The sequence below is a fragment of the Ruegeria sp. HKCCD6426 genome (assembly GCF_057221115.1).
Genome location: NZ_JBWVBF010000008.1, coordinates 1 through 56,508 on the forward strand (window position 1 = coordinate 1; position 56,508 = coordinate 56,508).

General features: G+C 57.5%; 53 protein-coding genes, 1 other RNA gene, 1 pseudogene and 1 riboswitch (1 of these 56 only partly in view). Of the genes and pseudogenes, 17 read left to right on the forward strand and 38 right to left on the reverse strand.

Annotation, left to right across the window (positions count from 1 at the left end; translation table 11 throughout):
- Positions 1 to 115: 115 nt before the first annotated feature.
- Genes fusA through rpsL form a run of 3 tightly spaced genes read right to left on the reverse strand, consistent with a single transcriptional unit; the run spans position 116 to position 3,109 of the window.
- Positions 116 to 2,233, reverse strand: coding sequence for an elongation factor G (fusA, locus tag AC2TDA_RS19240; protein ID WP_480880362.1), 2,118 nt, complete (start codon positions 2,231 to 2,233; stop codon positions 116 to 118).
- Between the two features lie 18 nt (positions 2,234 to 2,251).
- A complete protein-coding gene (gene rpsG / locus AC2TDA_RS19245; RefSeq protein ID WP_008756926.1) occupies positions 2,252 to 2,722 on the reverse strand; it encodes a 30S ribosomal protein S7 in 471 nt (156 codons plus the stop codon).
- Between the two features lie 15 nt (positions 2,723 to 2,737).
- A complete protein-coding gene (rpsL, locus tag AC2TDA_RS19250) occupies positions 2,738 to 3,109 on the reverse strand; it encodes a 30S ribosomal protein S12 (RefSeq protein ID WP_005621086.1) in 372 nt (123 codons plus the stop codon).
- 396 nt (positions 3,110 to 3,505) lie between these two features.
- Between rpsL and AC2TDA_RS19255 the strand changes: the two genes are divergently transcribed.
- On the forward strand, positions 3,506 to 4,312 hold the full coding sequence (locus AC2TDA_RS19255; RefSeq protein WP_480880363.1) for a putative rhamnosyl transferase: 807 nt from the start codon (positions 3,506 to 3,508) through the stop codon (positions 4,310 to 4,312).
- Here the strand turns inward: AC2TDA_RS19255 and AC2TDA_RS19260 are convergent.
- From AC2TDA_RS19260 to rplJ, 7 genes and pseudogenes are all read right to left on the reverse strand, one after another.
- Positions 4,297 to 5,166 (reverse strand): DMT family transporter, encoded by an 870-nt coding sequence (locus AC2TDA_RS19260; protein ID WP_480880546.1) that lies wholly within the window; start codon positions 5,164 to 5,166, stop codon positions 4,297 to 4,299. The genes AC2TDA_RS19255 and AC2TDA_RS19260 overlap by 16 nt on opposite strands.
- A gap of 114 nt (positions 5,167 to 5,280) precedes the next feature.
- Positions 5,281 to 5,736, reverse strand: coding sequence for a macro domain-containing protein (locus tag AC2TDA_RS19265; RefSeq protein WP_480880364.1), 456 nt, complete (start codon positions 5,734 to 5,736; stop codon positions 5,281 to 5,283).
- Positions 5,717 to 6,204: pseudogene (ybiA, locus tag AC2TDA_RS19270) on the reverse strand (riboflavin biosynthesis intermediates N-glycosidase). The gene AC2TDA_RS19265 and the pseudogene ybiA overlap by 20 nt, the downstream one beginning before the upstream one ends.
- A 121-nt stretch (positions 6,205 to 6,325) precedes the next feature.
- Positions 6,326 to 10,567: a DNA-directed RNA polymerase subunit beta' gene (gene rpoC / locus AC2TDA_RS19275; RefSeq protein ID WP_480849336.1), complete on the reverse strand. Its 4,242-nt coding sequence runs from the start codon at positions 10,565 to 10,567 to the stop codon at positions 6,326 to 6,328.
- A gap of 50 nt (positions 10,568 to 10,617) precedes the next feature.
- A complete protein-coding gene (gene rpoB / locus AC2TDA_RS19280; RefSeq protein WP_480880366.1) occupies positions 10,618 to 14,754 on the reverse strand; it encodes a DNA-directed RNA polymerase subunit beta in 4,137 nt (1,378 codons plus the stop codon).
- Positions 14,755 to 15,005: 251 nt separating this feature from the next.
- Entirely contained in the window at positions 15,006 to 15,380 is a 375-nt protein-coding gene (gene rplL, locus AC2TDA_RS19285; RefSeq protein ID WP_170350962.1) for a 50S ribosomal protein L7/L12, read from the reverse strand.
- A gap of 79 nt (positions 15,381 to 15,459) precedes the next feature.
- Entirely contained in the window at positions 15,460 to 15,978 is a 519-nt protein-coding gene (gene rplJ / locus AC2TDA_RS19290; protein WP_074737768.1) for a 50S ribosomal protein L10, read from the reverse strand.
- Positions 15,979 to 16,479: 501 nt separating this feature from the next.
- Between rplJ and AC2TDA_RS19295 the strand changes: the two genes are divergently transcribed.
- Positions 16,480 to 17,250 carry a class II glutamine amidotransferase gene (locus AC2TDA_RS19295; protein ID WP_480880368.1) on the forward strand — a complete coding sequence of 257 codons (771 nt, stop codon included), beginning with the start codon at positions 16,480 to 16,482 and terminating at the stop codon, positions 17,248 to 17,250.
- Positions 17,251 to 17,307: 57 nt separating this feature from the next.
- Here the strand turns inward: AC2TDA_RS19295 and rplA are convergent, their stop codons facing one another.
- The 10 genes from rplA to AC2TDA_RS19345 all read right to left on the reverse strand — a co-directional run bounded on the left by rplA (position 17,308) and on the right by AC2TDA_RS19345 (position 25,627).
- Positions 17,308 to 18,006, reverse strand: a complete 699-nt coding sequence (gene rplA / locus AC2TDA_RS19300) for a 50S ribosomal protein L1 (RefSeq protein WP_480880369.1) — start codon at positions 18,004 to 18,006, stop codon at positions 17,308 to 17,310.
- Position 18,007: 1 nt separating this feature from the next.
- Entirely contained in the window at positions 18,008 to 18,457 is a 450-nt protein-coding gene (gene rplK / locus AC2TDA_RS19305) for a 50S ribosomal protein L11 (RefSeq protein WP_480849343.1), read from the reverse strand.
- 211 nt (positions 18,458 to 18,668) lie between these two features.
- Entirely contained in the window at positions 18,669 to 19,241 is a 573-nt protein-coding gene (locus AC2TDA_RS19310; protein WP_480880371.1) for a hypothetical protein, read from the reverse strand.
- A gap of 147 nt (positions 19,242 to 19,388) precedes the next feature.
- Positions 19,389 to 19,922, reverse strand: a complete 534-nt coding sequence (gene nusG, locus AC2TDA_RS19315; protein ID WP_170385962.1) for a transcription termination/antitermination protein NusG — start codon at positions 19,920 to 19,922, stop codon at positions 19,389 to 19,391.
- 213 nt (positions 19,923 to 20,135) lie between these two features.
- Positions 20,136 to 20,333 carry a preprotein translocase subunit SecE gene (secE, locus tag AC2TDA_RS19320; RefSeq protein WP_170350969.1) on the reverse strand — a complete coding sequence of 66 codons (198 nt, stop codon included), beginning with the start codon at positions 20,331 to 20,333 and terminating at the stop codon, positions 20,136 to 20,138.
- Between the two features lie 80 nt (positions 20,334 to 20,413).
- Positions 20,414 to 20,572, reverse strand: coding sequence for a cbb3-type cytochrome oxidase assembly protein CcoS (ccoS, locus tag AC2TDA_RS19325; RefSeq protein ID WP_480849346.1), 159 nt, complete (start codon positions 20,570 to 20,572; stop codon positions 20,414 to 20,416).
- 5 nt (positions 20,573 to 20,577) lie between these two features.
- Positions 20,578 to 22,755, reverse strand: coding sequence for a heavy metal translocating P-type ATPase (locus AC2TDA_RS19330; RefSeq protein WP_480880373.1), 2,178 nt, complete (start codon positions 22,753 to 22,755; stop codon positions 20,578 to 20,580).
- 4 nt (positions 22,756 to 22,759) lie between these two features.
- On the reverse strand, positions 22,760 to 23,218 hold the full coding sequence (locus AC2TDA_RS19335; RefSeq protein WP_480849349.1) for a FixH family protein: 459 nt from the start codon (positions 23,216 to 23,218) through the stop codon (positions 22,760 to 22,762).
- A 2-nt stretch (positions 23,219 to 23,220) separates the two neighbouring features.
- Positions 23,221 to 24,648, reverse strand: a complete 1,428-nt coding sequence (gene ccoG, locus AC2TDA_RS19340) for a cytochrome c oxidase accessory protein CcoG (protein WP_480880374.1) — start codon at positions 24,646 to 24,648, stop codon at positions 23,221 to 23,223.
- Between the two features lie 103 nt (positions 24,649 to 24,751).
- Entirely contained in the window at positions 24,752 to 25,627 is an 876-nt protein-coding gene (locus tag AC2TDA_RS19345; RefSeq protein WP_480880376.1) for a LysR family transcriptional regulator, read from the reverse strand.
- Positions 25,628 to 25,727: 100 nt separating this feature from the next.
- Between AC2TDA_RS19345 and AC2TDA_RS19350 the strand changes: the two genes are divergently transcribed.
- Positions 25,728 to 25,886 (forward strand): hypothetical protein, encoded by a 159-nt coding sequence (locus AC2TDA_RS19350; RefSeq protein WP_480880378.1) that lies wholly within the window; start codon positions 25,728 to 25,730, stop codon positions 25,884 to 25,886.
- A 151-nt stretch (positions 25,887 to 26,037) separates the two neighbouring features.
- On the opposite strand, the gene ccoP is transcribed toward AC2TDA_RS19350, so the two are convergent.
- Genes ccoP through ccoN form a run of 4 tightly spaced genes read right to left on the reverse strand, consistent with a single transcriptional unit; the run spans position 26,038 to position 29,444 of the window.
- Positions 26,038 to 26,901, reverse strand: coding sequence for a cytochrome-c oxidase, cbb3-type subunit III (gene ccoP, locus AC2TDA_RS19355; protein WP_480849354.1), 864 nt, complete (start codon positions 26,899 to 26,901; stop codon positions 26,038 to 26,040).
- The gene (locus AC2TDA_RS19360) at positions 26,898 to 27,083 is read right to left on the reverse strand and encodes a cbb3-type cytochrome c oxidase subunit 3 (RefSeq protein ID WP_480849355.1); all 186 of its coding nucleotides are present in this window, start codon (positions 27,081 to 27,083) and stop codon (positions 26,898 to 26,900) included. The genes ccoP and AC2TDA_RS19360 overlap by 4 nt, the downstream gene beginning before the upstream one ends.
- Positions 27,084 to 27,093: 10 nt before the next feature.
- On the reverse strand, positions 27,094 to 27,822 hold the full coding sequence (ccoO, locus tag AC2TDA_RS19365) for a cytochrome-c oxidase, cbb3-type subunit II (RefSeq protein ID WP_480849357.1): 729 nt from the start codon (positions 27,820 to 27,822) through the stop codon (positions 27,094 to 27,096).
- Between the two features lie 14 nt (positions 27,823 to 27,836).
- Entirely contained in the window at positions 27,837 to 29,444 is a 1,608-nt protein-coding gene (gene ccoN / locus AC2TDA_RS19370) for a cytochrome-c oxidase, cbb3-type subunit I (protein ID WP_480880380.1), read from the reverse strand.
- 192 nt (positions 29,445 to 29,636) lie between these two features.
- Here ccoN and AC2TDA_RS19375 point away from each other — a divergent pair, with 192 nt between their 5' ends.
- The gene (locus AC2TDA_RS19375) at positions 29,637 to 30,476 is read left to right on the forward strand and encodes a universal stress protein (RefSeq protein WP_480880548.1); all 840 of its coding nucleotides are present in this window, start codon (positions 29,637 to 29,639) and stop codon (positions 30,474 to 30,476) included.
- A gap of 44 nt (positions 30,477 to 30,520) precedes the next feature.
- Here the strand turns inward: AC2TDA_RS19375 and AC2TDA_RS19380 are convergent, their stop codons facing one another.
- On the reverse strand, positions 30,521 to 30,775 hold the full coding sequence (locus AC2TDA_RS19380; protein ID WP_480880381.1) for a GlsB/YeaQ/YmgE family stress response membrane protein: 255 nt from the start codon (positions 30,773 to 30,775) through the stop codon (positions 30,521 to 30,523).
- A 45-nt stretch (positions 30,776 to 30,820) separates the two neighbouring features.
- Complete coding sequence (fnrL, locus tag AC2TDA_RS19385) at positions 30,821 to 31,564, reverse strand: transcriptional regulator FnrL (RefSeq protein WP_480849361.1); 744 nt, start codon at positions 31,562 to 31,564, stop codon at positions 30,821 to 30,823.
- Positions 31,565 to 31,625: 61 nt separating this feature from the next.
- On the opposite strand from fnrL, the gene hemN reads away from it, so the two are divergent.
- A complete protein-coding gene (gene hemN, locus AC2TDA_RS19390; RefSeq protein ID WP_480880382.1) occupies positions 31,626 to 32,981 on the forward strand; it encodes an oxygen-independent coproporphyrinogen III oxidase in 1,356 nt (451 codons plus the stop codon).
- 213 nt (positions 32,982 to 33,194) lie between these two features.
- Positions 33,195 to 35,120 carry an elongation factor G gene (locus AC2TDA_RS19395; protein WP_480880384.1) on the forward strand — a complete coding sequence of 642 codons (1,926 nt, stop codon included), beginning with the start codon at positions 33,195 to 33,197 and terminating at the stop codon, positions 35,118 to 35,120.
- Between the two features lie 24 nt (positions 35,121 to 35,144).
- Here the strand turns inward: AC2TDA_RS19395 and AC2TDA_RS19400 are convergent, their stop codons facing one another.
- The 5 genes from AC2TDA_RS19400 to AC2TDA_RS19420 form a co-directional block, all read right to left on the reverse strand.
- A complete protein-coding gene (locus AC2TDA_RS19400) occupies positions 35,145 to 36,722 on the reverse strand; it encodes an ABC transporter ATP-binding protein (protein WP_480880386.1) in 1,578 nt (525 codons plus the stop codon).
- Entirely contained in the window at positions 36,719 to 37,825 is a 1,107-nt protein-coding gene (locus AC2TDA_RS19405; protein ID WP_480880388.1) for an ABC transporter permease, read from the reverse strand. The genes AC2TDA_RS19400 and AC2TDA_RS19405 overlap by 4 nt, the downstream gene beginning before the upstream one ends.
- Positions 37,826 to 38,911, reverse strand: coding sequence for a microcin C ABC transporter permease YejB (locus AC2TDA_RS19410; protein ID WP_480880390.1), 1,086 nt, complete (start codon positions 38,909 to 38,911; stop codon positions 37,826 to 37,828).
- Between the two features lie 9 nt (positions 38,912 to 38,920).
- A complete protein-coding gene (locus tag AC2TDA_RS19415) occupies positions 38,921 to 40,834 on the reverse strand; it encodes an extracellular solute-binding protein (protein WP_480880392.1) in 1,914 nt (637 codons plus the stop codon).
- 164 nt (positions 40,835 to 40,998) lie between these two features.
- Positions 40,999 to 41,508, reverse strand: a complete 510-nt coding sequence (locus AC2TDA_RS19420) for a c-type cytochrome (RefSeq protein ID WP_480849640.1) — start codon at positions 41,506 to 41,508, stop codon at positions 40,999 to 41,001.
- Positions 41,509 to 41,627: 119 nt separating this feature from the next.
- On the opposite strand from AC2TDA_RS19420, the gene AC2TDA_RS19425 reads away from it, so the two are divergent.
- Positions 41,628 to 42,461, forward strand: a complete 834-nt coding sequence (locus AC2TDA_RS19425) for a prephenate dehydratase (protein ID WP_480849372.1) — start codon at positions 41,628 to 41,630, stop codon at positions 42,459 to 42,461.
- 9 nt (positions 42,462 to 42,470) lie between these two features.
- Here the strand turns inward: AC2TDA_RS19425 and AC2TDA_RS19430 are convergent, their stop codons facing one another.
- Genes AC2TDA_RS19430 through nudC form a run of 3 tightly spaced genes read right to left on the reverse strand, consistent with a single transcriptional unit; the run spans position 42,471 to position 44,463 of the window.
- On the reverse strand, positions 42,471 to 42,938 hold the full coding sequence (locus tag AC2TDA_RS19430) for an N-acetyltransferase family protein (RefSeq protein WP_480880393.1): 468 nt from the start codon (positions 42,936 to 42,938) through the stop codon (positions 42,471 to 42,473).
- Positions 42,939 to 42,970: 32 nt separating this feature from the next.
- Entirely contained in the window at positions 42,971 to 43,438 is a 468-nt protein-coding gene (locus AC2TDA_RS19435) for an SRPBCC family protein (RefSeq protein WP_480849375.1), read from the reverse strand.
- A gap of 41 nt (positions 43,439 to 43,479) precedes the next feature.
- Positions 43,480 to 44,463 (reverse strand): NAD(+) diphosphatase, encoded by a 984-nt coding sequence (gene nudC / locus AC2TDA_RS19440; RefSeq protein WP_480880395.1) that lies wholly within the window; start codon positions 44,461 to 44,463, stop codon positions 43,480 to 43,482.
- 138 nt (positions 44,464 to 44,601) lie between these two features.
- On the opposite strand from nudC, the gene AC2TDA_RS19445 reads away from it, so the two are divergent.
- From AC2TDA_RS19445 to rsgA, 3 genes are all read left to right on the forward strand, one after another.
- A complete protein-coding gene (locus AC2TDA_RS19445; protein WP_480880396.1) occupies positions 44,602 to 46,521 on the forward strand; it encodes a bifunctional 2',3'-cyclic-nucleotide 2'-phosphodiesterase/3'-nucleotidase in 1,920 nt (639 codons plus the stop codon).
- 39 nt (positions 46,522 to 46,560) lie between these two features.
- Positions 46,561 to 46,659: signal recognition particle sRNA small type (ffs, locus tag AC2TDA_RS19450), an RNA gene on the forward strand.
- Between the two features lie 181 nt (positions 46,660 to 46,840).
- Positions 46,841 to 47,869, forward strand: coding sequence for a ribosome small subunit-dependent GTPase A (gene rsgA / locus AC2TDA_RS19455; protein WP_480880397.1), 1,029 nt, complete (start codon positions 46,841 to 46,843; stop codon positions 47,867 to 47,869).
- A gap of 29 nt (positions 47,870 to 47,898) precedes the next feature.
- On the opposite strand, the gene AC2TDA_RS19460 is transcribed toward rsgA, so the two are convergent.
- Positions 47,899 to 48,759 carry an alpha/beta hydrolase family protein gene (locus AC2TDA_RS19460; protein ID WP_480880399.1) on the reverse strand — a complete coding sequence of 287 codons (861 nt, stop codon included), beginning with the start codon at positions 48,757 to 48,759 and terminating at the stop codon, positions 47,899 to 47,901.
- A 165-nt stretch (positions 48,760 to 48,924) separates the two neighbouring features.
- Positions 48,925 to 49,147: riboswitch (cobalamin riboswitch) on the forward strand.
- Between the two features lie 92 nt (positions 49,148 to 49,239).
- Here AC2TDA_RS19460 and AC2TDA_RS19465 point away from each other — a divergent pair.
- Positions 49,240 to 49,647 carry a hypothetical protein gene (locus AC2TDA_RS19465; RefSeq protein ID WP_480880400.1) on the forward strand — a complete coding sequence of 136 codons (408 nt, stop codon included), beginning with the start codon at positions 49,240 to 49,242 and terminating at the stop codon, positions 49,645 to 49,647.
- Between the two features lies 1 nt (position 49,648).
- On the opposite strand, the gene AC2TDA_RS19470 is transcribed toward AC2TDA_RS19465, so the two are convergent.
- Positions 49,649 to 50,152: a protein-tyrosine phosphatase family protein gene (locus tag AC2TDA_RS19470; RefSeq protein ID WP_480880401.1), complete on the reverse strand. Its 504-nt coding sequence runs from the start codon at positions 50,150 to 50,152 to the stop codon at positions 49,649 to 49,651.
- A 138-nt stretch (positions 50,153 to 50,290) separates the two neighbouring features.
- On the opposite strand from AC2TDA_RS19470, the gene AC2TDA_RS19475 reads away from it, so the two are divergent.
- The 3 genes from AC2TDA_RS19475 to recR all read left to right on the forward strand — a co-directional run bounded on the left by AC2TDA_RS19475 (position 50,291) and on the right by recR (position 53,204).
- The gene (locus AC2TDA_RS19475) at positions 50,291 to 52,048 is read left to right on the forward strand and encodes a DNA polymerase III subunit gamma/tau (RefSeq protein WP_480880403.1); all 1,758 of its coding nucleotides are present in this window, start codon (positions 50,291 to 50,293) and stop codon (positions 52,046 to 52,048) included.
- Between the two features lie 153 nt (positions 52,049 to 52,201).
- Entirely contained in the window at positions 52,202 to 52,546 is a 345-nt protein-coding gene (locus AC2TDA_RS19480) for a YbaB/EbfC family nucleoid-associated protein (RefSeq protein ID WP_480849388.1), read from the forward strand.
- A gap of 64 nt (positions 52,547 to 52,610) precedes the next feature.
- Complete coding sequence (gene recR, locus AC2TDA_RS19485) at positions 52,611 to 53,204, forward strand: recombination mediator RecR (RefSeq protein ID WP_480880405.1); 594 nt, start codon at positions 52,611 to 52,613, stop codon at positions 53,202 to 53,204.
- A gap of 85 nt (positions 53,205 to 53,289) precedes the next feature.
- On the opposite strand, the gene AC2TDA_RS19490 is transcribed toward recR, so the two are convergent.
- Positions 53,290 to 53,622: a hypothetical protein gene (locus AC2TDA_RS19490; RefSeq protein ID WP_480849390.1), complete on the reverse strand. Its 333-nt coding sequence runs from the start codon at positions 53,620 to 53,622 to the stop codon at positions 53,290 to 53,292.
- Positions 53,623 to 54,082: 460 nt separating this feature from the next.
- On the opposite strand from AC2TDA_RS19490, the gene AC2TDA_RS19495 reads away from it, so the two are divergent.
- Positions 54,083 to 54,571 carry a hypothetical protein gene (locus AC2TDA_RS19495; protein WP_480880408.1) on the forward strand — a complete coding sequence of 163 codons (489 nt, stop codon included), beginning with the start codon at positions 54,083 to 54,085 and terminating at the stop codon, positions 54,569 to 54,571.
- Here AC2TDA_RS19495 and AC2TDA_RS19500 read toward each other — a convergent pair.
- Complete coding sequence (locus AC2TDA_RS19500) at positions 54,568 to 55,209, reverse strand: ribonuclease T2 family protein (protein ID WP_480880410.1); 642 nt, start codon at positions 55,207 to 55,209, stop codon at positions 54,568 to 54,570. The two genes, AC2TDA_RS19495 and AC2TDA_RS19500, sit on opposite strands and share 4 nt — an antisense overlap.
- Before the next feature lie 130 nt (positions 55,210 to 55,339).
- Between AC2TDA_RS19500 and AC2TDA_RS19505 the strand changes: the two genes are divergently transcribed.
- The gene (locus AC2TDA_RS19505; RefSeq protein ID WP_480849394.1) at positions 55,340 to 56,101 is read left to right on the forward strand and encodes a DUF1013 domain-containing protein; all 762 of its coding nucleotides are present in this window, start codon (positions 55,340 to 55,342) and stop codon (positions 56,099 to 56,101) included.
- A 52-nt stretch (positions 56,102 to 56,153) separates the two neighbouring features.
- On the forward strand, positions 56,154 to 56,508 hold the 5' portion of the coding sequence (locus AC2TDA_RS19510) for a hypothetical protein (protein ID WP_480880412.1). It continues 35 nt past the right edge of the window; 355 of the gene's 390 nt are visible here — the first part of the coding sequence; the start codon lies at positions 56,154 to 56,156; the stop codon falls past the right edge of the window.

Sequence of the window (56,508 nt, forward strand, 5' to 3'; positions counted from 1 at the left end):
CAATCGTGCCGATGTTGACGTGCGGTTTTGTACGCTCAAACTTTTCCTTTGCCATGATGGCCTCCTTTTTCGGTAATGAAGGGAGCCCGTTAACCGAGCTCCCTCAAATCTTCGCTTATGCGTATTTCGCCTGGATCTCGTCCGAGATGTTCTGCGGAACCGGATCGTAGTGGTCGAACTGCATGGTGAACTGGGCACGGCCCGACGACATCGAACGCAGAGTGTTGATGTAGCCGAACATGTTCGCCAGCGGAACGAACGCGTCGATCGCGATCGCGTTGCCGCGCGGCTCTTGTCCAGACACCTGGCCACGACGCGAGGTCAGGTCGCCGATGATACCGCCGGTGTATTCTTCCGGGGTGATCACTTCGACCTTCATGATCGGTTCCAGCAGCTTCGCGCCAGCTTTGCGCATGCCTTCACGCATACACATCCGCGATGCGATTTCGAACGCCAGAACGCTCGAGTCAACGTCGTGGAACTTACCGTCCAGCAGGGCAACCTTGAAGTCGATCACAGGGAAGCCAGCCAGCGGGCCGCTATCCATGACCGAGTTGATGCCTTTTTCAACACCGGGGATGTATTCCTTCGGAACAGCACCACCTACGATGCGGCTTTCGAACGAGTAACCCTCGCCTGCCTCGGTCGGCTGGATCTCCAGCTTGACTTCGGCGAACTGACCCGACCCACCCGACTGTTTCTTGTGGGTGTAGGTGTGCTCGACAGGCATCGAGATGGTTTCACGATAGGCCACCTGCGGTGCACCGATGTTCGCTTCAACCTTGAACTCGCGCTTCAGACGGTCAACCAGGATGTCCAGGTGAAGTTCGCCCATGCCCTTCATGATAGTCTGACCCGATTCCAGGTCGGTTTCCACACGGAAGGACGGGTCTTCGGCGGCCAAACGGGCCAGACCCTGAGACATCTTCTCTTGGTCGCCCTTGGTCTTGGGCTCAACCGCGATCTCGATCACCGGATCGGGGAAGGTCATGGTTTCCAGAACCACCGGGTCCTTCGCATCACACAAGGTGTCACCGGTCGTCGTGTCTTTCAGACCCGCCAGCGCGATGATGTCGCCTGCAAACGCTTCTTCGATCTCTTCCCGGTTGTTCGAGTGCATCATCATCATACGACCGATGCGCTCTTTTTTACCTTTGGTCGAGTTCAGGATCGAGTCACCCTTGTTCATGGTGCCCGAGTAGATCCGAGTGAAGGTCAGCGAGCCAACAAAGGGGTCGTTCATGATTTTGAACGCCAGACCCGAGAAGGCCATATCGTCATCAGCACGACGTGCGATGTCACGAACTTCTTCTTCGTCGCCGGGTTTGAAGCCCATGTAATCGACAACGTCCAGCGGGCTGGGCAGATAGTCGATCACAGCGTTGAGCAGCGGTTGAACGCCTTTGTTCTTGAACGCCGAACCACCCAGAACCGGAACGAACGCGATTTCCAGAGTACCTTTGCGCAGCAGGGCGCGCAGGGTCGGGACGTCGGGCTCATTGCCTTCCAGGTATTCCATCATCGCGTCGTCGTCCATTTCGACGGCCGCTTCGATCATTTTACCGCGCCATTCGTCAGCCATGTCTTTCAGGCTGTCACGGATCGGAGCTTTGACCCAGCTTGCGCCCAAATCTTCGCCCTGCCACAGCCATTCTTCCATGGTGACCAGGTCAACCAGACCTTCCAGCTCGGTCTCTGCGCCGATCGGTATACCAACCGGGACAGCACGTGCACCGGTACGGTCTTCGATCATGCGAACGCAGTTGAAGAAGTCGGCGCCGATCTTGTCCATCTTGTTGACGAACACCATACGCGGAACCTTGTAGCGGTCAGCCTGACGCCACACGGTTTCGGTCTGGGGCTCAACACCGGCGTTTGCGTCCAGAACGCAGACGGCACCGTCGAGAACCGCCAGCGAACGTTCGACTTCGATGGTGAAGTCAACGTGGCCGGGGGTGTCGATGATGTTCAGGCGGTGCTTGGGCGAGTCAGCAGTTACACCGTCTTCGGTGCGTTCCCAGAACGTGGTGGTCGCAGCCGAAGTAATGGTGATGCCGCGTTCCTGCTCCTGCTCCATCCAGTCCATGGTGGCTGCACCATCGTGCACCTCACCGATGTTGTGGGATTTGCCGGTGTAAAACAGGATGCGTTCCGAGCAGGTGGTTTTACCTGCATCGATGTGCGCCATGATACCGAAGTTACGGTAATGTTCGAGTGTATATTCGCGTGCCATTTTGATAAGCCTCTGGAATTACCAACGGTAATGGCTGAAGGCTTTGTTTGCCTCGGCCATCTTGTGGGTGTCTTCGCGCTTTTTCACGGCAGTACCGCGGGACTGTACGGCGTCCAGCAGCTCGCCTGCAAGGCGCTCTTCCATGGTGTTTTCGTTACGGCCACGCGCAGCAGTAATCAGCCAACGGATGGCCAGTGCTTCGCGGCGCTCGGGGCGCACTTCGACCGGAACCTGATAGGTTGCACCACCAACCCGGCGCGAGCGAACCTCGACCGACGGTTTGATGTTGTCGAGCGCTTCGTGGAACACTTCGACAGGAGCGCGCTTAATCTTGCCTTCAACGCGGTCAAACGCGTTGTAGACGATGCGCTCTGCGACCGACTTCTTGCCGTCGATCATCAGGTTGTTCATGAATTTGGTCAGTACCTTGTCGCCAAATTTGGCGTCAGGCAGGACTTCGCGTTTTTCGGCGGCGTGACGACGTGACATATCAGCCTCTCCTTCTTACTTGGGACGCTTCGCGCCGTATTTCGAACGACGCTGCTTACGGTCTTTGACGCCCTGAGTATCCAGAACACCGCGCAGGATGTGGTAACGCACACCGGGAAGGTCTTTCACACGGCCGCCACGGATCAGAACAACCGAGTGCTCCTGCAGGTTGTGGCTTTCACCGGGGATGTACGAGATGACCTCGAACCCGTTGGTCAGGCGCACCTTGGCAACCTTACGCATAGCCGAGTTCGGCTTTTTCGGTGTGGTGGTGTACACGCGGGTGCAGACGCCGCGCTTCTGCGGGCACTGCTCCAGGTGCATGGACTTCGAGCGTTTTACTTTCGGCTGCCGCGGCTTGCGGATCAGCTGTTGGATCGTTGGCATTCCGGTTATATCCCCGTTTTGCAACACACATGACATGCACGCGCGATGCGTGCGGTTAAATTCGCTGCACTCATGCGTCCACAAGCGCAAAACCCGCGAGCGTTCCCATTCCGAGGTGAACGTCGCGGTTTGTTATCAGAGGGCGCGAACGGCAAAATTGTCCGGGCCTTGACCAGTTCATTACTGGAATCGGTTGCGGGGCGGCCCCCGGCACCGAGATGACGCGCGTATAGGGGGAGTCGGCCTGACTGTCAACAGCACGCCAGGCTTGGGTATCGTCAGGCTGGATCGTGTTGGGTTATAAAAGCCTGTTACGCACATTCAAGACCCTTGGCCGGTTGCGGGGCGGGTAGCACGCGGGCATAGTCTGATAGTGCCAAAATCCAGGGATGAACTATGCAAGTCATCGGCCTGTGCCGCTTTTCCTATCCAGCCATTGGCGGTTTTCAAATCGAACACGACACGATCGATGATCGTCGGGAATACCTTTATGCCCCCAAGCGCCTGGACGAACGGTTCCGCTTGTTCGAAACCATCACATTGCCGGGGCTGCGGGTACAATCGGATGAAGATTTCGATTTTGTCATCGTGATTGGGGATTGCCTGCCCAAAGATGCGTCTGACAGGCTGCGTGATCTGACCGCAGAAATAAAGCAAGTCCGCATCATCGCTCAGCCTCCCGATGAGCATCGCAAGGTCATGAAGCGTATCCTGAACCGCGCACGCTCCAATCCAGAGAAACCGTGCATTCAATTCCGGTTGGATGACGACGACGCAGTCGCCGTGGATTTCGTCGAAAGGCTACGGCGCGCGGCACGCGATTGCACGGGGCTTATTCAGGCCAATCACACCGTCGCCATCGATTTCAATTGTGGATATCTGGCGGAGTTAAGAGCGGACGGCATTCATGCTATGCACCTCTATCGTGGCCTGATTTCGGCTGGTTTGGGGATGTATGTCGGCGCAGGATGCGATTTGACGATCATGAACTTTGCGCATCAGCGCATGGGCCGCTTCATGCCCGTTGTCAGCTATCCGGATGCACCGATGTGGATCCGATCTCTGAACGGGTTCAACGATTCCCCAAACGCGCGCAAAGGCAAACTTAAATTGGAGCCTTTGGACGAAGATCATAAGGGCACGTTTGCAAATCGCTTTGGCGTGCAAGCAGATGCCGTGCCACAGGTTTACTCCGACGCCTGAACGGCGCGTTCCCGGAACAGGGTGAATAAGCCCGCCCCGACGACCAAGGTCGCGCCAATCATCGTCACCTTGTCTGGCCAATCACCAAAAACCAGCCAACCCAAACCCAGCGCCCAAAGCAAGCTGGAGTAACGAAACGGCGCAACGAACCCAACCTCTCCTACCCTCATAACCAAGACGCTGAAGACGTATCCCATCAGAACGAAAATCGCCGCCGAAGCCACGAGGCTTCCAGTTACAAGAGGAACTGGCGCCCAACCCTCGAACGCCGAAACTACGGCCGCTGTTACGGTTATCGACAGCGATGTCGCCAGAGTGACCACCATCGAGGGAACGTCCGCAGACATGCGACGGGTGATCAGATCTCGGGCGGTGACGGACATCATGGCGATCAACGCATAGATCGCATAGAGGCTGAACCCGTCCGGGCCGGGTCTGACGATTAGCAACATACCCGCAAAACCCATTCCGATCGCCACCATTCGCCGCCAGCCTATGCTCTCCTGGAAAAAAAGCGCCGCGCCTAGAGTTACCGTCAGGGGCAAGGCCTGCAGTACCGCCGTCACATTCGCCAACGGCATGTTCTTCAGAGCGGTCAGGAAAAAGAATGTGGCCGACAGCTCGGTCAGGCAACGAAGTAAAACCAGCCATTTATCATGTCTCGAAAAGTTCAGATGCAGGGTGCCCAGGTGTCGCGCCAGCAAATACACGAGGATCGTTGCCAGAACTCCACGCATGGCGATCAGTTGAAATAGCGGCAAGTCCTGCAACGCCGATTTCACCAGTGTATCATTGACGGTAAAAGCCGCCATGCTGCCCATCATCAGCAGCGCGCCTTTGACATTTGGAGTCATACTGGTGGAATCCGCCATTCAAATTTCCGGCTCATTGGCCGAAAACCGAACCGGGTTGTCAACTGGCATCGTCCAGCGGTCTGCAATTTCGGAAACTTGCCAATCGCAAGCGTGTCAAAGTGAAAACTCGACCAGCGTGTGTGGCAGACCAGACAGAGCCTTTTCTATTCGCGGCGCAATCTCGGACCAATCGCCGCCTGCGAGGCCGGCGCCAATCAGTGGATACCCGATACGCGCGGCTGGGAAGCTGCGTGCAATTTCGTCGAAACATCCTGAGATGGCTTCGTAATCGGCCTTTCTACCCCGCCCTCTCCAATCAAATTGAGTGTAGGCGTTCACGATCACAAAACTGACCGCCTCTCGGTTAATAGAGGCCGTTGAAATGGTGCCAAGTTTTGATCTGACCCCATATTCGGTCAGTTTATCAGCCTCGTAGGCTTCCGGGAAATCTGCAGCAATGGTTTTTGCTATTCCCGCACCCATCTTATGAAAGCAATTGCAGCCGTGGACGATGACGTCGAACTCACCATCCAAGGCCAGCTGAATAAGATCACCTCTTATTTTTTGCATCGTTTTCTTCTCCGTCCAATCGCAGTTCATCCCGAACTTGCATCGATATCTTACCAAGCTCGTTCAACCCTTGCCCATCCGGCCCGAAACCCAAATAGGAATCCATCAGTGCGTTTTCGACGATCCGCGCCTCACCGGTGGATAGCAAAAACTGCCGGGGTGTTCGTGCGTTTTGTATTTCACCCGCACCGCATCCAGCATGATCTGGTCTTTCACCTCTTCCCAATATTCCCTGAGCGGTACTTTCCGCGTCATGCCAAGCGCTTTGGCATCTTTTGGCCTGCTACACTCTCTGATGCGTTTACGGTAAACTACGTCCCGAAAATTTTGGGCCTGAAAGAAGTGTTCTACCGTGCGCCACCACTGGTCGTCGATAGCCACGCCATAAGCCGCAAAGTTTGAATACTCGGCATATGGATCGGTTTGAGCATCAAAGTAGATGACGGGATCAATATCGTTTTCAGCCATGGTGGTACTAGCACCGGAAAACCCCGGAAACGCAATATCCGGTTCGCAGGCTGAACGTTATGCGGCAAAAGAAATGGCCCCGCGAAATCGCAGGGCCTGATCTTTGCAAATTTACAGTTGCTTACTCGCGGCTTTCCGGTGTTTCCACCAGAACGTCCAGCTCGTCTCCGACCATATCGTCGTCGATCATCGGAGCAGCCAGAGCAGCGGCCGCTTCGGCCTCTTCCCGACGGGCTTCGATAACCACATTGTCGCGCGATTGGGCGATGTGGCGGACGCTTTGAGTGGCTCCACCGGTCCCGGCCGGGATCAAGCGACCAACGATGACGTTTTCTTTCAGGCCAACCAGCTTGTCCTTTTTGCCCTGAACCGAAGCTTCGGTCAGAACGCGCGTAGTTTCCTGGAACGACGCCGCCGAGATGAACGAACGTGTCTGCAGCGAGGCCTTGGTGATACCCAGCAGGATCGGTTCGCCCTGAGCCGGACGGCCACCACGCGAGATCGTCTTCTCGTTGGCTGCGTCAAACTCCTGCTTGTCGACATGCTCGCCTTTCAGCAGGGTGGTGTCACCTGAATCCAGGATCTCCCACTTCTGCAGCATCTGGCGCACGATAACCTCGATGTGCTTGTCGTTGATCTTCACGCCCTGCAGACGGTAGACGTCCTGCACTTCGTCGATCATGTAGTTCGCCAATGCCTCAACACCCATGATGGACAGGATGTCATGCGGTGCAGGATTGCCGTCCATGATGTAATCACCCTTCTGAACGAAGTCACCTTCCACGACGGGAATGTGCTTGCCCTTGGGCACCATGTACTCGATCGTTTCCATCGACTCGTCAGCTGGTTCGATGCTGATGCGGCGCTTGTTCTTGTAGTCGCGGCCAAAGCGCACGTAACCATCGGCTTCTGCGATGATCGCGTGATCTTTCGGACGGCGGGCTTCGAACAGTTCGGCCACACGCGGCAGACCACCGGTGATGTCCTTGGTTTTGGCGCCTTCACGCGGGATACGCGCGACAACGTCACCGGCTTCGATGGTCTGGCCATCTTCGACCGACAGGATCGCATCCACCGACATCGGATAGTGAACCGGGTTGCCCGCATCGTTGCGGACCGGCTCGCCATCTTCGCCAACCAGAATGATCTCGGGCTTCAGGTCGCTGCCTTTGGGGGCGGCGCGCCAGTCAACCACGATCTTCTGGGTCATGCCGGTTGCTTCGTCGGTCTCATCACGAACCGCGAGGCCCGAAACAAGGTCAACGTATTTAGCGGTACCTGCTTTCTCGGCGATGATCGGCAGGGTGTAGGGGTCCCATTCGAACAGCTTGTCGCCACGCGCCACCTTGGTGCCATCCTTGACGAATAGCTTGGAACCGTAACCCAGCTTGTGGCTGGCACGTTCCTCACCGTGCTCATCGTTGATCACCAGCTTCATATTCCGGCCCATGACCAGGCTTTCACCTGCGGCATTGACCAGTATCTGCGGGTTCTCGAACGAAACAACGCCGTCCTGGCTGGCTTCCTGGAACGACTGTTGACCACCCTGGGCAACACCACCGATGTGGAAGGTCCGCATCGTCAGCTGTGTTCCGGGTTCACCGATCGACTGAGCGGCGATGATGCCGACAGCCTCACCCGTGTTGACCATGGTACCGCGCGCAAGGTCACGACCGTAACAGGTGGCACAGACGCCTTCCTCAGACTCACAGGTCAGGGGCGAACGGATGCGCATCGACGCAACAGCGGCCTCATCAATGGTGTCCGCCATGCGCTCGTCAATCAGCTGACCAGCGGCAACGATCACTTCATCCGTTCCCGGACGAAGAACATCGTCGGCAGCTACACGACCCAGTACACGTTCGGCCAGCGATGCAACAACCTCGCCATCGTTAACCGCGGCTTCTGCAGTGATCGCGCGCTCGGTGCCACAGTCAATATCGCGAACGATGCAGTCCTGCGCCACGTCCACCAGACGACGGGTCAGGTAACCCGAATTCGCCGTCTTCAGAGCGGTATCCGACAGACCCTTACGGGCACCGTGGGTCGAGTTGAAGTATTCAAGAACGGTCAGACCTTCCTTGAAGTTCGAGATGATCGGCGTTTCGATGATGTCGCCATTCGGCTTCGCCATCAGGCCGCGCATCCCGCCCAGCTGCTTCATCTGGGTGACCGAGCCACGCGCACCCGAGTGGGCCATCATGTAGACCGAGTTCGGTTCCTGTTCAGACCCGTCCGCTGCCCGATCCGAAGACGAGATCGTGCCCATCATCGCGTCGGTGACGCGGTCGTTACACTTCGACCAGGCATCAACGACCTTGTTGTACTTCTCGCCCTGAGTGATCAGGCCGTCCATGTACTGCTGTTCAAAGTCCTTCACCTGACTGCGGGTTTCGTCCACGATGCCCCACTTGTCATCCGGGATCACCATATCGTCCTTGCCGAAGGAAATACCGGCTTTGAACGCTTCTTTGAAACCCATCGACATGATCTGGTCACAGAAGATCACCGACTCTTTCTGACCGCAGTAACGGTAGACGGTGTCGATCACCTGCTGCACTTCTTTCTTCCGCAGCAGACGGTTGACCAGCTCGAACGGAGCTTTGTTATTCATAGGCAGCAAGGCACCCAGACGCAGACGGCCTGGGGTGGTCTCGAAACGCTTCTGAACTTCATTGCCTTCGTCGTCGATCTGCGCGATCCGCGCAGTGATCTTGGTGTGCAAGTGCACTTCGCCGGAATCCAACGCGTGCTGAACTTCGTCGATCGAACCAAACACCTTGCCTTCGCCCGGCATGCCTTCACGTTCCAGGGTCACGTAGTACAGACCCAGGATCATGTCCTGCGACGGAACGATGATCGGCGCGCCGTTTGCAGGCGACAGAACGTTGTTCGTCGACATCATCAGAACACGCGCTTCCAGCTGAGCTTCAAGGCTCAGCGGAACGTGAACGGCCATCTGGTCACCGTCGAAGTCAGCGTTAAAGGCCGAACAGACCAGCGGGTGCAGCTGGATGGCTTTACCTTCGATCAGAACCGGCTCGAACGCCTGAATGCCAAGACGGTGCAGCGTCGGCGCACGGTTCAGCATGACAGGGTGTTCGCGGATCACCTCGTCGAGGATATCCCACACTTCGGGACGCTCTTTCTCGACCAGTTTCTTCGCCTGTTTCACGGTCGAAGACAGACCCTTGGCTTCAAGGCGCGAGTAGATGAACGGCTTGAACAGTTCCAGCGCCATCTTCTTGGGCAAACCACACTGGTGCAGCTTCAGTTCCGGGCCGGTCACAATGACCGAACGACCCGAGAAGTCGACGCGCTTACCCAGAAGGTTCTGACGGAAGCGACCCTGCTTACCTTTCAGCATGTCCGACAGCGATTTCAGCGGACGCTTGTTGGCGCCGGTGATTACGCGGCCACGACGGCCGTTATCGAACAGAGCATCGACGGATTCCTGCAGCATCCGCTTTTCGTTGCGGACGATGATGTCAGGTGCACGCAGTTCGATCAGACGCTTCAGGCGGTTGTTCCGGTTGATGACGCGGCGATACAGATCGTTCAGATCAGACGTCGCGAAACGGCCACCGTCCAGCGGAACCAGCGGGCGCAGTTCCGGCGGAATGACCGGGATCACGGTCATGACCATCCACTCGGGGCGGTTGCCCGACTCGAGGAATGATTCAACAACCTTCAGACGCTTGATGATCTTCTTGGGCTTCAGCTCGCCGGTCGCTTCGGCCAGATCAGCGCGCAGCTGCTCGGCCTCGGCTTCCAGATCGATCTGGGCCAGCATCTCGCGGATAGCTTCAGCACCGATATTGGCGGTGAACGCGTCCATGCCATAGGCATCCTGCGCGTCCATGTACTCTTCTTCGGTCAGCATCTGGCCGTAGGTCAGGTCGGTCAGACCGGGCTCGATGACGACGTAGTTTTCAAAGTACAGAACACGTTCCAGATCGCGCAGCGTCATGTCCAGCATCAGACCGATGCGGGACGGCAGCGATTTCAGGAACCAGATGTGTGCGACGGGCGCGGCCAGTTCGATGTGACCCATACGCTCGCGGCGGACTTTCTGCAGTGTGACTTCCACACCACATTTCTCGCAGACAACGCCGCGATATTTCATCCGTTTATATTTGCCGCACAGGCATTCGTAATCTTTGATCGGGCCAAAGATACGCGCGCAGAACAGACCGTCACGTTCAGGCTTGAACGTCCGGTAGTTGATGGTTTCGGGTTTCTTGATCTCGCCATAGGACCAAGACAGAATCCGCTCGGGCGACGCCAGCGAGACCTTGATCTCGTCAAAGACCTTCGGGGGCGTCAGCGGGTTGAACGGGTTGTTGGTGATTTCCTGGTTCATTTGTTACCTCAAATCTTGCGGAAGGGGGGACGGGAGAAAGGGCAGCGCCCTTACTCCTCAACCTCCGCATCCAGGAGTTCCATATTCAGGCCGAGGCCACGGACTTCTTTCACCAGAACGTTGAACGATTCCGGTACGCCCGCTTCAAAGTTATCCTCGCCCTTGACGATCGACTCATAGACCTTGGTCCGGCCGGCGACGTCATCCGATTTCACGGTGAGCATCTCCTGCAGGGTGTAGGCGGCGCCGTAAGCTTCCAGAGCCCAGACCTCCATCTCACCAAAGCGCTGGCCACCGAACTGCGCCTTACCACCCAGCGGCTGCTGGGTAACCAGGCTGTACGGCCCGGTCGAACGCGCATGGATTTTATCGTCCACCAGGTGGTGCAGTTTCAGCAGGTACTTGATGCCCACGGTCACCGGACGCGCGAATTGCTCACCCGTACGACCGTCGAACAGAACCGACTGACCGCTTTCCGAGAAACCCGCACGCACCAGCGCATCGTTGACGTCAGCCTCTTTGGCACCGTCAAAAACTGGGGTCGCGATCGGAACACCACGGGTCACGTTGCCCGCGGCCTCGATCAGATGACCTTCGTCCATGCCGGCAATGCCTTCTTCATAGACATTTTCGCCATAGGCCAGCTTCATCGCCTCGCGAACCGGGGTCAGATCGCCGGAACGGCGGTATTCACCCAGCGCTTCGTCGATGTTCAGACCCAGACCGCGCGCGGCCCAACCCATGTGGGTTTCAAGGATCTGACCAACGTTCATACGCGAAGGCACGCCCAGCGGGTTCAGACAGAAGTCGACCGGAGTACCATCGGCCAGGAACGGCATGTCTTCCATCGGAACAACCTTGGAGATCACACCCTTGTTCCCGTGACGACCGGCCATCTTATCGCCCGGCTGCAGCTTGCGCTTCACGGCGATGAAGACTTTGACCATCTTCATCACACCCGGCGGCAGGTCGTCGCCACGGCGGACTTTCTCGACCTTGTCTTCAAAACGGGCGTCCAGAGCACGCTTTTGCACTTCGTACTGCTCGTTCAGAGCTTCAACGATCTGTGCATCCTGCTCGTCTTCCAGCGCCAGCTGCCACCACTGACCACGGGTCAGCATTTCCAGCAGGTCCTCGGTGATTACCGATCCTGCCTTGACACCTTTCGGACCTTTGACAGCGGTTTTACCCAGGATCAAACCTTGCAGGCGCGCATAGATGTTGCGGTCAAGGATGGCCAACTCGTCGTCCCGGTCACGGGCCAGACGTTCGACTTCCTCACGCTCGATCTGCAGCGCACGCTCGTCTTTCTCGACACCGTGACGGTTGAAGACGCGGACTTCCACGACCGTACCGTAATCGCCCGGCTTCACGCGCAGCGAGGTGTCGCGCACGTCAGATGCTTTTTCACCAAAGATGGCGCGCAGCAACTTTTCTTCCGGGGTCATCGGGCTTTCGCCCTTCGGAGTGATCTTGCCGACCAGAATATCGCCCGGTTCAACATCCGCGCCGATGTAAACGATGCCCGCCTCGTCGAGGTTGCGCAGCGCTTCTTCACCGACGTTTGGAATGTCGCGGGTGATCTCTTCCGGACCCAGTTTCGTGTCACGAGCGGCGACTTCGAATTCCTCGATATGGACCGAGGTAAAGACGTCATCACGCGCAATACGTTCCGAGATCAGGATCGAGTCTTCGTAGTTGTAGCCGTTCCACGGCATGAACGCGACGACGACGTTCTTACCCAGAGCCAGTTCACCGATATCGGTGGACGGACCATCGGCAATCACTTCGCCTTTGCCAACAGTATCACCGACTTTCACCAGCGGACGCTGGTTGATGCAGGTGTTCTGGTTCGAACGCTGGAACTTGCGCAGACGATAGATGTCAACGCCCGCGTCGCCCAATTCCAGATCTTCGGTGGCGCGAATAACGATACGCTGGGCATCGACCTGGTCGATGATACCGGCGCGTTTCGCCTGGATCGCAGCACCCGAGTCGATCGCAACCTTTTCCTCGATCCCGGTACCGACCAGCGGCGCCTCGGCCCGCAGCAGCGGAACCGCCTGACGTTGCATGTTCGAGCCCATCAGAGCGCGGTTGGCGTCGTCATTTTCAAGGAACGGGATCAGCGATGCAGCAACCGAAACCAGCTGTTTCGGCGACACGTCGATCAGGTCCACATTCTCGCGCGGGGCAAGGGTGTAGTCACCGGACTGACGGGTCGATACCAGATCGTTGATGAACTTGCCATCCGCATCCAGCGTCGCGTTCGCCTGCGCCACGGTGTGACGCATTTCCTCGGTCGCGGACATGTAGTGAACCTCATCGGTCACCTCGGCGTCTTTGACGACGCGGTAAGGTGTTTCGATGAAGCCATACTTGTTCACGCGGGCAAAGGTAGCCAGCGAGTTGATCAGACCGATGTTCGGACCTTCCGGCGTTTCGATCGGGCACATCCGGCCATAGTGGGTCGGGTGCACGTCGCGAACCTCAAAGCCCGCGCGCTCACGCGTCAGACCACCCGGGCCAAGCGCCGAAAGACGGCGTTTGTGGGTGACTTCCGAAAGCGGGTTGGTCTGGTCCATGAACTGCGACAGCTGCGACGAGCCAAAGAATTCGCGGACAGCAGCTGCAGCCGGTTTTGCGTTGATCAGGTCCTGAGGCATGACGGTGTCGATTTCAACCGACGACATACGCTCCTTGATCGCGCGCTCCATGCGCAGCAGACCGACGCGGTACTGGTTTTCCATCAGTTCGCCGACCGAACGCACACGACGGTTGCCGAGGTGGTCAATATCGTCGATGTCACCTTTGCCGTCACGTAGTTCAACCAGCGCCTTGATGCAGGCCACGATGTCTTCGCGGTCCAGCGTGCGCTGTGTGTCCGGCTTTTCGAGCGCCAGACGCATGTTCATTTTCACGCGACCAACGGCAGACAGGTCATAGCGCTCGCTGTCGAAGAACAGCGTGTCGAACAGGGCCGACGCAGCCTCGACGGTGGGCGGCTCACCCGGACGCATGACGCGGTAGATGTCCATCAGCGCGCTTTCACGGCCCATGTTCTTGTCTGCGGCCATTGTGTTGCGCATGTATGGACCGACATTGATGTTGTCGATGTCCAGAACCGGGATGTCGGTGACGCCGGCATCTATCAGTTCTTTCGCGGTACCGCCGATCAGCTCACCGTCTTTGTCGTATTCCAGCGTCAACTCATCACCGGCTTCGACGTAGATCGCTCCGGTTTCTTCGTTGATGATATCTTTGGCGACAAATTTGCCAACGATGTGATCGAAGGGAACCAACAGGTTAGTGACACTGCCTTCATCGATCAGTTTCTTGACCGCGCGCGGGGTGACTTTCTTGCCTGCTTCGGCAATCACTTCACCGGATTTCGCGTCAACAAGATCATAAGTTGGACGAGTGCCACGAACGCGTTCCGGGAAGAACGGTGCGATCCAGCCCTTCTTCTTGTCCAGCTTGTAGGACACGGTGTTGTAATAGGCGTCCATGATCGCTTCCTGATCCAGACCCAACGCGTACAGCAGGGTTGTCACAGGCAGTTTACGGCGACGGTCGATACGGGCGAATACTATGTCCTTGGCGTCGAACTCAAAGTCCAGCCAGCTGCCGCGATACGGGATGATGCGGCAGGCAAACAGCAGCTTGCCCGAGGAATGGGTCTTGCCCTTATCGTGGTCAAAGAACACACCGGGCGAACGGTGCATCTGGGACACGATCACACGCTCGGTGCCGTTCACGATGAAGGTACCGTTCGGTGTCATCAGGGGCATGTCGCCCATGAACACGTCCTGTTCCTTGATGTCCTTGACCGACTTGGCGCCGGTATCCTCGTCGACATCAAACACGATCAGGCGCAGAGTGACCTTCAGCGGCGCGCTGTAGGTCATGTCGCGCTGCATGCACTCTTCGACGTCATATTTGGGTTTTTCCAGATCGTATTTCACGAACTCCAGAACGGAGGTTTCGTTGAAATCCTTGATCGGGAAAACCGACTGGAACACGCCTTTGATGCCTTCGCCGTCAGTCGGCACGTCAGCATCGCCGGAGCGCAGGAATAGATCATAAGAAGATTTCTGTACCTCAATGAGGTTCGGCATCTCCAGCACTTCGCGGATTTTGCCGTAGTATTTCCGAAGACGTTTCTGGCCAAGGAACGATTGAGCCATGTCAGATGTCACCTTTCGATGTTCTCAGCGGGCAAAGACACCGTCGGGCCCCGGCGCCTTGCACATTAGAGACGACACGTCCGGATCAATTCGTGGCCACCGTCCCGAATGGCGACCTCCCGATCCGCGAACCGCGTCTTAGAAAACGCCCCGATAAATGAGGCCCTTTCTAAGACAGGTTCGGCTGGACCCGGATTTCTCCGGACCCAGCCAAATTTTGCGATGCATCAGCGATGCACCAGAAGACTGACTTAGGCCAGTTCGACCTCGGCGCCAGCTGCTTCCAGCTTGCCTTTGATCTCTTCGGCTTCGTCTTTCGACACAGCTTCTTTGATCTTGCCGCCAGCTTCGACCAGCTCTTTGGCTTCTTTCAGGCCCAGACCGGTGATGCCGCGAACTTCTTTGATCACGTTGATTTTCGAAGCGCCGGCGTTCTTCAGAACGACGTCGAATTCGGTTTTTTCTTCCTCAGCTGCGCCACCGGCGTCGCCACCAGCTGCGACCATTACGGCGCCGCCAGCTGCGGGCTCGATGCCGTATTCGTCTTTGAGGATGGTTTTCAGTTCTTGTGCTTCCAGCAGGGTCAGACCCACGATGCTTTCTGCGAGTGCTTTCAGATCAGCCATTTTATCAGCTCTTTCCGTTTACAGTGTGTGTTCCAACGTCAGGGTATTTACCCTACGCAGATCATTCAGTGCCAACCGCTTACGCAGCTTCCGCCTTCTCTTCGATGGTGGAAAGGATGCTTGCGATGTTGCTTGCAGGTGCGCCAATCGCGCCGGCGATATTCGAAGCAGGTGCGCCAATGCAGCCCACGATCGAAGCAATAAGCTCCTCGCGAGACGGCATTTTCGAAACTGTTTCGACGCCTTTGCGGTCCAGAGCGTTCTCACCCATTGCACCACCAAGAATTTCAAAATTCTTGTTATCCTTGGCGAAGTCCTCGGCCACCTTGGCTGCTGCCACGGGGTCCTCGGAATAGGTCAGAACGGTCATACCCGTCAGCAGGTCAGCAATGCTTTCACACGGCTTTCCGTCGAGGGCGATTTTGGCGAGCCTGTTCTTGGCAACACGCACGGCGCCACCCGCGTCACGAGCACGTGCGCGAAGGTCCTGCATCTCGGCAACTGTCAGACCGGCGTAGTGCGATACCACTACGACGCCAGAGCTTTCGAAGATCTGGCCGAGTTCCTCGACCACTTTCTCTTTCTGGGCTCTATCCACAGTTCTCTCCAAGTTTGGGATGATATCTCATCCCGGCTCATATTTGCTGCGGCTTGCGCCCCAGCGTTCAGGTCCGTTGTTACGGGATTGGCCAAAATTCGCCCGAGGGCGGGACCCTCGAAATTCTTTGGTCTTACCCGTCTCAGGCAGGGAATTAAGGGGTCAAATGACACCACCCACCGTCTTGGACGAAATGAAATAAAGCGCACGACGAATCGCACGCTTTATTCCGTAGCTCTACTTAGGGCAGATGGCCGGGGTTTCCAAGGGGAAAATTGACAGCACCCAACAACCCGCGCAACGGCTGGTTGGCAAACCTTCATGACAGTCTACCACAAGCTTTGACCAATTCGGCGGAATTTTGTGACCTCCGTCGAAAGATGCAAAAGCAAACCGGGATCGCGACCAGTCCAAGGCATACTCCAGGTTTCGCGTGACATTGTTCCATTTTTGAGATTATAACCCGACAAATTTTCTAAGATTTGCGTAAAGGCAGAACAGATGTGCAGAATTGCCGCCTATTGCGGAACCAGCATTCCCCTGGAAAACATTATCATCAGACCCAGCCACTCTTTGTTGGAGCAAAGCCAGCACGCCGCAGAAGCAAAGCTGGCCGTTAACGGGGATGGGTTCGGAATGGCATGGTATTCAGATCAAGAGCGGCCCGGGCTGTACCGGGATGTGCTGCCTGCATGGTCTGATGGCAACCTGGTTGACCTGTGTCGCATGATCAATTCTTCGTTGTTCCTGGCCCATGTCCGCGCATCGACTTTCGGCGAAGTTTCACGCTCTAACTGCCACCCGTTCACATTTGGCAAGTGGTCCTTTATGCACAATGGCCAGATAGGCGACTTCGGACGTCTGCGCAGACGACTGGAAGCAACGCTTCCTGACGATCTTTACGCCGCACGACGGGGTTCTACAGATTCGGAGTTATTGTTCCTTTTGCTACTCTCCAACGGTCTGGACACGTCGCCTGGCGTAGCGGTTTCAACCACACTCCAACAGATAGATGCACTTGAAGTCAATCGGGCACAGCCCGATCGCATGGCTGTCGCCTTTTCCGATGGATCGAGCTTGTACGCCTTCCGGTATTCCAGCGACCGACGCAGCCCGACACTGTATTTCGGAGAAGGGCTCGACCATGGCGGGAAGGTCATCGCATCAGAGCCTCTGGACAAAGGCACCGGCACTTGGACACCGATCAAGGACAGAAGTTTCTTTACCCTGACCGATGGGGCCGCAACACAAACAGAGTTACTGACATCCTAAACAAAAAACGGGCAGCTACCAAAAGCTGCCCGCCTGAATTTCCGCCAATTGCGGCTATTACTCGCCCGCAGCCTCTGCCACGTCCAGCGTCACGCCAGGGCCCATTGTCGAGCTCAGTGCGATTTTCTTCATGTAGGTGCCTTTGGCACCTGTCGGCTTGGCCTTGGCCACGGCCGAAACGAAGGCACGGACATTTTCGACCAGCTTGGCTTCGTCGAAGGACGCTTTGCCAACACCGGCGTGCACAACGCCGCCTTTTTCCGCCTTGAACTGAACTTCACCGCCCTTGGCTGCTTCCACGGCTGCTTTCACATCCATGGTCACGGTGCCAACCTTGGGATTCGGCATCAGGTTGCGGGGGCCCAGAACTTTACCCAGACGACCGACGATCGGCATCATGTCAGGGGTTGCGATGCAGCGATCGAATTCGATGGTGCCGCCCTGAATGGTTTCCATCAGGTCCTCTGCGCCAACGATATCCGCGCCTGCTTCTTTCGCTTCGTCTGCCTTGGGGCCGCGAGCAAATACAGCAACGCGCATCGCCTTGCCGGTGCCGTTCGGCAGGCCGACAACACCACGAACCATCTGGTCCGCGTGACGTGTGTCAACGCCCAGGTTCAGAGCGATCTCGACGGTTTCGTCGAATTTCGAAGTTGCGTGGGCTTTAACCAGTGCAACCGCTTCTTCCACCGACAGGTCTGCCTTGCCAGCGAAAGCTTCGCGCGCAGTGCGCGTACGTTTACCGAGTTTTGCCATCTTACTTCACCTCGATGCCCATAGAGCGGGCCGAGCCCACGATGATCTGCATTGCGCCTTCGACGTCGTTGGCGTTCAGATCTTTCATTTTGGCTTCGGCGATTTCGCGAACCTGCTTTGTGGTCACGGTTGCCACGGTCTCACGACCTGGGTTTTCCGCGCCACGGGGACGGTTCCGCTTGCCAACCGGCTTCAGACCAGCTGCTTTTTTCAGGTAATAAGACGCGGGCGGCGTCTTGATGTCCATGGTAAAGGACTTGTCCTGATAATAGGTGATCACGGTCGGGCAAGGTGCGCCTTGCTCCATGTCTGCGGTCTTGGCGTTGAACGCCTTGCAGAATTCCATGATGTTGATGCCGCGCTGACCCAGCGCCGGACCAACTGGCGGCGACGGGTTCGCCTGACCTGCAGGAACCTGCAGTTTCATTGTACCAGCAAGCTTCTTGGCCATTTGGTTTTCCTTTCAACTTAGGTGAAACGCGTCTCACCCAGATTATGTTGCGTGGTCCGATCCGGGATCGCGATCCCAGCAACCTCCCACGAGAGAATCTCGCCCGAAGACGATAGAAGCGGCATGTATAGTGGACTGGAGGGGTTGGCAAGTGGCTGGGAACAGCAATCTGATGCAACTCAAGATACCTAAAGTGGATCAGCAAACGAATCTAATCCATCCAGTGGAAGTATGCGTCAAACATCTTGGGATTACCGTCACTCAGGTTTGTCTCAATCTCTATTCCCGCTGGAACTTCCTGCAGTACTTCAGACGACCTTAGGCGGATCATACCGCGTTCGGACAATAGCTGCTCGACTTCAACGCTAAGCTGCAGAACCGATTGCGAAGAGAAGTCATCCACCATGTCAGCCGTCGGGAGATATGAAGACCCCGACTTTCCATTCCAGTTCTTCTGCCCTTCTCCCATTACATAGAATGGGGCACTGTAATTCAGCAAAACGAACAAGCCGGTGAATGCTTGACCTCCATCGTGTGGATTTTCAGCTCTGAATTGCGCGTGGTCTTTGTAGAACCAAGCATCAATGAAGGAAGCATATCCACAGCCATAGGAATTAGCTTCAATCCTGGATGCCAATTCAAGCTCGCGACAGATATCGCAACACATTTCTTCGTAGAACGCGTGAGAGCCCCGCCCTAAATTCCATGGAGGGTTTGGCCACTCTATTGCACCGCTGACAAGTGCGCGAACTTCGTCTCTGTTGCCGGGGTCGATAGTTTTCATAGTGAGTCTTGGAGCATGAGAACCCCCGATGCGCAAGGCAGTGAAGCCATTTGATTTGGCTCCACATCATCAGCTGGGTCAATGCACAAAAAAAGCCGCGTTGCCCATGGCATCGCGGCTCTGTAATTCTCGCTAAAAGGGACCCAGTTAGCCCTGCTTCGTAACCTGCGTAAAGTCCAGCTCGACCGGGGTTTCGCGGCCAAAGATCGAAACCGAAACCTTCAGCTTCTGGTTCTCGTCGTCCACGCCTTCGACCATGCCGTCGAAATCCTCGAACGGGCCGTCGTTGACTTTGACCTTCTCGCCGACCTCGAAGGAGATCATCAGCTTCGGCGCTTCTTCGCCTTCCTGAACGCGGTTGAGGATCTGGTTCACTTCGGCGTCACGCATAGGCATCGGGCGGCCTTGCGGACCCAAGAAACCGGTGACGCGGTTGATCGAATTCACAAGGTGATAGCCCTGATCGGACATTTCCATGTGAACCAGAACGTAACCGGGCATGAAACGGCGTTCGGTCGTCACCTTCTTGCCTCGGCGCACTTCGATCACCTCTTCGGTGGGCACCAGAACCTCGTCGATATCGTCCTCAAGGCCCTGCTCGGCCACCGACGTGCGGATCTGCTCTGCGATCTTCTTTTCGAAATTCGAAAGAACGCTGACCGAGTACCACCGTTTCGCCATGAACCTGTCGTCCTTGTTTACCTTCGGCGCTTCCCGTTAGCTTGGGCGCACCCTGTATTGAAAATCTGCCGCGGCCTGTCCGCGTCGTCCGGAATAAAAAGCGGCGCGCAGCCCGAATCGCCACACGCCTATTCCGAATAGTCCTGCGTCAACTACTCCGACACGGCCCGCTACGCAAGAGGGCAGCGGCGTTTCCGCGCGGGTCAATCCACCTTAGCTGAACGCACCGAGGATCAACTGCAGCCCGCCGCGAATGCCCAAGTCGACCAGCGCAAAGAATACAGCCGTCAGCGCCGCCATGATGAACACCATGACCGTGGTCAGCAGCACCTCACGCCGGGTAGGCCAGACGACCTTTGCGACTTCGGCACGGACCTGCTGAATGAACTGGATCGGATTCATAGTTGCCATTTGGCTTGGTTCTCTCTGCTAGCGGATGGGCCGGACATAACCGGGCATTGCGGCAATTTCAAGGGCCGTTGGTGCCCTTGTCAGGGCTTGGGTCGATCATCCCATTCGTCGCTGAGGATGCGCCGCGCATCCCCCTCGGGATCTTCATACTGATTGGACCGAACCGTGTAGATGAACGCCACCAATCCAACGCCACCCAAGAACAGGGAAATCGGGATCAGATAAGCCAGCACTTCCATTGGGGTTACCTCAGTCTCAACGCATTCAGCGATACGGTAATGGACGAGGTCGACATTGCCAACGCAGCAATCAGTGGAGTCGCCAGACCAGCAACAGCCAGCGGGACGGCGATGACATTGTAAACGGTGGCGATGCGAAAATTCTCGCGAATCCGGCGCGTGGCCTTGACTGCCGTGTCACACGCTTCTGCAATCGGGGACAGGTCATTTCCCAAGAGCACGATATCGGACGCAACCCGTGCCGCATCCAGCGCGGATGCCGGAGAGATTGATACATGAGCCGCTGCCAATGCAGCTGTGTCGTTCAAACCATCCCCGACCATAAGAACGTGACGCCCCTGCTCACTCAATTCCTGAACTTTGGCCGCTTTGTCTTGAGGCAGCGCTTGGGCGATCCAGGTCTGGATACCCAGCTTATCCGCCAGAGCGTTAACCGCACCGTGCGTGTCGCCCGAGATCAGAATGACTTGTTTTCCGGACTTTTGAAAAGCGCCCACTGCCTTGGCAGCCCCTGCACGCAATGCGTCCGTGAAGGTGAAAGCTACTGGTTGATGCGCACCGATAGCCAGCCAGGCTGTGGTTTGATCACCGTCTTCTCCGCCCACCCAAGCCGCGCGACCCAGTCGGACGCGTTGATCGCGGAATGTACCTTCAGTGCCGTAACCGGGCACCTCGACGATATTGCGGAGCGTTGCTGGTCTGATGCCCGCCTCACGTGCTGCACGTACCAGCGCAACCGATAGTGGATGGGCCGACGCCTCAGCCAAAGCGAGCGCGACTTCCAGATCGGTGCGAGTGCGATCCCCCAGATTGGTCAGCTCGGGTGTGCCTGATGTCAGCGTGCCAGTCTTGTCGAAAACAACCGTGTCCACTTCGGCCAGACGTTCCAGCGCCGTGGCGTGTTTGATCAGCATCCCACTGCGGAACAAGCGGCCCGAGGCTGCGGTGGTCACTGCAGGTACGGCCAGGCCCAGTGCGCATGGGCATGTAATGATCAAAACAGCCGCCGCAATATTCAGTGCGGTTCGGACGTCGCCGGTATAAATATACCAACCCAGAAAGCTGAGCGCCGAAAGGATATGCACGCCCGGCGCGTAAAGCTTGGCCGCCTTGTCTGCCAGCGACGTGTAGCGAGAGCGCCCTGATTCAGCGATGGCAACCAGATCAGCCATACGATGCAGTGAGGTATCCTCACCCACCGCGGTCGCACGAATAATCAGCGGGCCAGTCAGGTTGACCTCACCGGCACTGACGGGATGCCCTTCTTGGGTAAAAACGGGAAGAGTCTCGCCGGTCAGCAAGGACCGGTCCAGTTCCGACTGGCCAGATACGATCTGGCCATCGACAGGCATCCGACCGCCAGGCCGAACAAGGATCAGATCGCCAACATTCAAGGTAGAAACGGCGACTTCTTCCTCGGTCCCATCTGCTACGCGGATTGCCCGAGGCACTTCAAGCGCCGTCAATTCCTCGGCAGCCGAGCGGGCTACAGCACGGGTTCTATAGTCCAGATACCGCCCGGCCAGCAGAAAGAAAGTCAACGTCAGCGCGGCATCGAAATAGGCGTGCTCACCGCTTAGCGCGGTTTCCCAAAGCGATGTCACCAGTGCCAGTAAGATAGCCAATACGATCGGCACATCCATGTTCAGACGGCGTACGCGCAGGGCGCTCCAGGCGTTGGCAAAGAAGGGCTGCGCTGAGAATGCAATTGCGGGCAGCGCAATAGCCGCAGATATCCAGTGGAACATGTCGCGCGTCGCGTCGGACGCCCCGGACCAGACCGAAACCGACAACAACATTACGTTCATCGAAGCGAAGCCTGCCACTGCAAGCCGCATCAGCAGATCGCGCCCGGCTTTGTCGGATTGCGTGGCGGATAAGGCACCGGGGTCCAACTCGTGCGCCTCATAGCCTGCCCGCTCCAACACTGGGATCAGGTCAACAGCACGGATGTCGGGTGCGGCTTTGATCATCGCCCGTTTGAGAGTCAGATTGACCCGCGCGTCTTCAACTCCGGGATGGGCGTTCAACTCACGCTCAACGGTGGAGATACAGGCCGAACAGTGGATGCCGGGCAGTGATAGCGCGATCTGCACGTCCTCAGGTATGGGTCGAGCGGGTTCGACCGGCGCAGCAATGCACCCGGGGCAAGCCGCGGTGCCAGGGGATATCTGCGCCGTCATCGCATCAGCCTTTTACATATAGCGGAACACGCTGAGCGAATTCCGTTCCGTCCCGGTCTTTGGCGACCAGACGAATGTTCCAGTTGCCTTCGCCCAGCGATGCCGGCGCCGCATAAGCGATGCCATCAAACGTGAAGTCCGGTGAAAAATCGTCCTTCACATGGGTTGCGCGACCGACGATAGCTTGCAGCTCGGCCACCTCGACCGGAGCACCGGTTTGATCGGTGATGTGCAGGATCAACAGCCCTCCCGAGATTTCGGCTCGAATATCCCAGCCTAGGGCTTGCTGTTCCTGCAGTCGTTCGTTGAATTCCTGACTGGCAACGTAGGAGTTTTTAACCTCGAGTCCCGGGAAGGTCTTCACGGCGCTGTAGGCTAGCAAAAGGTTCACCGCGATGATCACACCAAAGGCAGCAACAAACACCGCAAGAGCGTGTTTTCCGGTGAATTGACGTTCCGCCATAATCAGTTTCCTCGCCCGTTGAACGTCGTATCCTTGTAGGCTCGTTCGCCACTGCTCAGGTCTTCGACCCAGATGCGCACCGGAGTAGCATCTGTGCCAGCCGGTCCGGTGCCCTGGGACGCGACGATATAAACGCGTGTCAATTGTGCCGTATCCGCGGTCACATTGACAGTCTCGCCTTCGACACCTTCGATCTCGACCCGCATGGCCGGATCACCCGCCAGCGACAATTTGAACAGCCGGTCCTCACCATGCTTGTTTCGCAGACGGACGTCATACGTATTGCGGATTGTCCCATCGGACAGTGTCACAAAGGTCGGATTGCGAACTGGCGCAACAGTCAGGTCGATATCGGACCGTATGAACAACGCGAACAGCAACGCAAAGCCGACAAGCGACCATAGCGAAGTATACATGATCGTACGCGGGCGCAGGATGTGCTTCCAAATGCTTTTGGGAGGCTGCCCCGCGCGTTCACGGGTCTCATCACTCAGGGCCATATAGTCGATCAGCCCGCGCGGTTTGCCGACCTTGGCCATCATATCATCGCAGGCGTCAATACACAGTGCACAGGTAATGCACTCCAATTGCTCCCCGTCACGGATGTCGATCCCCACCGGGCAAACGTTCACGCAGGCCATGCAGTCTATGCAATCTCCCAGCTCTGTATCTGCGGTTCGTTTACCCTTGCCTCGCGGCTCACCCCGCCATTCGCGGTAACCAACGACCAAAGTATCCTCGTCCATCATTGCGGCCTGGATACGTGGCCAGGGGCAGGCGTAGATACAAATCTGTTCGCGTGCGAACCCACCGAATAGGAATGTCGTTCCAGTCAGGATCAGAACGGTCGTATACGCCACTGGGTGCGCGTTTCCGGTGACCAAATCCCGCATCAGCGTCGGCGCATCGGCAAAATAGAAAACCCATGCGCCACCCGTCGCCAGGCCGATCAACAACCAGACCACCCATTTGGTCAGCCGCAACCGTGCTTTGCGGAAATCCAGTTTTTTCTGCCGGTGCAAACGCAAACGCGCGTTGCGGTCACCTTCGATCCAGCGTTCGACCAGAATGTACAGGTCGGTCCAAACAGTCTGTGGGCAGGCATACCCACACCAGACCCGACCAAGTGCGGACGTAAACAGGAACAGCCCCAACCCGGCCATGATCAGCAATCCGGCGACAAAATAGAACTCATGTGGCCAGATTTCGATCCACATGAAATAAAACCGCCGGTTGGCCAGGTCCAGCAGCACGGCCTGATCCGGCAGGCTCGGCCCCCGGTCCCATCTGAACCAGGGTGTCACATAATAAATGCCCAGCGTGATCGCCATGATGATCCATTTGAGATTGCGAAAGGGACCAGACACCCGCCTCGGGAAGATCGGCTCTCTCGCGGCATAGAGACTGGGGGGAGGGCTGGAATCGCTCACGGGCTGGCTCCAAAATGTAGCTCTTCTGACTGCGTCTTGTCTCAGATCACGGTTTGGCAAACATTGACATGGGTCAAAACGCGCATCGTACAGACACCTTTTATCACGCCTGACGCGCCTGACGCTTCAACCAAGCCACAAATGTTTTTACGGCAGGTCTAAGTGCGGTTTTTGCCGTTACAATATGGTATCCGCGCGTGTCCGGCTCAGCGTAGAGTTCGACAATACGTCCAGCCTGAATGTCAGACTCGACGAAATGTCGCACTGTGACAGTGACACCCTGCCCTGAGCGCAAACCATCTAGCACCAGATTGCCCGGCAATTTCGTGCGACCGGCGCCGCGTTGTGGCCCGGCGCCGTGCTCTGCCAGCCAGTTGGTCGCCTCAGTGGTGCCAATCTCCTCCAGCCACGGCAGATGGGCCAGCTCGGCTGGCGTCCATTTGGTTTTTTCGCCCAGCAATTCGGGGGCGGCAACGATCACCACCGGAGTTTGCAGCAACATCTCGGACTGGACGCCAGGCCAGCCGCCCGGACCATACCGAATGGCAAGATCAACCCCGCCGGGCCGTAGTTCGACAATCTCGGCGGTGGGATCAAGGACCAGATCCACTTCAGGATGGGCGGCGCGAAAGGCTGGCAAACGGGGCATCAACCATGACGCTGCAAATGACGATGTCAGCGAAACATGCACAGGGCGTTCTGTTCTGGACCGGTTCAAGTCTCGTACCGCAGTTTCAATAGCGCCAAAGCCCAGATGCAGGGCACGAGCCAGATGCTCTCCGTCCACTGTAAGTGCCAACGCTTTGCCGGAACGGTCCAGCAGCGCCACGCCCAGATGCCTCTCCAACGTCCGCAGTTGCTGGCTGATGGCAGCGTGGCTGACATTCAGCGCTGCGCCAGCTTCGACAACGTTGCGCTTTTCAGCAAAGGCCGCAAATGCGCGCAGCGAGGCGAGCGGAGGAAGTGTCAGCCAATCCATATGTAATCCACACTTACACGACAGAATGGTTATTGAGTCGCATTCGGTGGTCCGAAGGTCAATCTTTTAGGCAGAGACAACATTTCACAGGAGAAACGCCATGCTGACCGTTTTTGCCAGATTTTTCATGACCGCCACCCGCATAAATGCACCACATATTCGCGACGCGCCCAAACCGGGCAGCCGCAAACGGCATTGGTTACCTGACAGTCACTGGTGGAAGGAAAATCCGCGCGGGGTCGATCTGACCGATCTTTGATTGTCAATTTCAAAGCCAATTCTGGACCGCAGCAAATCTCGGCCCTATTCTTTGAAAATCAGCACCGGCTGTTCAGGAAACGCGCGAACAGATGGAACAGCCGGTGCCTCAACCTCCGGGCGGGAGACCGCCCGGAGGTATTCTTCAGACCTTACTGACCGCCACCCAACTGGTGGACATAGGCAGAAACGGCGCGAACCTGCGCCTCGGTCAGACGGTTTTCCCAAGACGGCATGACACCGAAGCGGCTGTTGGTGACAGTCTCGGTCAATGCCTCTTCACTGCCGCCATAGAGCCAGATCGCGTCGGTCAGGTTCGGTGCACCTTGAGTGACGTCGCCCTTGCCGTCCTCGCCGTGGCAGGCCGAGCAGTTGTCTTCAAAAACAACCTTACCAGCCTGCGCCGCCGCATCATCGGTCTGCGCATTGGTCAGCGACATGACGTACTGAACCACCTGAGTGATTTCGTCCTGCTCGAGGATTTCGCCAAAGGCCGGCATCTCGGAATAGCGCGCATCGTCGCTTTCCTCGTTGCGAATGCCATAGGCGACTGTGGTCTCGATGTCTTCAAGCGTACCGCCCCACAGCCATGCATCGTCCAGCAGGTTCGGGAAACCCGGCGCGCCTTGCGCACCCGAACCGTGGCATTGCGCGCACCAGGTGCGGAACACCGCGCCGCCTGCGTTGACTGCGTATTGCTGCAGTTCGGCATCTTTAGCGATGTCATCCAGCGGTGTTTCCACCAGCTTGGCGTTCCATGGTGCGTTGGCCTCTTCGAACGCAACCATTTCTTCCTGCACCAACGCCCGCGAAGACCAGCCCAGTACACCAGCTGTCGCCGACTGTACCAAAGGCCACGCCGGATACATGATCGTGTAGATCACGCCCCAGATGATGGTGACGTAGAAGGTCCATAGCCACCAGCGGGGCATCGGGTTGTCAAACTCTTCGAGACCATCCCAAGAGTGTCCGGTTGTTTGCGGGTCACCCGGTAGTTTTTCAGGTGTCTTGCTCATTGCCCAGCCTCCTTGGATGTGGCGGGTTTATCTTGATGCCGGAACGGGATGTTGGCGGTGTCCTTGTATTCCTTGCTGGCACCGGGGCGGAAAACCCAGACGACGATACCGACAAAGAAGACAAACAGCGCGAGCAACATCCAGCTATCCGCGAACTGCCTGAGGATTGTGTATTCTTCCATCACACCCTCCTTAGCGGCTTGCGTCCGGGGTGAAGGTCGAGAAGTCGACCAGCGTGCCCAGCATCTGCAGATAAGCGATCAGCGCATCAGCTTCGGTCAGATCGGACTGACCATCGAAGTTACGCACGTTGACCTTGTCACCATAACGTTCCAGCAGACCGTCATAGTCGCTGTCCGGATCGGCCTGTGCCCGGAAATCCGCCACGGCGTTTTCCAGCATCTCGTCGGTGTACGGTGTCCCGACCAGAGCATTAGCTGCCATGATGTCCCCGATATACTTACCGTCGATCTTGCGATGCTCGAGGAAGCCATATTTCGGCATCACCGATTCAGGCACCACTGACTGAGGATCACGCAGGTGATCCATCTGCCACTGATCCGAATACCGGCCTCCAACTCGCGCCAGGTCGGGCCCGGTGCGCTTGGAACCCCACTGGAACGGGTGGTCATACATCGACTCGGCCGCCAGCGAGTAGTGACCGTAGCGTTCGACCTCATCCCGCATCGGGCGGATCATCTGGCTGTGGCAGGTGTAGCAGCCTTCGCGGATGTAGATCTCACGTCCCGCCATTTCGAGAGGGGTGTAAGGGCGCATGCCCTCCACCTTCTCGATGGTGTTCTCAAGGTAGAACAGGGGTGCGATCTGAACGATGCCACCGATGGTCACGACCAGAAAGCTGAACACCAGCAGGAGGGTCGCGTTGGTCTCGAGGATCTTGTGTTTGTCGAGAATTGCCATTGCTCCGGCCCTCCTTATTCAGCCGGGACTGCGACGGTCAGGCTGGCCTCTTTGGCCGGTGCCTTCCGTACAGTCATCCACAGGTTGTAGCACATGATCAGGGCACCGGCGACGAACATGACGCCACCCATTGCACGCACCACATACATCGGGAACTTGGCCGCCACGGTGTCGGCGAACGAGTTCACGAGGAAGCCGTTGGCATCCACTTCGCGCCACATCAGGCCTTCCATGATACCGGTCACCCACATCGACGCGGCGTAAAGCACGATACCGATAGTGGCGAGCCAGAAGTGCCAGCTGACCATCTGCAGCGAGTACAGACGCTCGCGCTTCCACAGGACAGGTACCAGGAAGTACAGCGCACCAAAGGTGATCATGCCGTTCCAGCCCAGCGCGCCCGAGTGCACGTGGCCAATGGTCCAGTCAGTATAGTGGCTCAACGAGTTCACGGCGCGGATCGACATCATCGGACCCTCAAAGGTGGACATGCCGTAGAACCCGACCGAGATCACCATCATGCGGATCACCGGGTCGGTACGCAGCTTGTCCCAAGCGCCCGACAGAGTCATCAGGCCGTTGATCATGCCACCCCAGGACGGCATCCACAGGATCACCGAGAACACCATGCCCAGCGTCGAGGCCCAGTCAGGCAGCGCGGTATAGTGCAGGTGGTGCGGTCCGGCCCAGATATACAGGAAGATCAGCGCCCAGAAGTGGATGATCGACAGTTTGTACGAGAACACCGGACGTTCAGCCTGTTTCGGGATGAAATAGTACATCATGCCCAGGAAGCCCGCGGTCAGGAAGAAGCCCACGGCATTGTGGCCGTACCACCACTGAATCATGGCGTCTTGCACGCCCGACCAGACAATGACCGATTTCGACCCCCAGACACTGACCGGGATGGTCATGTTGTTGACCAGGTGCAGCATGGCAACGGTGACGATAAAGGCCAGGTAGAACCAGTTGGCCACATAGATGTGAGGCTCTTTTCTTTTGACGATCGTGCCGAGGTACACGGCCAGGTAGGCCACCCAGACAATGGTCAGCCACAGATCGACATACCATTCGGGTTCCGCGTATTCCTTGGACTGGGTTCCACCCAGAACATAACCGGTCGCCGCCAGGACGATGAACAGCTGATAACCCCAGAACACGAACCACGCCAGGTTACCGCCCCAAAGACGCGCGGCGCTGGTGCGCTGAACAACGTAGAACGACGTCGCGATAAGCGCGTTGCCACCAAAGGCGAAAATCACCGCCGATGTGTGCAGCGGCCGAAGCCGGCCGAAGTTGGCGTAGCCCTGGGCCCACTCAAAGTTGAGCCCCGGAAAGGCCAGCTGGAACGCAATGAAAGTTCCGGCCAGGAACCCTACCACCCCCCAAAAGGCAGTCGCGATCACGCCATAGCGGATCACGCCATCCATGTATTCACCTGAACGGTCAACAAGAATATCTGGCTCGTCTGTGTTTCTCAGCGTCCAGATGAATAGACCACCGGCGATCAGCATCACCAGTATCGCATGCACCTGATACGCCAAATCTCGTGCATAATTGGTCCCGATCGCTGCGAACAGCACGACCAGACCAAGCACGATCAGCTTGATGTAATTTGACATATTGCGTCCCTTTGCCATGCCCCGCGCGATTCTTGGCGCCGCGCGAAACCCGTTTGACTGCGTGTTTTAATGCAGTGAGCTTGGTAAACTTGCTTTGATCTGTGTCAAGACAAACGGCTGTTTTCTGTGACAGGTGTTTCCGAAGAAGCAGGTGTAAGCCCGACCGGCGGCACCTCGAAACACGAGGACGACATGGCATACAAATCCCTCTTGACGGTCATGACAGAGACCAGATTGGCCAGCTCGGCATTAAACCAGATGATAGCTCTGGCCGAAGAGCTGGACGCCCATGCCGAAGCTCTGTGTCTTGGCGTCGACCGCAGCCAGACCGGGTATTACTACGCTGGTGCCAATGCACTTATCCTGCAAGAGACCCTGAGCCGCGCCAATGCCGAATCGGATGAGATCCAGGCTTTTGCCCAGGACGTGCTGGGTAAATCGAATGCCCGATGGTCAACGGAAAGCGGAGTGGCGCAAATCGCAGACATCGGACGGCACGTAGCGCGCCGCGCCAGTTTCTCTGACCTGGTCATCCTTCCGCGCCCCTACGGTAAGGACCGCGACGCAGAGGCGGAACCGATTGTCGAAGCCGCAATGTTCGAAGGCCACGCCCCCGTGTTGCTTGTACCTGATCAGGCGCAGCCATTGACCAAGCCTCGGACCGTTCTGATCGGTTGGAACGAAAGCCCTGAGGCGATGCGGGCAATCCGTCGCTCCCTGCCCTTCCTAAAGCAGGCCGATTTGGCGCGCATCGTCGTCATCGACCCGCCCCGACACGGGCCGGACCGCTCGGATCCCGGAGGTATGTTGTCGCAATTGCTGGCCCGTCATGGCGTGAAGTGCGAGATTGACGTACTCAGCAAGACAATGACCCGTGTTTCGGACATCCTCAACCGTCACGCTTCGGACACAGACGCCGACATGATCGTAATGGGCGCTTATGGCCATTCACGCTTTCGCGAAGCCATTCTGGGCGGTGCAACGCGAAACATGCTGGAACAATCAGACGTCCCGGTTTTCCTGGCCCATTGATTGGTCGAAATCTTTCGGCCGCGGCGTGCGGCGCATGTCGGATTCTATGCCTTGCGCACTAATCCGATAAGGAACAACAGGATCACCGCGCCGATCGTCGCGAAGATAATCGATGAAAACAACCCGCCCCCGACGGCGAAGCCCAATGCCGGAAAGATGGTCCCTGATAGAAAGGCGCCGACCACGCCGACGATGATGTTGCCGATCAGGCCGAACCCGCGCCCTTCCATGATTTTGCCCGAGAGCCAACCGGCGATCGCGCCGATAAAAATCATCGCTAATATGCTGCTGAATTCCATAACCCGCTCCTGATATTGTCTGGCAAGGACCGTTACGGTTAGCCGTTAAACTAGGAAACCGCCATCCGTGTCATCGCCCGCCTCTTCCATCAGGCGGCCCATGTCGGGGATGGTCACATGTCGCTTACCTTCGAGGGTGATGATCTGGTCCTTTTTCAAGGCAGATATCTGCCTGCTGACAGTTTCCAGTGTCAGCCCCAGGTAATCCGCCATCGCCTCACGGGTCAGCGGTAGATCGAACACAATCGGCCCGGACATGCCTTTCAGATGAATCGATGCGTCCCTGCGGGCAATGATCGACAAAAGGCTGGCGATCTTTTCACGCGCTGTCTTGCGCCCCAAAACCAGCATCCATTCGCGTGCGGCATCCAACTCATCCAGCGTCATCTGAAGCAGGCGGTGCGCAATATGAGGCGTCTTGCCCATCAGCTCTTCAAAGGGCTTCTTTCTAAAACAGCACATCACCAGATCGGTGGTGGCGATCACGTCGTAGGCGGCAGATTCGCGCCCGGGGCGCCCGACGAAGTCGCTGGGCAACAAAAGACCCACCATTTGGGTGCGTCCGTCTTCCATCGTCTGCGTCAGTGATGCGATACCTGATACAACTGTGCCGACAAAATTCATCGGATCGCCAGACCAGATAATCGTCTGGCCAGCTTCGAAGCTGCGGTAATATTTAATGCCTTCAAGCTCTTCGAGCTCGTCTTTTTCGCAGTGTGCACAAACCGCCCGATGCCGGATAGGACACTCGTCGCAGGTCGTGTGCTCATACAGGGCCTTAAGTGTCATTCGCGTTTCCACTTGATCTCGGTCAAAGTATCTGAGCCCCTCCCGGTATACCCGTAACTTCATGACAACGAAACCGCAACTGGCACGGCTTGGACTTTTTGACGCGAAAGTACCGCGTTATACAAGCTATCCCACCGCCCCGCACTTCAATAACGACGTGGGGGCCGATCTTTTTGGCGACTGGATTTCCGGCATCGCGCCCGGCAGCTCTGTTTCGCTTTACATCCACGTGCCCTTCTGCCGCAGGCTGTGCTGGTTCTGTGCCTGCAGAACGCAGGGCACACAGACCGACAACCCAGTCATCGCCTACGTCGACGTTCTGAAGGCCGAGTTGGACCTGCTGGCCGCGCGTCTGCCCGAAGGTGTGAAACTGTCGCGTCTGCATTGGGGTGGCGGTACGCCTACCCTGTTGAATGCCGATCTGATGCGTGATCTGGCCGGACGCATTCTGGAAATCGTCCCCCTTGGCCCTGACGCCGAGTTTTCCGTTGAAATCGACCCGAACGAGATCGACGAAGCGCGTCTGGACGCACTGGCAGAGGCCGGGATGAACCGCGCCTCGATTGGGGTGCAGGATTTCGATGAAGAAATCCAAAAGACCATCGGACGCATTCAAGGCTATGATATCACCCGCGATGCCGTCGACATGATCCGTGCGCGCGGCATTACCAGCCTGAATGCTGACATTCTCTACGGCCTACCGCACCAGACAAAAGCGCGCATGACCGAGAGCGTGCAAAAACTACTGTCATTGTCCCCGGATCGCGTCGCGCTCTACGGATATGCGCATGTGCCGTGGATGGCCAAACGTCAGCAACTGATCCCGTCGGATGCCTTGCCCACGCCAGAACAACGGCTGGAGCTGTTTGATACCGCACGGCGTCTGTTCCTGTGGGACAATTATGCCGAGATCGGCATTGACCACTTTGCGACACAGGATGACGGCCTGACCCACGCACTACGCGCCGGACGGCTAAAGCGGAATTTCCAGGGTTATACCGATGATCAGGCTGATATTCTGATCGGTGTAGGCGCCAGTTCAATCTCACGCTTCCCGCAAGGCTATGCGCAAAACGCACCCGCTACGTCGGCTCACACAAAAGCAATCCGTGCAGGACAGTTCTCGACAACGCGGGGGCACCTGTTCAAGGGGCAGGACATCGTGCGCGCACGCCTGATCGAGGCGTTGATGTGCGATTTTCGGATCGACACGGCCGAGATACTGCGCGACCACGACATCTCGAGTTCAGAATTGAAGCAGATGTACACCGATGCGAACGCCGCGTTCGAGGGATTGCTGCAGGTCGATGAAACAGGCCTGTTCATACCGCCCGAAGCGCGCGCGCTGACCCGCATGATTGCAGGCAGCTTTGACGCTTACGACCTGAGCAAAGCCGGACACAGCTCTGCGATCTGAGACCAGTTCGGCGGACCGATATTCGGCCCGCCCGATTCAATACGGCACGGGGGCTTGACGCACGCCTTCGGTTTTCTCCAAACTCAAGGAGTGGAGAGGCCGCCTCTTCACACCCTGAGGCAGGCGAATTCGCAGACAGTTCTTGCCGGCGCGAACGCGTTCGACAGCCCTTTTCGTGCAGCTATTCTGCAACCTGCAAGAGGGACAGCACCTATGCGCGTTTTCACCGTCCTCGGCCCCAGCCAATCGGGCAAATCCACTCTGGTCGAGGCCATCAGCCGCCTCGACAGCCGACCCACCACATTCGATGTTTCCGGGACCGTGCATTTGCACGGTTTTTCTTACTTGGACGAGCCTTGGTGCGCGATTGATGTGGACGGAGGCGGCGACGCGTTGGCCTATGCCGGGCCTGCGATGGCGATCTCGGACGCAGCGGTCGTGGTTGTACCGCCCGACCCGGATGCGGCGGTCCTATGCGCCCCGTATCTAAGGCTGGTCGAGGAAGCGGGTATACCCTGTTTCCTGTTCATCAACCGGATGGACAACCCAAATGGCCGCATTCGCGACATCATTTCAGCGCTGCAAACTTATTGCACACATCACATCGCCCTACGTCAGGTTCCGATCCGAGAGGGCGAAACGATCATCGGTGCCGTGGATCTGATCTCGGAACGCGCGTGGAAGTATCAGGAAGGGCAACCCTCGGCTCTGATCGAACTGCCGCAATCGGCCGAAGACCGTGAGCAGGAGGCCCGCACCGAGTTGCTCGAAACGCTGTCGGATTTCGATGACCATTTGTTGGAGCAGCTGATCGAGGACAAGCAGCCACCCAGCGAAGAGATTTATGGTCTGGCGGCGCAAGTACTGCAGAACCATCAGTTAATCCCGGCCTGCCTCGGTGCGGCGAGCCACGGAAACGGATTAACTCGCCTTATGAAGGCCCTGCGACACGAGGCGCCCGAGTTTGATATCGCAGCCGGCCGCGACGAAGCCGCAGAAGACGCGCGCGCCATTGCCGGCTTTGCGGATGTCAAAAAACACATCGGCAAGATCATTGTCCTGCGTGGCCTGGGCGACGGCGTCAAAGCGCACGAAGCCTTGGGCGGTGAGACCGTCGGCAATCTGACAACGCTCGACGCCAAGACTCAGATCAGCGTTCTTGAAGCCGGGCAAATCGGGCTGGCGGTGAAATCCGACCACTTGAACCCCGGTTACTTGTACGACAGCACTTCGGCAACGCCGCTTCCGGAATGGGCGGCCTCACACCCCATAGCTCATCGTCAGGTCGTGTCGCCCGCACACGAACGGGACGACGTTCGCTTGTCCAACGCGCTGACGCGTCTAGTCGAGATCGACCCGGGCCTTCATCTGGAACATGATGAGCTGAGCGGCCACGCGATCCTGGGCTCGCAAGGGCCCCAGCATATGCGTCGTGTCACCGCAAAACTGGCCGAGGATTTCGGCATCGAAATCGAAGCTGACGCTGCCGAAACCGCCTATCGTGAGACAATCCGCTCGTCTGTCGAATATCGCCACCGCCACCGCAAGCAATCCGGCGGGGCCGGTCAGTTCGCGGATGTGGTCATCACCGTCGCGCCATTGCCGCGCGGTTCGGGTTTTCAGTTCGAGGAAGTGGTCAAGGGCGGCTCAGTGCCCAAGAATTACATTCCTTCGGTCGAGCACGGCGCAAAAGACGCACTGGTACAGGGTCCCCAAGGATTCCCGGTAGTGGACGTCAAGGTCACGCTGAGCGACGGCAAACACCACAATGTGGACAGCTCGGATTATGCCTTCCGCACCGCGGGCAAGAACGCGGTGCGCGAGGCTCTGCCCGAAGCGAAGCCGGTTGTCCTGCAACCGATCCTGAACGCGGAAATCCACCTGCCCTCGACCTTTGTAGGTGATCTGGTGCCGACGATCAGTTCATTGCAAGGGCAGGTCTTGGGGTTCGAGGGCAACCCGAACGCTTCGGGTTGGGAAATTTTCAACGCTCAGCTGCCCGCTGTAGCTCAGGACGAACTGCACCGCACCCTTGCAAGCGCCACCCGGGGCACGGGCTGGGTAAAGCTGCAATTCGATCACTATGAGGAACTGCGCGGACCGGTGCCCACGCCCACACAACGCAAGGAAATCGCCTAGACAATTTGGGCGCGCGGGCTGGCTTCAGCCCGCCGCCGCGATCAGTTCACGGGTGTATTCGGTCTGAGCGTTTTCGAACAGATCCTCTGCCTTGCCCATTTCAATCACGTCTCCGTTCCGCATTACGATGACGTTATGCGACATCGCGCGCACGACTTTGAGGTCATGACTGATGAACAGATAGGCCAGCCCATATTTCCGCTGCAGGTCGCGCAGCAGGTCGACAATCTGCACCTGTACCGTCATGTCCAGCGCGCTCGTCGGTTCGTCCAGAACCAACAATTTGGGCCGCAGCACCATCGCCCGTGCAATAGCAATACGCTGCCGCTGTCCACCTGAGAACTCATGCGGGTAACGATCCATCGCTGCCGGGTCCAGGCCAACTTCAGTCATCACTTCGGCCACAAGCTCGCGCGGGGCACGATGTGAGTCCACTTTGTGGATTGCGAGCCCTTCGGCAATGATTTGTTGGCAAGTCATGCGCGGGCTGAGGCTGCCGAATGGGTCCTGAAACACAATCTGCATGTCCTTACGCAACCGCCGCAGCTCTCGCGTTGACCAGCGGCGTACATCCTGATCGCGGAAGGTGATCCCCCCCTCGGAAGAAATTAGGCGCATTATGGCCAACGCCAAGGTCGTTTTGCCCGAGCCGCTTTCTCCCACAATACCCAGCGTCTCACCAGCGCGCACAGTCAGAGTCGCATCATTGACAGCCTTCACATAGCCAACGGTTCTTTTCAGAAACCCACGCTGGATCGGAAACCAGACTTTTAGACTGTCCGTCCGGGCCACCTCTTCGGCGTCCAAAGCGACCGGGTCGGGGTGACCAGACGGCTCAGCCGCCAACAGCTTACGCGTATAAGGGTGCTGAGGGTTGTCGAATATCTCGGTCGTCACCCCGGTTTCCACAATCTCGCCATCTTTCATGACGCAAACCCGATCCGCAATTCGGCGCACAATACCCAGATCGTGAGTGATGAACAGCATCCCCATGTTTTCGGACTTCTGCAATTCAGCCAGAAGCTCCAGAATTTGCGCCTGAATGGTTACGTCCAGAGCAGTCGTTGGCTCGTCTGCGATCAGGATGTCCGGCTTGTTGGCTAGTGCCATCGCGATCATGACGCGTTGGCGTTGCCCACCTGACAATTGATGCGGATAGCTGTCCAGACGCTCCTCCGGGTCACGGATACCCACTTTGGTCATCAATTCGACAATCCGGTCACGCGCAGCAGCACCAGCGACCCCCTGGTGCAATGCCAGCGACTCCGCCATCTGCTTCTGGATCGTGTGCAGCGGGTTGAGCGAAGTCATCGGCTCCTGAAAGATAAAACTGATATCATTGCCGCGCACGTCCATCAGGCGCTGGTCCGAGGCGCCGATCATCTCCTGCCCGTCATACTGAACCGAACCCTCGACGATCGCGCTGTCGCCAAGCAAGGACACTGTGCTGAGTGCGGTAACGGATTTACCTGACCCTGACTCGCCCACCAAGGCAACCGTTTCGCCGCGGTCGACGGTAAAGGAGACACCCTTGACCGCTGCGCTGACCTGCCCGTCCTGTCGGAACGAGACCTTGAGGTTATTCACGTCCAGCAAGCTCATGAAAAGGTCTTTCTCGGGTCGAACGCATCGCGGACGCCTTCAAAGATAAAGACCAGAAGCGATAGCATGATGGCAAAAGTGAAGAAGGCAGTGAATGCCAGCCACGGCGCCTGCAGGTTCTGCTTGGCCTGCAAGGTCAATTCTCCCAACGACGGAGCCGAAGACGGCAGGCCAAAACCCAGAAAGTCTAGACTGGCGAGCCCGCCAATTGTGCCCGTCACGATGAAGGGCATGAATGTCAGCGTCGCGACCATGGCATTGGGCAACATGTGCCGGAACATGATGGTCATGTTGCCAACACCCAGCGCTCGGGCCGCGCGCACGTATTCCAGGTTTCGCGCCCGCAGGAACTCGGCGCGCACGACGCCCACCAGACCGGTCCAACTGAACAGGATCATCAGAGCGACCAGCAACCAGAAACTTCGCCCCAGAATGGCGAACATGATGATAATCACATATAGCGACGGGGTTGCAGACCAGATTTCGATGATGCGCTGGAACACCAAATCCAGCCAGCCGCCGAAAAAGCCCTGGATGGCTCCGGCGAAGACACCGATCAGACTGGCCACACCCGTCACCATTAGCGTGAACAGGATCGACAGTCGGAAGCCGTAGATCACCCGCGCCAGAACATCGCGCTTGGTGTCATCCGTACCCAGCAGATTCTGCTTGTTCGGCGGCAGCGGTGCCGCACCGGGGCGATCTACGCTGGTGTTGAAGGAATACGGGATCAGTGGCCAGATCGCCCAGCCGCGTTCGAACCCTTCGGCCTGAAAAGTTCCGGCCTCGATCTGTTCGATGATGCCTTCGGGATCGTCGAAGCACTGTTCCAGCCCACCGCTGTCGATCAGGCACTGTACCTCAGGGTCGCGGTAAATGGCTTCGGTCTGGAAATCTCCACCAAACTCAGTCTCCGCGTAGAAGTTGAACACTGGAGTATAAAACTCCCCTCGGTACTTCACGAGGATCGGTTTGTCATTGGCGATGAACTCGGCGAACAGAGACAGACCGAACAGAACACTGAAGATAATAAGGGACCAGAACGCCCGTCCATTTCGGCGAAAATTACGCCAGCGGCGTTGATTGAGAGGGGAAAGTGCCATCTAACCCTCCCGCTTTTCGAAATCGATGCGCGGATCGACGAGGACGTACATCAGGTCGCTGATAATTCCGACGACGAGGCCCATCAGGCCAAAGATAAAGAGTGTTCCAAAGATCACTGGATAATCGCGAGCTACTGCAGCCTCGAACCCAAGACGGCCAAGGCCATCCAGCGAAAAGATAGTCTCGATAATGATCGAACCGCCAAAGAAAACACCGATGAACACCGCCGGGAAACCGGCTATCACGATCAGCATCGCATTTCGGAAGACATGGCCGTACAGTACTTTTTGCTCGCTCAGGCCCTTGGCGCGCGCCGTCATCACATATTGCTTTTTTATTTCATCCAGAAAAGAGTTCTTGGTCAGCAAAGTCAGCGTCGCAAACGCCGAGATTGTCAGCGCAATGATTGGCAAGGCTATGTGCCAGAAATAGTCCATGATCTTGCCAAACAGGCTCAAGCTGTCCCAGTAGTCCGAAGTCAGCCCCCGCAGCGGGAAAATCTGCCAATAAGAGCCACCTGCGAACAGTACCAGCAGCAGGATCGCAAACAGGAAACCGGGAATGGCATAGGCCACGATAATGGTTCCGCTGGTCCATGTGTCGAACTTAGATCCGTCCTTGACCGCCTTACGAATGCCCAACGGGATCGAAACCAGATAGGCGATCAGGGTCGACCAGAGGCCCAGCGAAATCGAAACCGGCATCTTTTCCAGCACCAGATCAATCACGCTGATCGAGCGAAAGTAGCTCTCTCCGAAATCCAGCGTCAGGTAATTGCCCATCATATCAAAGAACCGCTCGACCGGAGGTTTGTCGAAACCGAACTCTTTCTCAAGCTCTTCGATGAACTCCGGTGGAAGGCCTCGCGCACCGACATAGCGGTCATTGGCGCCGCCGGTCTGCTGCTCGATATCGCTGCCGCCACCGGCGATACCTTCGAACACGTCTCCACCGCCCTCCATCTGGGCGATGATCTGTTCAATCGGGCCGCCGGGGACGAACTGAACCAGTGTAAAGTTGACGATCATGATCCCAAGCAGGGTTGGGATGACCAGCAACAGGCGTCTTAGAATATATGCTCCCATGGGGGCGGATTACCTCAACGCGCCCGAGGACTTCAACTCGGCTTCTTTCTCAGCATTGATCCACCACAGGTCCTGGATGCCCAAATCATAGGGCGGCAGGTTTTCGGGGTATTCATACATATCCCAATAGGCGACCCAGTATTTGCCCAGATACCATGTCGGAACCATGATCCGCTTTGCACGCAGCACGCGGTCCAGCGCGCGGACATTGGCGAAAAGCTCCTCGCTTTCGGTTGCGGCGACGATGTTGTCGATCAGCGGTTCAATATCGGGGCCATGCGCGCCCGACGGGTTGAACACGGAATACGAGGCCGCCTCGGTCCCGAATTGCTGATACAGACCGGTCGATGGCTGTAGTGAAGTGGGATAGCCGCCAACGATCATGTCGAAATCCCGGTCCCTGCGGCGCAGGGTGAACTGGGCGTTGTCGACGCGGTTGTATTTCGCATCCACACCCATGGCGCGCAAGTTGTCGACGAAAGGCTGGATGATCCGGTCCAGGGTCGGCTGGTCCGACAGGAATTCAATCGACAGCACTTCGCCATTTGTGTTGCGGCGGATACCGTCGTCGCCAACCAGCCAACCGGCTTCGTCCAACAGCTTCATCGCTGCACGCAGGTTGCGGCGGTCGTTCTGGCGAGCCGGGCGAGATTCATGCGCCGTGACCGGTTCCTCGGTCAGAACCGCCGGGTCCACTGTGTCACCAAGGGCCTGCAACACCTCAAGCTCGCGCCCTTCGGGTAGGCCGGTGGCTTCCAGATGCGTGCCTTCCCAAAATGAATGCCGTTGCTGAAACAGCCCGTATTGCAGGCTTTCATTGGTCCATTCGAAGTTATAGGCAAGCTGAACCGCCTCGCGCACACGGGGGTCTTGAAACTGCGGGCGGTCGAGGTTCATGACAAAGCCCGAGGCCGTCGGCACGTTACCATCCTCAAGTTCGGCCCGAACAACAGAGCCATTTGCGATCGCGGGAAAATCGTAAGCAGTCGCCCAGCTTTTCGAATTGTTTTCCTGCCGCAGTGTGAACGTGCCGGCCTTGAATCCCTCCATCGCGGCAATCGAGTCGCTAAAATACTCGATACGGATGCTGTCGTAATTGTTGCGACCTACGTTTACGTTGACAGCATCGCCCCAATAGTCGGGGTTGCGCTTGTAAACAATGCGTCGGTTGATGTCGTAACTGTCCAAAAGATACGGAGCCGAACCAATGCCCGGCACCAGGCGGGATTTGTCCAGACGGCGGTTTTCCGGGTCCGCTTCGAACCAAGCTTTGGAAAATACCGGCGTACCGCCCACCTGCGAAATCAACGCCCGACGTGGGATGTCCGGCGCGAAATAGAACTTAACCCGATGCTCATCCAACGCCTCGGCGCGGGGGATGCGCTTGCGCACCGCATCCGCGTAGGACTTCAACCCCTGGTCCAGCAGCAGGTTATGGGAGAACACGACATCTTCGGCGGTCACGGGCGTGCCATCGGAAAACCGCGCCTCGGGGCGCATGTTGAAGATCACCCAATCCTGACTTTCCGGGTACTCCAGACTTTCCGCAAGCAGGCCGTAGTAGGACGCGGGCTCATCATAAGACGGATACAATAGGGATTCGTACTGATCCGCCGACCGCGCTCCGGCGCGACCCTGCCGCGTGAATGGGTTGAAACTGTCGAACGTACCCTGCGCGGCATAGGACAGCTCTCCACCCCGCGGCGCGTTCGGGTTTACATAGTCGAAATGGGCAAAGCCTTCGGGGTATTTCAGATCGCCAAATTCCGAGAAACCGTGGCTTTTGATGATCTTTTCTTCGGCAAACAGCTGCGTCGCTGCCAGTAGGATCAGAAACAGCCCCAGCATTGACGTATATGCCCAGCCCCTGAAATCCAATGCGCGCGCCTGTACGGTAGTTTTGCCGGATCTCATATTGCTCATCCCCTGCTTGGCCTCTGCCTTTAATCTTTTGCGTGCCAGCTAAATGACCAGCACTGTCAGGTGCAAGTTTAGAATGCGTGAACGCTTTGTGAAGATGTTGTTAGCAAAAATAAAGCCGCTGCACGGGGCAGCGGCTTTGAAATTCAGTGCGGTTGATCAAAAGATCAGTTGCCGATCGTCTGAAGATACGCAATCAGGTCGGCGCGCTCTTGCGGTTTTTTCAGACCGGCAAAGCTCATGGAGGTGCCCGAAATATAGGCGCTGGGGCGTGTCAGGAACGCATCCAGAGCTTCAGGCGTCCAGTTGCCGCCGTGCGCCTGCATCGATGCAGAATAACCAGTGAACCCTTTGGCCGAAGCGACGGGGCGATCCACAATCGCGTACAGGTAGGGGCCTGTGCCATTCGCGCCGTCTTCCAGCTTGTGGCAAGCGGTGCATTTGCGGAACACGCGCGCGCCTTTCTCAGGGTCGGCGGCGGCCAGCATATCTTCGAAGACGACTTCTTCGCCGTCAGCGCTCTCGCCCGAGCTTTCGGTTTCAATAACGTAGGCGGCTTCGGCACCATGCCCACCCACATAATAGAGGACATCACCCCCCCACTTGGCGAGAAGAAGCACCAGGAAGGTGCCAAACAGGCCGGCGGCGGCCTTGGTAACTGTCATCGTGTCGAACATTGATCGCGAGTCCATTTCAGCTGTCTGCGGGGTGTCTAAGGCTTCCCCTTGCAAGAGGCAAGGTATAGACACCGCGACTAATCGCCCAAATCAAGAACTTGTTGCACGGAAACGACCAAATGACCAAACGCATCGCATTTCAGGGAGAACCCGGCGCTTACAGCCACGAAGCCTGCCGCAATGCACGGCCCGATATGGACGCCCTGCCCTGCCGCACGTTCGAAGACGTGATCGAATCGGTGCGCTCGGGCGCGGCAGACCTGGCAATGCTTCCGGTAGAAAACACCACCTATGGGCGGGTGGCCGATATTCACAGGCTGCTGCCGCATAGCGGGCTGCACATCATCGACGAAGCTTTTGTCCGCGTGCATATCAACCTTCTGGGCGTGCCCGGCGCAACTTTGACCGACGTGACCGAGGCACATTCCCATCTCGTTCTACTCCCCCAATGCGAAGGCTTTCTGAAAGAGCACGGCATTCGAGGTCGGGTCAGCCCCGACAACGCGCGTGCGGCCCGCGAGGTGGCCGAGGTCGGGGACAAGCACTCGGCCGCGCTCGCCAGCGAGCTGGCCGGTGAAATCTATGGCCTGAATGTACTGGCACGCCACATCGAAGATCATGGCGACAATACCACCCGTTTTCTGGTCATGTCGCGCGAGGCTGACGAATCGCGTCGAGGTGAGCATGGAATGATCACCAGCTTTGTGTTTCAGGTCCGCAACATTCCTGCAGCGCTGTACAAGGCGATGGGCGGATTTGCCACCAATGGCATCAATATGACCAAGCTGGAAAGCTACATGCTAGACGGGTCGTTCACGGCCACGCAATTCTACGCGGACATCGTTGGACATCCCGATGACCGGAATGTCCAACTGGCAATGGACGAATTGGAGCATTTCACGACGAATGTCGAGATTCTGGGCGTCTATCCGGCGGCACAGCCGCGCGGTTGATGCAAAAAATCAGATCGAAAACGACTTAGACACCGATCCTTGCTGTCGTCGATACTCTCTAAAGCCCATTGCTTCGTAATAGGCCAAACCTTCTACATTGGTAGCACCGATTGTCGCGTCGATCGCAGGTAAGTTTCGATCTCGCGCGACGGCCAAAGTAGATTGGAACAAGGCGCGCCCGATACCGTTTCTCGCCGCCGTGGGACAGATATGCGTGCCGATTACGCCCCATCCGACCGGCGCACCGTAGGGATTGTTTTCAACGGCTCGCTTGAGAGATTGAAAACCCAGGATATGCCCAACCGTGTCAACGGCGATTGTACATCGAATTTGGTCGGGGTGGCGGATGTAATGGCCCATAACGAAGTCAACATCGCTGTCCTTCCGCCGTTTTCCCGCTTTGACAAGATTTTGCAGAACCGAAGAAATACCCTCGGCATCGCCATCCTCGGCCGGTCTGAGGTTCAGATCGTTCACGAGTTGCCCCCTGTTTCTGCGCCAGCCAAACTTCACACCCCGTGCAAGTGGCGTTCTTCCAGTTCCCGAGCAAAATCACCCAGGCGCTGCTGAAACTGGCGGCGGAAACGGGATTGCCCCAATTTCAGAGATTGCAGTAGCAACCGGGCCGGCAGAGTTTTTGCGGTCAACGACATATCGATGCTCAGGCGTGTCCTGCGCTGGGAAAGGGCCAGCAGCTCGATGGTTGTTGCGCCGTTCATGCCCTTGCTGCCAGCATAAAACCGGATCAAAGCGGGACGGTCGCAATCTGTCATTTCCACAGTGATATGCCGCGGCTTGCCACGTATCGTGAACACGGTTTCCCAGACAGTACCTGCACCTGGCTGAACTGGTCCGCGCGCGCGCTGCACGTCGACACCACGCCGCATTGCCATACGCTCAAACCGCTCGAAGTCGGCAACCATGTCGAACACGATGTCGATCGGAGCTTCAATATCCTCTTGTGCTGAAAACTGCATCTTGGGTTCGGGCCGTCCTTGATTTTAACTCCAGTGTTTCGTCAGTCCAATGTATCCGCAAGCCAGTGCTGCAATAAAAAATGAGCAATTGCACCTTTTCGCGCCGGCAGCAGTCTCGGGTGATCGCCAGCAAAGGCCTGCATCATCTCGGCCTTGCTGACCCACATTGCCTCTTCGATTTCCACCGGGTCGATCTGGATGTCGCGCGACAACGCCTCACCCGCACATCCGAACATAAGAGAGGCCGGAAACGGCCAGGGTTGGCTGGACAAATACCGAACAGCACCCACAGGCACACCCGCCTCTTCCATAACCTCCCGTCGCACGGCAGCCTCGAGCGTTTCGCCCGGCTCAACAAACCCTGCCAGCAACGAGAACATCCCCTCGGGCCAGCCGGGGGAACGCCCCATGAGCACAGAATTGCCGTGCGTGATAAGCATGATGACCACCGGGTCCGTGCGCGGAAAGTGCTGCCCGCCACACTCCGGACAGCTACGCTGCCACCCGCCTTGAGATATTTCGCTGCGGGCCCCGCATCGGGCGCAGAATTTATGCGTTTCGTGCCATCCGATGACGGCTTTGGCTGTCGCGGCCAGTTCCGCATCGCGCGGCGACAGGCGCGCCATGATGCGGCGCAACTCGGCAAAAACGTGACCTTCCGGCAGGTCCGGGTGCTGCTGTTCGGTGCGATCGACAAAATCACCGACGCCGGTCAAGTCCAGCCCTTCCGCCGCCCATCCGGAAATGTCCATCGCAAAAACCGGGGCGTTGCGATCTGTCTGCCCAAGGAAAATAGGAGAGGCGACCACCCCACCTGGGCCCTCACGCAACAAACCATGGTTCATTGGAACAAATGCCAGCCGATCTAGGTGTTCCCCTTGAACCAGCAGCTTGCCACGCCACAACAAAAGGCAACGCGCAGAGGGGTCTTCCTGTGCTTGTGCCAGCTGCTCTGCATCACCGCGACGTAGCGCCGCCCGATCCAGACCGGATCCGCCAAATGTCACTTGCTCCGCGTGTTTCATTCCTGCCTTCCCTGCCTGTCGGCAAAGGGCTGCCACGTCTTTGTCTTAGGCGCAACGTGTTTTCAACGCGCGGCAAAACAGCGCTGCCGTTGAAAGACCGCAAGAATGCCCCGGAATTTGCACGTATTCTACTAATTGGTGAATTCAACCGTACAACAACATCCCGAAGCTGATAGTTTGACAATTAGTACATCGCCAGACCAGAAACCGTCACCGGTCGCGCATATCCAGATTTTGGCAACAAGCGATCTTCACATGAATCTGACCGGGTTCGATTATTACGCGGATCGCTCAGACCCCCGAATAGGCTTCACGCGGACTGCCAGTCTAATCCGCCTAGCGCGCAAACAGGCCCGGCAGCAGCGCGCGCTCAGCCTTCTGTTCGACAACGGAGATTTCCTTCAGGGAACGCCGTTCGGAGATTGGGCCGCCGAAAACGTGGCGGAAGATCACCCCATAGCAAGGGCGTTCAACGCGTTGGACTACGACGCGGTGGGACTAGGGAATCATGATTTCAATTTTGGGGTTCGCCTGATTGACCGGATTGCCGACCAAATCTCGTGCCCGTTGGTCAGCAGCAACCTCAGACGCAAGTCACCTGCCCAAAACCCTCGGAAAAGCGTGGTATTGCATCGTTTCGTTCAATGGAACGGCGCCGATTTGCCAATCCGCATCGGGGTGCTGTCTGTCCTGCCCCCTCAGACCACTCAATGGGAAGCGCACCGGCTGGAGGGGAAGGTCGAGATCGATGACATTCTCGACACTGCTAAAGAAACTGCCAACGCGTTGCGTCGACAGGGCTGCGATATCATCGTCGCGCTGGCTCATTCAGGGTTGCGCGAAACGCAGGCTAATGCGGGGTTGGAAAACGCGGTCGTTCCGCTGGCCGCCTTGAACGATATCGACGCCATAATCGCCGGCCACACTCACCTGACGCTGCCGGGAAAAACGCATGCCGACATCGCTCATGTCGACAGCACCAAAGGGTTGGTGCATGGCAAACCCACGGTTATGCCAGGGTTTGCCGGTTCTCATCTGGGTGTCATCAACCTGATGCTGGAACCCGACGATGCTGAGAGCTGGCACATCGTCAAAGCCAAAGCCGAACTGCAGTCCGCCTACCCCGCCAGTCATGCCGACCCTGTGCCGGAAGATCCTGAGATGATGCGCCTGTTCGCTGCGGGACATACTGCAACCCGCATCCGCGCCGCAGAACCCGTTGGGAGCATCTCTGCCCCGGCTCACAGTTATTTCAGTTTTTGCGCCCCTGATCGCGGACTTGCGCTGCTGGCGGCCGCTCAGGCGGCTGCGGTTCGGCCAATTCTGGCAGGGACAAGCTTGGAATCCCTTCCGCTCATATCAGTTTCGGCGCCTGCCAAATTCGGCGGTCGTGCAGGGCCGAGATATTACACCGACGTCCCGGCAGGCGAGATTTCAATGCGACATGTGGCTGACATCCACATTTTTCCTAACGAAGTGCGGGCCGTGGTAGTAACGGGTGCTCAGGTCCGGGAATGGCTCGAAATGTCAGCCGGGCTGTACAATCAAGTCTTGGCGGACCAATGCGACACTTTGATAAATCCTGGTCGGGCGGGTCACAATTTTGATGTGCTGCACGGGCTGAACTATCAGATCGACCTGTCCCAGCCGCCCCGGTATGCAGCCGCCGGCGGTGTGGCCGATCTCTCCGCCTCACGCATCCGCAATCTGACATTGCAGGGCCGTCCCGTCACCGACAGCCAGAGATTTGTCGCCGCGCTGAACAATTACCGGGCAAATGGCGGCGGGAACTTTCCAATGGCCGGACAGATGCAGCCGATCAAATTGCCGACTCTGCTTATTCAGGACATTCTGCGGGATTACCTGGCCGGAAAGCTGCCGAGCGATCCTTTGGAGCGCGCGCCAAACCCGTTCAGCCTCTCCCCGCTTGGTGGAGCCAGTGCCATGCTGGAGACCGGCCCAGGTGCCGAGGCGCATCTTGACGAATTGTCTGCTTATACTCCTCATATACATGGCTTGAACTCTGCGGGATTTCTCCAGATTGAACTGACGCTCTGACGGGTTGTCATTTCCGCTTCACACACCTATATCCATCATCGAGAGGTTGGCGCGGGCGAGCGCCTCGCCAACCTGGTCAGGTCCGGAAGGAAGCAGCCACAACGAGCCCCGCTTGGGTCGATGTCCAACCTCTCACTTAGTGCCTGAAAAGGTGCTAACCTGAACCCCACAGCCGCAGGAGGGCTTTTATGATTGTAGCAATGACCCTTCGGGCAACGCGGTTCTGATCTTAGCCATCACCCCGACTGCCTGAACACATTGCCAGTGGATGCGCGCGCGCCATCCGCAAGGCTTGTTGATTCTGAACACAGGCAGACCAATGTCTCTTACCCTTTCGGACCATGGATGGTCCTCTCATTTTGCCGCGCAACACGCGGCCGACCTAAAATTGATTCCTCTCCGCGTGACAGCCGTTCACCGTGATCGGTTGATCGGACAACGTTCTGGCGTCGAAATACCATTGCTGACCGGAGATCGCCTGACGGGTGAATTTGCCGTTGGTGACTGGGTGCTTTGCGACCCGCAATACCGAGTTAAACGTTTGCTGGACCGTCGCAGCCTACTGAAACGCCGCGCTGCCGGAACCGGGGTCGACGCGCAATTGATCGCCGCCAATGTGGATGTTCTGTTCATCGTCAGTTCGTGCAACGCGGATTTCAACCTCGCCCGCTTGGAACGCTATCTCGCGCTGGCCCATCAGGCGGGATGTTTCCCAGTCATCGTATTGACCAAAGCGGATACCATCAAAGACCCAGAGCAATATGTGAACCAGGCCCAGGCCACATCTACATTTCTGACCGTCCTGCCGGTGAACGCGCTGGACGCGCAAGACGTACAGCGCGTTCTGGATTGGTGCCCGTCTGGTCAGACGGCTGCTTTGGTCGGCTCTTCCGGCGTAGGTAAAACGACACTCGCAAATGCCATGACCGGATCGCAGGACGCAACTGCCGGCATCCGCGAGGACGATGCGCGCGGTCGGCACACAACGACCGCAAGAGCCCTGCACCGAATGAAAAACGGTGGATGGCTTATCGATACCCCGGGAATGCGCGCTCTGCGGTTACTGGACGCCAAGGAAGGTGTGAACGAGGTCTTTGCAGACATCGTTGAGCTGGCCCAGGAGTGCCGCTTCTCTGATTGCAGACACCACAGCGAACCGGGCTGCGCTGTCCTGTGCGCAATTAATAAAGGTGCTCTGAATCCTGACCGGCTGGACCGGTGGCGCAAACTGCGGCGAGAGGACATGCGTAATTCCGAATCCGTGGCGCAAGCCCGTGCGCGCGATAAAGTATTCGGAAAAATGGTGCGGAGTGTGACACGCGGAAAGTCTTCACGCACCGAATTCTGACAGGAGGGGGCGCCAGGTCTTGGCGTCCCTCACCTTTCGATCAAACGGGGCCAGACTGTCGCGTTTTTACGTGAAAAAACACCGATATGGCCAATACCGCTCAGTCCAAAGTTTTGAGGGTCAATCAGATTACGTTTCGCGTCCGGTCCGTATAGATCGGCCAGTCTCCAAACCGCATCAGGTGGAACCATTTGATCGTCAGTGAACGCGAATAGGTCAACCGATCCGCTAGCCCGAGACCAATCTGCCATCGGTAGGCTGGTACCAACCTCAGGCACATAGCTTTCTGGTGAGGTGCACCACTTGCGCCATTGCCAGTAGACCTGAGGAGGCAAGTCTGAACCGAAGCCAAGCGCCCTACCTGGCAAATATCCCATCATACGTACGACCAAAGGCGCGTGGCCGTACCAGAACAATCCGGCAAGCCCGCGGTAAGGCCACGGATGGTCCGACAGCGTGACCAAGCCCGAACAGACACAGATCATCCGGTCGATCGCGTCTATATCCGGCTGCACGGGGCCGAGCATTCCGCCAACCGAATGACCGATTGTCCAATGCTGCGAATTTGGGAACCGTCGCCGCATCTCGGCACGGGCAGCAGGCATGTCGACCAAGGCCCAATCTGCCATTGTGACCGTTGAGTCCCTCAATCTTCCCTCAAGGGAATGGCCGAAATCCCGATAATCATATGTCAGGCAGGCCATACCTTGTTCAGCTGCAAGCCATTGGGCGAAATGCTGATAGTAGTCTCGCGGCACCCCGGTTGCGCTGTTCAGAACAACGACTGTCTGCGGTTCGGACACCGGCAGGTACAAGCGGCCCGACAGCATTGCCGCCGCCGAAGGGAACCGAATATTCTCGGTAAGAACCATTTGCCGAGCGTCTAACATCTCTTCTCCAGTCACAACTGAACCGATCAGTTTACCTCCTCAATCGGCCCTATCTGTCGTTTCGAGTCAAGGCAGGACTTGGTTGACCAAACGTCCACTTGCCGTGCCGAAGCAATGGAGCGAGCAAATGAATGTCCAATCTGCTTGACTCGGTCACACCGCAACCGCTAGCGATTGCGTGATGGTTTCCGCGCCCTCCAACAAGGGCCGGGATGAAAAGGGAACACGGTGCGGTCCAACCCGGTTGACCCGGTACGGACTAATTCCGCGACTGCCCCCGCAACTGTAAGCGGCGAGCGATGCCAAAACACCACTGACCGAAAGGTTGGGAAGGTCGGCAAAGCAACGACCCGCAAGTCAGGAGACCTGCCATCGGAAACTAAAACCGAAACTCGGGCGGGGTGTCCGGGCAGGGTTTGGCAGCTCTGAGGCTTCCTTTCCTTATCTCTCACCCTTCGTCCCGCGCGCGGAGGGCGCAGCATGATCTGGAAGACTGACACACATCAATTCACCGCGACTATTTGCCAGCACACGGGCAAAACCTGCCCCGCACTTGCCCGTATGGCACGTGCAATGGTGCAGGCCGTAGCGACCGCAGGTCCTGCGACCACGCGCGAGTTCGAAATCGAGGGCAACACCGACCTGACGCATTGCCTAAAGGGATGCACCGCCCGCTTTCGCGCCCGGCCTGATCAGGTGCGGGTCTATTGCGGCGCAGACCCCGAGATCGGTTCTGACACGTTGGACGACTATGCCGAGCTGATGTTTGGCACGGAAATTACGTCCCTTCCTTCTCAGGCGATCAGCAGCCCGCCTTGCGCGTTGCTGGAGGCCGTAGCGCTTGCGCCAAGCCAACCGACTCGGGCCGAGTCTTTCGCGGCAGTTTGACCTATTTCAAAGAATGCGCGCGGGCCTTTCCCATGGCCCAGCGCATCTGCCCGTCGGTCTCGACGGCGCAGGGGCGAATTTCACGGAGCCGGGACAAAGCCGCCTCTGGTGCTTCACCGCATTCCACCATCAAACGCAAAACCACCATCCCTGACCGACCACATCCACCGCGGCAATGCACCAGAACCCGGCCTTTATTTGACAGAGTCGTCAGAACTCTTGCGCTGACCTCGGTCCATCGCTCGGTTATTTCAGGCGGCGGTGATCCAAAATCCTTGATGGGCAAATGGATCCATTCGATCCCGCGTTCCGTCAAGTCCGGCCCGAAATTCCCCGCACCTTCCTGCCCCATCTCAGCCGAAGTAGTCATTGAGAGTACAACATCCGGTGCCCAGCCTCTGATCACCTTCAGATCGGCCAAATAAAACCCGCCCCGGCCCGGCATAGGTGACAGTGCAAGCGAACCACCGCCGACCTGCAAAGTGTGAACTCCAAACTGCGGCATCGATCCCCCTGATTTGCTGTGCCCGCAAGTTCTATACCGTCGTACCAACATCCAAAACAAAATTCGTTCAGACCTGCGGTGGACGCGGAGGGCAGCGCGCTCTACGCTGCCGCATAACTCGAATCCGCCAGAGCAGACATGAACGACACGCCCAGCCCCGCCTATCAGGTTCTCGCCCGCAAATATCGCCCCGAAACCTTTGCCGACCTGGTTGGCCAGGATGCGATGGTGCGCACGCTGAAAAACGCGTTCGAGGCGGATCGGATCGCACAGGCCTTCATCATGACCGGTATTCGTGGCACCGGTAAAACCACTACGGCGCGAATTATTGCCAAGGGCATGAACTGCATCGGCCCGGACGGAAACGGCGGCCCCACAACCGAACCTTGCGGCCAGTGCGAACACTGCGTAGCGATCATGGAAGGCCGCCATGTCGACGTGATGGAAATGGACGCCGCCAGCCGTACCGGTGTGAATGACATCCGCGAGATCATCGACAGCGTCCGCTACCGTGCCGCCAGTGCGCGCTACAAGATCTATATCATCGACGAAGTTCACATGCTGTCGACCAGCGCCTTTAACGCGCTGCTCAAAACGCTGGAAGAACCCCCGGAACATGTGAAGTTCATCTTTGCAACCACAGAGATTCGCAAGGTCCCGGTAACGGTTCTGTCTCGGTGTCAGCGCTTTGACCTGCGGCGCATCGAACCCGAGGAAATGCTCGGCCTGCTGTGCAAAATAGCTGCGTCGGAAAACGCACAGATCGCCGAGGATGCGCTGGCGCTGATCACCCGCGCCGCTGAAGGATCTGCGCGCGACGCGACCTCGTTGCTGGATCAGGCCATTTCACACGGCGCAGGCGAGACCAGTGCGGATCAGGTACGGGCCATGCTGGGATTGGCGGATCGGGGCCGGGTGCTGGATTTGATGGACATGATCCTGCGCGGAGATGCGGCTGGAGCCTTGACGGAACTCGGTGCCCAATATGCCGAAGGGGCCGATCCCATTGCGGTCTTGCGCGATCTGGCTGAGATCACTCACTGGGTCTCTGTCGTCAAGATCACTCCCGACGCCGCCGAAGACCCTACGGTTTCCCCCGACGAACGTGCCCGGGGGCAGCAGATGGCCGAGGCTCTGCCAATGCGCGTTCTGACGCGGATGTGGCAGATGTTGCTCAAAGCGCTCGAAGAAGTGTCCGCAGCGCCAAACGCAATGATGGCTGCGGAAATGGCGGTCATCCGGCTGACCCACGTCGCTGATTTGCCAAGTCCGCAGGAACTGCTGAAACGCCTTCAGGATACACCTCCGCCTCCGAATGGAGGTCCTGGCGGAGGGGTTGCAATTCCAGGGACTGCCGCACCCGCGTCGCAAGCCTCGACGCAACCAGCCTATGCCGCGACGACAACAGGAAACGGTGGTGGACCTACGGCGGCGCTGGCACAGGACGTTCAGGCCGCGCTGGCGCGCTATCCGACCTTCGATCACGTGGTCGAACTGATCCGCGCAAACAGAGATGGCGTTTTGCTGGAAGAGGTCAAAAGCTATCTCAGACTGGCGGCCTACCAGCCGGGCCGGATCGAGTTTCAGCCCACCGAGCGCGCCTCGGCCAACTTGGCCCAACGGCTTGGATCTGCACTGCAAAGGTGGACGGGCAATCGGTGGGCCGTGACGGTTGTAAATGAAGGCGGCGGCGAGACTATCTATGAAAAAGAGAACGCGGCCGAAGAAGCGCTGAAAAACGAGGCCACGGAACATCCGTTGGTGCAGGCAGTTTTCGCTCATTTCCCTAAAGCCAAGATCACTAAGATCGAAACGCCAGAACAACGCGCAGCCAAAGTTGAGACCGAGGCATTGCCCGAGGTTGAAGACGAGTGGGACCCGTTCGAAGAAGACTGATCCGCCACCCCGAAAACTGGAAACCCTGCCGGACCCTACGAGATGACAGGGCCCGAAAAAGACCGTGACGACAGGCGGGAGCAACTCTGGCCCCTTGTGCCGCGCTGTTGGCGTCCGTATTTAGTCGACAAACCGATTTACAGGAGATTACCGATGCTCAAAGGACTCGGCGGATTGGGCGATATGGCCAAGATGATGAAATCCGCGCAGGATCTGCAGACCAAGATGACCGAAATGCAGGAAGAGCTGGCCAACATGACGGTTGTCGGCGAATCCGGCGCAGGTCTGGTAAAGGCCACCGCAACGGCGAAAGGCGAGTTGAAAGGTCTGGACATCGACCCGTCCATCTTCAACGGCGACGATAAGGAAGTGGTTGAAGACCTGATCCTGGCCGCCATCAAGGACGCTCAGTCCAAGGCTGCCGAGCGCTCGCAGGAAGAGATGGGTCGACTGACCGAAAGCATGGGCTTGCCGAAAGACATCAAGCTGCCGTTCTGATACACACTCCTGACGGATCATTGGCCGGGCGCATGTGCCCGGCCCATTTGCAGGAGCGCGAGCGTTGAGTTCGAACAGCGACATCGACAATCTGATCGACCTGATGGCCAAGCTGCCGGGCCTCGGCCCCCGCTCGGCCCGCCGCGCAGTCCTGCACCTGATCCGCAAGCGCGCCTTGTTGCTGACGCCCCTGTCGGACGCAATGCAGCAAGTGGCCGCGACCGCCCGCGAATGCCTGAACTGCGGCAACGTGGGCACTACCGATATCTGTGACATCTGCGACAGCGAAGCCCGCGCAACCGGAGAGCTATGCGTGGTCGAGGACGTCGCCGACCTCTGGGCGATGGAGCGTGCTGGTGTGTTCAAAGGTCGTTATCACGTTCTGGGCGGCACACTGTCCGCCTTGGATGGAGTTGGCCCGGACGAGCTGCGCATTCCCCGCCTCAGGGACCGGGTGACCGCCGAAGGGATCACCGAGGTCATTCTGGCGCTGAACGCCACCGTCGATGGCCAGACCACCGCTCATTACATTGCCGATCAGTTGGAAGGGCAGGTGCGCCTGACCTCACTGGCACAAGGTGTGCCGATTGGGGGGGAGCTGGATTACCTGGATGACGGTACGATTACGGCGGCATTGAGGGCGCGGAAGGAGTTGTAGGCGATTGCAAAGCCGTTGCGGCCAAACCACTGCCCGAATACCTTCGCTGTTTCTCGGTTTTACGAACTCTGGCAGGGTCGCCGACTTACTCCTCTTCATCCAGAGGCGGGTATGTCAAACGCAATGCGATGCCATAGAAATAAAACAGAAAGATCGGCAACAACGAAAACGTGGCGATACGTGCTCCCAACGGCGCTTCTATTTTGACCAAAGTTTCGTTGACGATCAGAGCCAGAAACGCGGCAAACGCCTGCAATTTCAGAATATTCTCACGAAATGCGGTTGAAACTTTAGCGTCTTTTGGTGCCGGGGCAAATCGGTCCAGAAAAACTGCGTCACCAGCCGCGCCGTAAACCATGACGATGATGTAAAGCCCGCAGTAGATGCTGACTATGCGGTGGCTGATCAAAGGATTCATAAAACAAATCTGTACGGCCAGAACACTCAGCCAAATTGTCAGAACCACACACATATTGGTTCTAAGGTCTTTGGTGACCTTTCCCTGCCCGCGCACGGTGGTAGGCAAGATTCGCCAGATCAGAGCCACTTGCGCCAATACGCAAGCCCAAACAAACGACTTGGCTGCCGGGACTCGCAAGAACGTTAAAGCAGTCCAGACGCTGATAAGCACTAAAGCCGGAAGCAATCGCCGCCAACCTATCAGTGGTAGGTCGCTCACGATCAGCCAGACATATAGGGAAAAGCGTCGCAACGGGTCCATGCGGCTACTGAAAGCTCAAATTGCGGCGAAATAACGACGCGGGTGCAAGTAGTAATTCAATTTGTAAAGCAGTCACAACTTGTTGGATTTTTTGCTATTCGACCATACTAGTTTGCCGGTAGAATAAATGACAGCTTGATTTCAAAAGGATTTTTGCGTGCCCCGCCTTCTCGCCCTCACCTTCGCCGCCTTCACCGCAACCGCTGCCCTGTCGCAAGAACTTGTCGACAAAGGCTTCGTCGAAGGTTGGAACATCATGATGGACCCCGCGCTTGGCAACGGGTGTCTGATCCAGACGATCTATCAGGACCTCTCGGTGGTTCGCCTGGGTTATGACGCACTGGATAACCGGGGATATTTCACAGTTTATAACAAAGCTTGGGGCGATATTGAACCGGGACAAAGCTATCCGATCCGGTTCGAGTTGGACGGCAAGAGCTTTGATGCCACCGCAATCGGGTTCAAACAAGACCGCGTGCCGGGCGCGACTGTGTTCTTCACCGACCGGAATTTTGTCAACGCAATTGCACAGAACAAGACGATGACCGTCTACAACCCCGCCGGTGAGACGGTGATGGCAATTGACCTCAAAGGCACGACCAAGGCGCTGGAATATGCGCGGGATTGTCAGAACAAAAAGCTCTAACGAATCGGATCGAACAGCGCGTCCTTAGCCTCACAGTCGCGGATCACGTCGCGGCCACAGGGAACCGGTGCAAGATCGCTGGAAAGGCACAGCCGAACCTCTTCGATGTATCCGTCGCGGCAGGTGATCGTAATCATATCCCGCTCTAGCCCCGGATTGGCTTTCAGGAACGCGTCCTCGACAACCGACGCGGGCAGTTTGACCGAAGTATCCAGCTTGCGGAAAATCTCCGGGCGTTTGACCTGCTCATACGCCTGACGTGACAGGGCAAAGTAGTCAGGCGCTGAAAGGCCCGAACAGGTGCCGTGTTTCTTCCACTGATGCCAGGCAAGGCCGGAACTGCCCTGAATATCGGTCATTTCCCGCGTCATACGCCGGGTCGGTGGTGCCTCCGGCGTGCGGCAGTAGGCGGGCCAACCCCGATGGTATTGCGGCCAGAGACCATGCAGGATCCACCCATGGTCATGCCGTGCATCGCACTGGTCAGACTCGCGTGCGTCACCCTCGCGCGCGCACCAGTTGGGCGACCAGCTCAGCGACAGGACGTAGTAGTCAAACTCGCCCGCCTTCTCTCCATCGGCAAGTGCTGCCATTGCACTGAATATCCACAGAACCAGCCCCAATTTCATCTGGCGCATTCGCCTCTTCCCTTCTTGCCTTGCCGGGACTATATACAGCCCAAGTTCCCCGACAACGGAAACCTGCCCCAAGACCTCGGGGCCGCCGAATTCCGGCGACGGGATAGATGTATTCAAAGGAGACGGGCTGATGGCAAAACCGCTGATGGCCAAGGCGACAGCCGTATGGCTGGTGGACAATACCACGATCAGCTTCAAGCAGATCGCGGATTTCGTGGGCATGCACGAGCTTGAGGTGCAAGGCATCGCAGATGGCGATGTTGCAGCAGGCGTGAAAGGGTTTGACCCGCTCGCAAACAATCAGCTGACTCAGGAAGAGATTGACACGGCGCAAAACAACCCGCTGCACAAGCTGAAGCTCAAATTCAACCCGGCTGCGTCGGGTGAAGAGAAACGTCGTGGCCCGCGTTATACCCCGCTGTCCAAGCGTCAGGACCGTCCGAACTCGATCCTGTGGCTGGTCAAGTTCCACCCGGAACTCAGCGATGGTCAGATTGCCAAACTGGTCGGCACCACAAAGCCGACGATCCAATCGATCCGCGAGCGGACCCACTGGAACATCTCGAACATGCAGCCAATCGACCCGGTCGCTTTGGGTCTCTGCAAACAGTCGGAACTGGATGCCATTGTTCAGAAAGCCGCTGCGAAGAAGGCCGCTGAAGGTGGTGTGATGAGCGATGATGAGCGCCGTCGTCTGGTATCGACCGAGCAGTCGCTCGAGATGGACGCCGCGCCTAAAATCCCGACTGCAATCGAGGGCTTGGAGACCTTCTCGCTTTCGGACGACGGGGAAGAAGAAAAAGACGACGAGCCGATCCTCGACGCCGACAGCTTCTTCAACCTGCCCAAAGGCGACGGTGCGGATGATGAAGAAGACGACAAGCGCCCTTGATGCGTTGATGGCCCCGGTCTGAACAGTCCGGGGCGATTACTATGAGAAAACCATGCTGAACGTATTGTCTGCTCTTCTCGGCCCGCATCGTGCTGTGACTGTCTACGCCTTTCTCAGAACATGGGGTCTGGGGCTAACGGGCGGCGCGGTCATGATCGCCATTGTCGCCGGGTTGTTTTTTTTGGGCGACGACGGCAAGCACGAGCATCATTCTTACATAACTGTCCCGGTCTTGTCGGCAACGCCGATCAATGGGGACCTTAAGAATGGGGTCATTGCCTCGGTCCGGTTGCCGGATGGAACGGCGGCGTCAATCACCTCGACCGAAGCGCCCATTTCGCAGACCGTCAGCACCAGCGCTTGTATAGAAAAACGGGTCTACGTCGAAAGCGGCGAACCTCGCTACA

Excerpts from the sequence above, each read along its gene's own strand:
- fusA (WP_480880362.1), bottom strand. The coding sequence starts at position 2,233 with ATGGCACGCGAATATACACTCGAACATTACCGTAACTTCGGTATCATG.
- rpsG (WP_008756926.1), bottom strand. The coding sequence starts at position 2,722 with ATGTCACGTCGTCACGCCGCCGAAAAACGCGAAGTCCTGCCTGACGCC.
- rpsL (WP_005621086.1), bottom strand. The coding sequence starts at position 3,109 with ATGCCAACGATCCAACAGCTGATCCGCAAGCCGCGGCAGCCGAAAGTA.
- AC2TDA_RS19255 (WP_480880363.1), top strand. The coding sequence starts at position 3,506 with ATGCAAGTCATCGGCCTGTGCCGCTTTTCCTATCCAGCCATTGGCGGT.
- AC2TDA_RS19260 (WP_480880546.1), bottom strand. The coding sequence starts at position 5,166 with ATGACTCCAAATGTCAAAGGCGCGCTGCTGATGATGGGCAGCATGGCG.
- AC2TDA_RS19265 (WP_480880364.1), bottom strand. The coding sequence starts at position 5,736 with ATGCAAAAAATAAGAGGTGATCTTATTCAGCTGGCCTTGGATGGTGAG.
- rpoC (WP_480849336.1), bottom strand. The coding sequence starts at position 10,567 with ATGAACCAGGAAATCACCAACAACCCGTTCAACCCGCTGACGCCCCCG.
- rpoB (WP_480880366.1), bottom strand. The coding sequence starts at position 14,754 with ATGGCTCAATCGTTCCTTGGCCAGAAACGTCTTCGGAAATACTACGGC.
- rplL (WP_170350962.1), bottom strand. The coding sequence starts at position 15,380 with ATGGCTGATCTGAAAGCACTCGCAGAAAGCATCGTGGGTCTGACCCTG.
- AC2TDA_RS19295 (WP_480880368.1), top strand. The coding sequence starts at position 16,480 with ATGTGCAGAATTGCCGCCTATTGCGGAACCAGCATTCCCCTGGAAAAC.
- rplA (WP_480880369.1), bottom strand. The coding sequence starts at position 18,006 with ATGGCAAAACTCGGTAAACGTACGCGCACTGCGCGCGAAGCTTTCGCT.
- rplK (WP_480849343.1), bottom strand. The coding sequence starts at position 18,457 with ATGGCCAAGAAGCTTGCTGGTACAATGAAACTGCAGGTTCCTGCAGGT.
- AC2TDA_RS19310 (WP_480880371.1), bottom strand. The coding sequence starts at position 19,241 with ATGAAAACTATCGACCCCGGCAACAGAGACGAAGTTCGCGCACTTGTC.
- nusG (WP_170385962.1), bottom strand. The coding sequence starts at position 19,922 with ATGGCGAAACGGTGGTACTCGGTCAGCGTTCTTTCGAATTTCGAAAAG.
- secE (WP_170350969.1), bottom strand. The coding sequence starts at position 20,333 with ATGGCAACTATGAATCCGATCCAGTTCATTCAGCAGGTCCGTGCCGAA.
- ccoS (WP_480849346.1), bottom strand. The coding sequence starts at position 20,572 with ATGGAAGTGCTGGCTTATCTGATCCCGATTTCCCTGTTCTTGGGTGGC.
- AC2TDA_RS19330 (WP_480880373.1), bottom strand. The coding sequence starts at position 22,755 with ATGACGGCGCAGATATCCCCTGGCACCGCGGCTTGCCCCGGGTGCATT.
- AC2TDA_RS19335 (WP_480849349.1), bottom strand. The coding sequence starts at position 23,218 with ATGGCGGAACGTCAATTCACCGGAAAACACGCTCTTGCGGTGTTTGTT.
- AC2TDA_RS19345 (WP_480880376.1), bottom strand. The coding sequence starts at position 25,627 with ATGGATTGGCTGACACTTCCTCCGCTCGCCTCGCTGCGCGCATTTGCG.
- AC2TDA_RS19350 (WP_480880378.1), top strand. The coding sequence starts at position 25,728 with ATGCTGACCGTTTTTGCCAGATTTTTCATGACCGCCACCCGCATAAAT.
- ccoP (WP_480849354.1), bottom strand. The coding sequence starts at position 26,901 with ATGAGCAAGACACCTGAAAAACTACCGGGTGACCCGCAAACAACCGGA.
- AC2TDA_RS19360 (WP_480849355.1), bottom strand. The coding sequence starts at position 27,083 with ATGGAAGAATACACAATCCTCAGGCAGTTCGCGGATAGCTGGATGTTG.
- ccoO (WP_480849357.1), bottom strand. The coding sequence starts at position 27,822 with ATGGCAATTCTCGACAAACACAAGATCCTCGAGACCAACGCGACCCTC.
- ccoN (WP_480880380.1), bottom strand. The coding sequence starts at position 29,444 with ATGTCAAATTACATCAAGCTGATCGTGCTTGGTCTGGTCGTGCTGTTC.
- AC2TDA_RS19375 (WP_480880548.1), top strand. The coding sequence starts at position 29,637 with ATGGCATACAAATCCCTCTTGACGGTCATGACAGAGACCAGATTGGCC.
- AC2TDA_RS19380 (WP_480880381.1), bottom strand. The coding sequence starts at position 30,775 with ATGGAATTCAGCAGCATATTAGCGATGATTTTTATCGGCGCGATCGCC.
- fnrL (WP_480849361.1), bottom strand. The coding sequence starts at position 31,564 with ATGACACTTAAGGCCCTGTATGAGCACACGACCTGCGACGAGTGTCCT.
- hemN (WP_480880382.1), top strand. The coding sequence starts at position 31,626 with ATGACAACGAAACCGCAACTGGCACGGCTTGGACTTTTTGACGCGAAA.
- AC2TDA_RS19395 (WP_480880384.1), top strand. The coding sequence starts at position 33,195 with ATGCGCGTTTTCACCGTCCTCGGCCCCAGCCAATCGGGCAAATCCACT.
- AC2TDA_RS19400 (WP_480880386.1), bottom strand. The coding sequence starts at position 36,722 with ATGAGCTTGCTGGACGTGAATAACCTCAAGGTCTCGTTCCGACAGGAC.
- AC2TDA_RS19405 (WP_480880388.1), bottom strand. The coding sequence starts at position 37,825 with ATGGCACTTTCCCCTCTCAATCAACGCCGCTGGCGTAATTTTCGCCGA.
- AC2TDA_RS19410 (WP_480880390.1), bottom strand. The coding sequence starts at position 38,911 with ATGGGAGCATATATTCTAAGACGCCTGTTGCTGGTCATCCCAACCCTG.
- AC2TDA_RS19415 (WP_480880392.1), bottom strand. The coding sequence starts at position 40,834 with ATGAGCAATATGAGATCCGGCAAAACTACCGTACAGGCGCGCGCATTG.
- AC2TDA_RS19420 (WP_480849640.1), bottom strand. The coding sequence starts at position 41,508 with ATGTTCGACACGATGACAGTTACCAAGGCCGCCGCCGGCCTGTTTGGC.
- AC2TDA_RS19425 (WP_480849372.1), top strand. The coding sequence starts at position 41,628 with ATGACCAAACGCATCGCATTTCAGGGAGAACCCGGCGCTTACAGCCAC.
- AC2TDA_RS19435 (WP_480849375.1), bottom strand. The coding sequence starts at position 43,438 with ATGCAGTTTTCAGCACAAGAGGATATTGAAGCTCCGATCGACATCGTG.
- nudC (WP_480880395.1), bottom strand. The coding sequence starts at position 44,463 with ATGAAACACGCGGAGCAAGTGACATTTGGCGGATCCGGTCTGGATCGG.
- rsgA (WP_480880397.1), top strand. The coding sequence starts at position 46,841 with ATGTCTCTTACCCTTTCGGACCATGGATGGTCCTCTCATTTTGCCGCG.
- AC2TDA_RS19460 (WP_480880399.1), bottom strand. The coding sequence starts at position 48,759 with ATGTTAGACGCTCGGCAAATGGTTCTTACCGAGAATATTCGGTTCCCT.
- AC2TDA_RS19465 (WP_480880400.1), top strand. The coding sequence starts at position 49,240 with ATGATCTGGAAGACTGACACACATCAATTCACCGCGACTATTTGCCAG.
- AC2TDA_RS19470 (WP_480880401.1), bottom strand. The coding sequence starts at position 50,152 with ATGCCGCAGTTTGGAGTTCACACTTTGCAGGTCGGCGGTGGTTCGCTT.
- AC2TDA_RS19475 (WP_480880403.1), top strand. The coding sequence starts at position 50,291 with ATGAACGACACGCCCAGCCCCGCCTATCAGGTTCTCGCCCGCAAATAT.
- AC2TDA_RS19480 (WP_480849388.1), top strand. The coding sequence starts at position 52,202 with ATGCTCAAAGGACTCGGCGGATTGGGCGATATGGCCAAGATGATGAAA.
- AC2TDA_RS19490 (WP_480849390.1), bottom strand. The coding sequence starts at position 53,622 with ATGAATCCTTTGATCAGCCACCGCATAGTCAGCATCTACTGCGGGCTT.
- AC2TDA_RS19500 (WP_480880410.1), bottom strand. The coding sequence starts at position 55,209 with ATGCGCCAGATGAAATTGGGGCTGGTTCTGTGGATATTCAGTGCAATG.
- AC2TDA_RS19505 (WP_480849394.1), top strand. The coding sequence starts at position 55,340 with ATGGCAAAACCGCTGATGGCCAAGGCGACAGCCGTATGGCTGGTGGAC.